This is a genomic window from Candidatus Neomarinimicrobiota bacterium, from assembly GCA_022560655.1.
GTDB lineage: Bacteria > Fidelibacterota > Marinisomatia > SCGC-AAA003-L08 > TS1B11 > JADFSS01.
Genome location: JADFSS010000006.1, coordinates 1 through 57,671, shown reverse-complemented (window position 1 = coordinate 57,671; position 57,671 = coordinate 1). Strand labels below are relative to the sequence as shown.

Here is a 57,671-nt window from a genome sequence, read left to right as displayed (position 1 = left end):
AAGGGATCGCGCAGTTCGCCCAGCACCTCCTCCACGACATCTTCCAGCGTCACCAGGCCGGCGGTGCCGCCAAACTCATCCACCACGATGGCCACGCTGGTGCGCCGCTCCTTGAAGTCCTGGAGCAGGGACAGCACGCCTTTGCTCTCAGGGACAAAGAAGGGCGGGCGCGACAGGTCCTGGAGGTTGACCGTTGGGCGGGGGGCATCCAGATAGGGCAAAATATCCTTGGCGAAGAGGATCCCCTTCACCTCGTCGATGGTCTCCTTGTAGACGGGTATCTTCGACACCTGGCGGGTGCGAATCAGCTCCAGGGCCGCATCAGTCCCCGAGTTGGACTCCAGGGCCACCACATCCACCCGGGGCGTCATGACCTCATGCACCTCGGTATCCCCGAACTCGAAGATGGATTGGATGATCTCCGTCTCGCTCTGGGCCAGAGTGCCGCGCTTGAAACCTACCTCCGCCAGTTCGATGAGCTCCTCTTCGGAGCTGAACACACGTTCCGGACCGATCCTCAGCAGCCGGGTGACCAGGTGAGTGAGGCCATAGATCAGTCGCCCCAACGGATAGAGTGCGATGACCAAAAGTTTGACGGGCCAGCTGGCGAGCCGGGCAAAGGTCTCAGTGTGCCGGATGGCCAGCAGCTTGGGAATGATCTCGCCGAAGAGCATCAGCACGAGGGCGACCGTGAAGGATTCCACAATCAGTACGAGGGTCAGGTTCAGGCCCAATCGCCCGGCAAGGTCAGCTGCCAGCAGGGCAGCCAGAAAGGCCATGGCAATGTTGACCAGGGTGTTGCCGGTGAGCAGAGATATAAGCAAATGCCGGGGGCGGCGAAGGATTGCCAGGGTACCGGGGTGGAGAGACTTGTCTGCCCCAAAATCCTTGATGCGGCCCTGTATGCGGAAAAAGGCCGTTTCCGCACCGGAAAATATGCCACTCAGGATCAGCAGCGCCAGAAACAGTGCCAGGTTGACGAAAATTGCTGTCATGTGCTGGCGGAGGTTGCCGCCCGGGCCAAAACCCGATCCTCCTCGACGCGCATATGGGCCTGCGCATCGTCCGTGGCGTCGTCGAATCCGATCAGATGCAGGCTGCCGTGCACAACCAGCCGCATGAGCTCCTGCTGGTGGGTTTGCCGGTAGCGCCGGCTGTTTTCCAGGGCGCGTTCCGTGCTGATATAGATTTCCCCATCAAGGGGTTCGCCGCGGTCGTTAAGGTGAAACGCGATCACGTCGGTGTACTGGTCTCGATCGAAAAACTGGCGCTGGAGCTGGCGTAGGTGCTCATCACTGGAAAAGATTACCCGCACAAGCCCCGCCTCAAGACCGCCCACTTGCAAGGCCCCGGTCACCAGCGAGGCGATCAAGTCGCTCGCTAACGGAGGCGCACCCTCATCATCGGCGTCTACCTGAACGTCGATCATTCCGTCGTGATTCCCCGGAATGCCGTGGCCTCGGTAATCTCGATGGCGCCCCCATCCTCGGCCGTGGCTCCCTCGCCATCGGATTCCTTAGCGGCGGCGGGGTAGGGAATGCGGACGTGATAAATGCCTTTGAGTACACCCAGAATGCCGGTGCCTTCGGAGGCGTCTCCCTTGATACGCTTGATCTCCTGAAGCGTCAACGGGCACTCGTCCAGCTGGCCATCGGCCATGCGGCTCTCGATGATGGTGTCGGCCATCTGCTGGATGCGCTGCAGGGTAGGCTTTTGGATCGATTTGGTGGCCGCCTCGATAGCCTCACACAGCATAAGAATGCCGGTCTCCTTCGTATTGGGACGTGGGCCGGCATAGCGGAACGACTCTTCCTTGACCGTGCCGGTGCCGCCATTTTCGCTGACCGCCTTCTGATAAAAGTACTCCACCCGGGTGGTGCCGTGGTGCATGGGTATGAAGTCCGAAACGCCATCGGGCAAGCCGTATTCCTTGGCCAGGCGCAAGCCCTCTTTTACATGCGTGATGATCACCTTGGCGCTGAGGTGTGGGGCAATAGTGTCGTGGGGGTTTTCCTGCCGGAACTGATTCTCGATGAAATATTCGGGACGGGCCAGTTTGCCGATGTCGTGGTAATAGGCTCCCACCCGGCAGAGGAGGCTGTTGGCACCGATGGTGTTGGCGGCAGCTTCGGCCAAATTGCCCACCACAATACTGTGGCTGAAGGTGCCGTTGGCCTCACGGCTCAAGCGCCGCAGCAGCGGGTGGTTGAAATCCGAGAGCTCCAGCAGGGTGAGGTTGGTGGTAATCCCGAATATGACCTCCAGGACCCCGATGAGACCGTAGACCATGATGGGTGACAGGGTGCCGTTGATGGACGCATACAGCAGGTGCGATCCCAGGGTGGCAAGATTGGTGTATTTCAGGAATTCCACTGCCGTGATGCCGATGGCATAGGCCGACACGATGTAGATGATAGCTGCAAATATCTGCCGGCGCCGGCGCAGCTGCCGCACAGAGTAGATGGCCACACTTCCGGCCAGCAGGTTCACCAGCACGAAGTCCAACTTATTGCCTACCAAGAAGCCCATGAGCAGCGCCAATGTCACGGTGGCAATGATGCTGGTACGGGCGTCGAACAGAATGGTGAAGGCCATGGCCACCACGGTGAAGGGTATCAGATACTCGGACAGTTCGAACCGGTGATGAAAGAGATTGGCCATTGCAAGAACCAGGATGATCAGCAGGTTCATGAGCAGGAGTATGCGATTCTGCCGGAACCAGGCACGGCGATAGACATACAGCCAGACATGCAAAAACGAGAGCAGCACAATCGTGATGATGATCATGCCAATGCGCGGCAGCCAAAGTTGAATTCCTCCGGCGGAGGCGATGGCCTGTGCTTTGGCTTCGGAGAGCGATTTCAATTTCCCCAGAATCTCCGGCGTGACCCGGGTATTGGCATCGACGATGAGCTCGTTCTTGAGGATGAAGCCTTTGGATATGGGGACCTTGTCAACGGCGGCCTGCTGCCGTCTCAACGTTGTCTCGGCATCGTAAAGCAGATTGGGGCGGATAAAGTAGATGAGCAGATCGGACCCCACATCGCGCTCAACAACAGCGCCCGCCGGGTACTGTGCCTGGAGCCGGGTCTTGGCCCTGGCCCAGGCCTCATCCAGATCGAGGAGGAATTGAGGGTCTGCGGCCGCTTCCATTCCCTCGCTGATCACAGCAACAGACACCTCCTCCAACTGGGCTTTGGGCAGGTCCAGCACCCCCTCTGCAAGAATATCGCGGACAATATTCGCCAGCTCACGCTGAAGGCGGTCGTAGTTGATGGCTCCATCCAACTCCGTCTCCCCGGTAAAGAAACTGCTCCAGTACGGCGCGTTCAGGTCTAAAGGAAAGCGCTGAGCAAAGTTGCTGCGCAGATCAACCGCTTCCAGGCTGTCGCGCTCCACGGCCTTTTGAGATTTCGAGAAGCGTTCATCATAGCGATAGCGGTAGGCGCGCTGCTGGCTTAGGACCACCTTGGCTTCGGCCCGCTGGACGCGCTTTACCCGGGTAAACAGATCGGCGAGGCCCGTGCGTTGATCTGCCGCCACCTGGGGGTCGCGGCGAAACAGGTAGGGCACTGACGTGCGCGCCGTCGTGCGCTCGGCCTCCAGCGTTTCCTCGCTTTTGAGCACCGGGAAATTGAAGGGAGCAATAATACTTTCCCGGGTGATCTCCTGAAGGTCGTAGCGATATTCAAATTGATTACCAATGGGAAATTGCACGGAGATTACAATGATGCTGCCCGTAAGAATTAGCAGTCGATAGAAGCGGTCCGACCGCAGCCTGGCAATCGAAAGCAGGGTATTGATTAGCGGTCGACGGGAATCCAAAGCCATTACAGCCCTGCGGTTTCTTCCAGGATCTGACGGCCAATGATCATGCGTTGCACTTCGCTGGTCCCCTCACCGATTTCCAACACCTTGGCATCCCGGAAAAAGCGCTCCACCTGGTACTCCCTGATATAGCCATAGCCCCCATGAATCTGGATGGCTTCTCCAGTGATGCGCATGGCCAGCTCGCTGGCAAACAGTTTTGCCATGGCTGCCTCCTTGTCCACGTTGCGGCCCTGATCTTTCTGCCAGGCGGCGTGATAGACCAGGTGCTGGGCAGCTTCGAGCTGGGTAGCCATATCGGCAAGTTTAAACTGAATTGCCTGAAATTGGCTGATCTTTCGGCCAAAGGCCTCGCGCTCGCGGCTGTAGTTCAAGGCCAGCAGATAGGCCCCTTCGCCCGTGCCCACAGACAGGGCACCCACCGAAATCCGGCCCGCCGTCAGCGCCTGCAGAAACTGCCGCAAGCCCATGGCCGGTTCGCCGAGCAGGTTTCCCACGGGAATTTCCATGTCTTCAAAATAAAGTGCCCGCGTGTCGGAGGCCCGCCAACCCATTTTTTTCTCCGGCTTGCCCAGCCTGAGGCCCGGCGTATCCCGCTCAACCACAAAGGCGCTGATGCCCTGATCCTCGCCACGATCCAGCAGGCGTGCCGTGAATACAATCACCCCCGCATACCCGGCATTGGTACAGAAGGCCTTCTGGCCGTTGATCACGTAGCGGTCCTTCTTTCTCTCGGCGGTGGTCTGAGTAGCACCGGCATCGCTGCCGGCGCCCGGCTCGGTCAGACCGAACGCACCCAGGATTTCCCCCTTGGCCAACGGCGGCAAATACTTCTTCTTAAGTTCCTCGGAACCAAACAGGAAAATCGGCATGGCCCCCAAGCTGGTATGGGCCGCGGCGGTGATAGCCACGCTGCCGTCCGCTTTAGCCAGTTCGTGGATGGCAATGCAGTAGGCCACCGTATCCATGCCTGCTCCACCGTAGTCCTGGGGGATGGGAATCCCCAGCAGCCCCAGTTCGGCCATCTGGGCCACCAGCTCGGTGGGGAAGCGCCCCTCCCGGTCCAGCTCATCGGCCACTGGCGCTACCTCGTTGCGGGCAAACTCGCGCACCATGTCCCTTAGCAGCCGGTGCTCCTGGGAAAAGTAGCGTGCTTCCACGCCCATTACGCTACCCCTACCATTTCACCAGCGCCGAGGCCCAGGTAAAGCCCGAACCAAACGCCACCAGGACAATATAGTCGTCCCGCTTCACGAGACCCCGCTCCACCGCCTCGGCCAGAGCGATGGGGATACTGGCCGCCGTCGTGTTTCCATAGCGCTCGATATTGGAGTAAACCTTGTCTTCTGCTACCTGCAGACGCCGGGCCACCTCCCTGGTGATGCGCAGGTTAGCCTGGTGCGGGACGATGAGGGCCAGATCATCGGCGGTCAACCCGCGGTCGGCCAGGGCCTCCCGGATTGATTCCGGAAAGCGTACCACAGCATGCCGGAATACTTCGCGGCCATTCATCTTCAGCCAGTGGCGGCCCGCCTGCAAGTCCTTGATGGAGATACGCGGATTGCGCCCACTGGCCGGTGCCTCCGACCACAGCTCTTCGGCGTACTTGCCCTCTGAGTGCAGGTGGGTGCCCAGAATTCCGCGATCCTCCTCCGTGGCCGACACCACCACTGCTCCGGCGCCATCACCGAATATCACGCTCACATCCCGACCTTCAGCGGAGAAATCCATGCCCGTGGACTGGACCTCCGCCCCCACGACCAGGACCTGCCGGAAAGTTCCGGTGCGGATATATTGATCGGCGATGGACAAACCGTAGACAAAGCCTGAGCACTGGACGCGGATATCCAGGGCGCCAATATTATCAAAACCCAGCCGGTCCTGCAACAGGCAGCCCGAGCCGGGGGCCATGTAGTCCGGTGTGGAGGTGGCGAAGATAATCAGATCGATATCGCCCACGGTAAGGTGGGCCGCTTCCAGGGCACGTTCGACGGCGGGGATGGCCAGATCGGTGGTACCTTCGCCCTCCGCAGCGTAGTGCCTTGTCTCAATACCGGTGCGTCTGCGGATCCATTCGCTATTGGTATCCATGTGGTTGGCCAGATCGTCGTTGGTCACCACCCTTTCCGGGACGTAGAATCCGGTCCCGGATATGTAGGCTGCCGTCATGACGTCGCTCCCAATCTTATGTCCTTCAACTGCAACTGAACCGTCCGGTTTCCCCGCCATTCATTTTCTTCCACAACGTAAGCGATATCCAGGGGTTTATTCAAGAGGAGTTTTTCGAAGTGGTCAGCCAGGTCGAATCCGATGGCGTCAAAAGCAACACCGTTCTGCCTGAAGCGGCATTTGATGTGCGTGGCCGAGTCGCCCACCAGGCGCGGAGCCCCGTTCACTTCCACACCCCGGCTGACGAGAATGGGTCGCCGGTTTCCGGGACCGTAGGGCGCCAGTGAGTCTAAAAAGCGCATGAACCGGCGGTCGATAAGGCCCAGCTCGCATTCTCCTTCAACGGTAATCCTGGGTCGCAGCTGATCAGGAGTGAGCATCCTGTCCGCCCAAGCGAGCAGTGTTGCGGTAAAGTCGGGCAGCCGCTCCGCGCTGATGGACAGCCCGGCGGCGTTGGGATGACCCCCGTAGCCCAACAGGCTTGCGCTGCATTCGGTGAGGGCCTGATACAGGTCGAAGCCAGGAATACTGCGGGCTGAGCCTCTGCCCACACCTTCCCTGAGGGCGATGATGACCGTAGGCCGGTGGTAGAGGTCTCGAATGCGCGCCGCCACAATTCCGATCACCCCATGGTGCCAGTTCTCATTGCTGAGCACCAGCACCTTCTCGCGACTGAGATCGTGATGGGCATTGACCTGGAAGATGGCCTCCTCAACGGTATTGTCCTGGATGAGCCGGCGGCGGTCATTTTCCGCCACCAGCTCCCGTGCCATACTCACCGCCAGGTAGTGGTTGGAGGTGGTGAGCAGCTTGATGGCCCGGCCAGCATCACCGAGGCGACCGGCGGCATTAATTTTGGGGGCGATGCCGAAGACCAGGCGGCCCACTGTCACCTGCTTGCCGGCCATACCGGCTACCTGCCACAAGGCCGCCAACCCCGGCCGTGCCCGTTCGCTGACCAACCGAAGTCCCTCACTCACGATGACCCGGTTCTCGTCCACGATGGGCACAATATCAGCGGCCGTGCCCAAAGCCACCAGATCGGCGAAACGCCAGACCAAGCCGGAGTCGAAACCGCCCCGCTCCGCCACTGCCTGGGCCAGCTTGAAGGCTACGCCGGCGCCGCACAGCCCCTTGAATGGATAACGGCAGTCGGCCTGCTTGGGGTTGAGGATGGCTACGGCTTCCGGCAACCGGTCAGCGGGCATATGGTGGTCAGTAATGATCACGTCAATGCCCCGCCGGCGGGCCTCGGCTACCTCATCCCAGCCCGTGATCCCGCAGTCACAGGTGATCAGCAGATCCGCGCCGATGAGCTCCGCGTAATCAAGGCCGCCCGTGGATAGGCCATAGCCCTCGGTGTCCCGATTAGGCACGTAGGTGGCGGCGCGGGCGCCCGTTGCCTGGAAAAACAGGTAGAGCATGGATGCGCCGGTGGTTCCGTCCACGTCATAGTCGCCAAATATGAGCATGGGGCGGTCGGTGCTCATCTGGGCCAGCACGCGGTCGACGGCTTTGGCCATGTCTTTCATGAGGAAGGGGTCGTGCAGCTGTTCCCGGCCGGGATGGAAGAACTTCGCGCCTACCTCCCGGTCGGTGATCCCGCGCTGCACCAGGACGCGGGCGTAGATTTCCGGAACATCAAAGGCCGCTACCGCCCGCTGAACCAGGTCCGGGTCGGGCGTGGTGAAATCCCACTGGGTGCTCACATCTGACAAACCTGGGATCGCTCAACTCCTGTGTAGTAGAAGGGCGCAGCCCACCTAAAGATTTGGAGACCGGCCTATAAGCCGAATTCTGTATCCCGAAACTTCGGGATGATGGCTATTCATCTGGACCTGGCCTCGCAGCCAGGTTCTAGCGACCTACCCGCGCCCCATCCCGAAGCTTCGGGATACCAGCGGACCACTGGCCCGGTCCCACATGGGGACCGGAGGGCGCTGCGCGGTCTTGCTCCAGGCGGGGTTTACCAGCTCCCGGCCTCACAACCGGGACTGGTGGTCTCTTACACCACCGTTTCACCTTTGCCGTGACCTGCCCGAGGGCCGGCCACGGTAGTCTATTCTCTGTGGCACTTTCCGTACGCCCGGCCGGAAACCGCATCGCGGCACCGGTCGGACGCCCCTCCCGTTAGGAGGCGCCCTGTCCCGCGGAGTTCGGACTTTCCTCTCCCCGATTCCAGTTCACCTTTCGGCGCACGAAATGGGGAGCAGCCATCCGGCCAGTCTCCAGGGTGAATTTAAGGGCAATTGGGCGCGTTGGGACATGAATCGGGGCGGTTGGGGCGTGCAGTAATATTAGCGGAGGGGCCTATTCCTCCGCCCAGTACAGGATGACACCACAGCTGTCACAGGTAACAATCCGGTCCATCGCCTTGATCTCCACCTGTTGCTGGGGCGGAATACGATGGAAGCAGACGCCGCAGGCTCCGCGCGATATGGGCACTACAGCGCGACCCTCCCTGGCAGCACTGATGCGCTCATACGCCCCCATGTAGCGGGACTCTATCTGGGGCTGGATCTGGTTGCGCTCCTTGGAAAGGGCCGTGCTGCGCTCGTCGTTGGCCGCCACAGTTGACTTCAGCGATTTCTTCTGGGTATCGAGGTCGACGCGCTTTTGCTCCGCCAGGAGTTCATCGCTCTTCAGCTCATCGGTAAGCCGCTGACGTTCTTCGATCAATTCCAAGGCGTGAAACTCACCCTCGTCCACGCTTTTTTTGGCGCCATCGATTTCTGCCGACAGGGCGTCGTAGGCCCGGTTGGTGGCCACCAGCAGGAGCTGCTCCTGATATTTTTTCAGCTGCCCGCGGGTGTCTTCCAGCGTCCCCTGCAGCTGATTACTCTCGTGTTCGATTTCTTCGAGCCGGACCCTCTTTGCCGCCGCACCTTTCGCCAACTCATCCAATTCATCGGAGAGTCGTTCTACCTGGGCGGGCAGGTCCCCCTTCTGCTCCTCAATCTCCATGAGTTCGGAGTCCACCGCCTGGAGCTTGATGAGCAGAGCCAGGCTTTCCTTCATGCTGTGGACCTGCAAACGAGCGTAAGCAAGGCACCGGACGGTGCGCGCTGAGAAACGGGCCAGGCAATGTGGGCCTTAAACCCTGCGCTCAACGACATCAGCTGGCATTCCGCACGGGCATGTGGGCAGTATCCGACTCGAACGGATGGCCTCTGCGATGTGAACGCAGCGCTCTAACCAACTGAGCTAACCGCCCCAAAAAGAGCGCGCTAATTTAATGCGCCCAGCGATTAACTGAAAGCGTTGCCATTCGCTCGGGCCCGCGTCGACCCCACGCCCCAGGGATGACCTGAAATCCCGACTAGAGGGCCTCAAATGCGTTGTGTATCCGCTGGTTCAAGTAACGCCGGTGGGCCCTGGTTTCCGGGTCACCTTTCGCTTTGGCAACCTGCTGTCTGATCCGCTCCAGGCTGCTGTAGGCGGCGCTTTTTGCCATATGGTGGTAGGCGCCTTCGGGTGCAATGACACCCATGAGCCGGTTGACGTACTCCACCTGAAGGTTCTGGCGGTAGGGGTTCACGTCGCCTCGGGCGTCGGCCTTGAAAATAGCCGCGGACAGGTCGGCCAAGTATTCTGCCAGCCCGTACTCGTTACCATATAGCTGGGTATCGGACATGCGCTTGAGGAGCTGGGCACCGAGCAGGTGGTCCAGCGTATTCTTGTGGATGTCGAGCACCCGGTCAGTGAGCTTGGGATCTTCGGTCTGCTCCCAGAAGTCGAAGCTGCGGCGCTGCAGTTGGAGGTAGTTGTGCAGCTGCCCGGGTGCGTCAAAAGCGTCGGGTGCAAAGACGTACTCCGCCAAGGCCCCCAGAGCCCGTTTCTGCTCATCGTAGTCCACCGGAGTGAGCGGCATCCCGCCGCCGTCCTGCCCCACGAAGGCCCGGTCCACGTAGACCCCGCCGATATAACGGGAGACCACCGCAGCTGAAAGCTTATACTGCACCGAAAGTACGTTGAAGGCATCCGCAAGGGCGTGGTAGGAGGCGCCCTCCACGGCGAATTTGCTTTTGAGCTCCGGGTAAAGATTCCTGATGAGCTGGAACCGCTCAATGGAGTAGCCGATGGCGTCGCTGGACATGTCATTGATCATCACCCTGGGGTCGATGCCACGCTCGGGCGAGCGCATGTCATCGGCATCGTTGCCAAAGGCCAGCCGGGGGTCCGTGGAGCGCGACAGAATGGCCCGCCGCTGGGCCGCTCCCGCTGGGCCGTCCAGTGCCGGCGAGTAGCCGAATTCAATGGCCCACCGGTCGTAGGGACCGGGCCGGGTTGTGTAGTATTGCCCCTGCTTGGTGCGGTCCAGGGCCAGATTGATGGCGGGGTAGTCCATGACCGAGCCGGTGAGACCCACCACCCGGGTCACGCTCGTGTCGTGCACCTGGTCAAGCCCATGCAGTTGACTCGATTTCATGTTATGCATGAGTCCCAGGGTGTGCCCGACCTCGTGCAAGGCGAGATACATGAGGCCTTCCTCAACCAGCTGCTGCTTGGCACCGTCCACCACCCCATCGACCGACAAAACGGCACTGCCGAACAGATTGCCCAGATGCAGATAGTTGCCCGCCGAACAGTACTGCGGCTCCTCCTGCGGACTGATGTTGTCAACCGCCGTCTTGTACAGCCGGTCGTACTTGAACCGGTTGGTGAAATAGACCCACTCGAGCATGATATCCGCGCCCAGAATCTGCCCGCTGCGCGGATTGACGAAACTGGGGCCGTAGCCGCCGAAGGATGGCTCGGGCGAGGAGGTCCAGCGGAGGACATTGTAGCGTATGTCGCCGGCATCCCAGGTGGCGTCGTCGGGCTGGACTTTGACCTGAATGGCATCCTTGAAGCCCGCCGCCTCGAACGCCGAATTCCAGGCCAGCACCCCACGGGTGATGGCGTCGCGCAGCTCATAGGGAGTGGTATTTTCCAGCCACCAGACGATGGGCTCGGTGGGCTCAGAGAGGTCGGCGCCGGGGTCCTTTTTCACCAGCTGCCAGCGGTGGATCAAATCGCGGTAAGGGGTAGCGCTGGTGGAGGTCAGATCGGTCACCCGGCTGGTGAAGAAACCCACGCGGGGATCGTCCATGCGGGGCTGGTAGCTGTTCCTCGGCATGGCGATAAGGCTGTGCTGCACGGTGATACTCACGGCACGGGCATCGGTGATGCCCCCCCGGCCCTGGTTCACCGGCGCCGGGTTGTCGTATACATATTCCACGATCACGTCCGTGTTCTGCGGATAGCTGCGTATGCTCACATATTTAGTCTTGTCCTTATTCAGCTCGCCCAACTTGAATTTCTTGGCGGCATCCTTGTCATCGGGATCGGGCGACGGCTTCAGCTGCAACAGGTTTTCGGTACGGAACAAGGCGTCGGCACTGATGAGGTATTCCTGGCCCTTGCGCTCGGCAACTATTTCGGTCGAGAGCAAAACCGCATGACTGATATTGGCCTGTGACGCACGGCTCAGCGGGTTCTCCTCATCGAAGTAATAGGATGTATTGGGGGCCACCAGCTCGATACGGTTAAAGTATTTGCGCAGGGTGAAGACCTTGGCCTGCCGGTAGCGTCCCCGGAAGTGGCCGGCATCCCGCACCCCCTCGGTGGTATGGGCAAAGTGGACATATTCCTGGTCCAACTGGCCCTCCTTGATGAGTAGATAGGTGCTGCCATCGTCCTTGTCCTGGTACAGGGTAAACAGCCCCGCATACTTCCGGGCATTCTTGGTCTTGTCCGCGATGGTGGCTTTTTTCTCTTCATCTGCCTCCTCCCGGGCGCCCAGGCTGCCAAGCAGCAACGGGATCAACAGCAACAGGGCCAGCGAATGGGTCTGAGAGCGGAATGTTCGGCGCATGGCGTACCTCCGGGTTGCTCCAAGGTTACGGACGGCGGACACGAATTAAAACGGTGTCCACGCGCCAAATCGGAGAAATGTCAGGCCGGCAACAAAGTGGCTGCCGCAGGATAGCATATTACTCAGTGACTGGGGAAAGCCTTGCGTCGCCAGGAGCGCCGCCCTAATTTGATTTCCCCGGTACGCACTGCATGTTGGTCACCCCCCAGTTCCCGCCCCAGATGCCCGCAGTGCAGCGTGACGCGCAACGCCGTCTGCCATGAACCCTGTCGGCATCGGTATCCTGGCCTTCGCAGCCTACTTTGGCTATCGTGGTTTCCAGCGTGGCCTGATCGAAGAGGTTGGCCGGCTCGTGGGTTTGGTGGCCGCCGTCATCCTGGGCTACAGGCTGTCCCACCTGCTGCTGGAATATATCCCCCTGGGCAACGAGCTGGCGCAGTCTGCGGCGGCCTTCGGCGCGATCTTTTTCGCCACGCTGCTCGTCGCTGCCGCCATCACCCGGGTAATGCGCACGCTGCTGGAGCTGGTCTTGCTGGGCTGGCTGGACCGGCTGGGCGGGACCGTTTTCGGCCTGCTCAAGAGCCTGGTTGTGCTGGGTGTGCTGATCTACATCCTGGAGAGTTTCGAGCCCAGCCGATTATTTATTGAGCGGCTGGAGCACCAATCGGTGATCTATCGCCAGTTGGTGGCGGTTAAGAACGGTCTGTTCAAGGCACTCACGCTGGACGAGATGATCCAGGACGTGCAGGAGCGCATGAAGGATGTGAAGCCCGAAGACCTGATCCGTCCGCTCATGGGCAGTCGCTGACTTGCTGCCGAGGGTGGTGCTTCTTGAAGCGGCGCGCGCTGCGCTGCAGTAAACATCAGGGCCGCACCTGCTTTCCGGGGTAGCCTTAAATTTCACCTGATTCCTTCCTCGTCAGCACCGGCTTGAGGAGCACCCGATGATGAACACAGCCACCCTTTCCAGCGCCGTTGCCGCCGGCCTGATATTGCTGGCAGCCTGCGGCCCGGCCCCGGACCACGCCCTCATCATCAGGGGCGGCACCATCTATGACGGCAGCGGCGCGGCGCCCTACGTGGCCGATGTGGCCCTGGATGGCGACACCATCAGCGCCATCGGTGAGCTGGATTCGCTCACCGCTCGCAGCGACATCGACGCCTCCGGCCTGGCGGTGACGCCGGGCTTCATCAACATGCTCAGCTGGGCCAACGTCTCCCTGATTCAGGACGGCACTGCCCAGAGCGATATCCGCCAGGGGGTGACGCTGGAGGTGCTGGGCGAGGGCAGTTCCATGGGGCCGCTGAACGCTGCCATGCGGGAGCGGCGCCGGGCTCGCCAAGGAGACTTCCATTACGAGGTCACGTGGACCACGCTGGGCGAATACTTGCAGCACCTGGAGGACCGGGGCATCGCACCCAATGTGGCCTCTTTCGTGGGGGCCAGCACGGTGCGTGTCCACGAGCTGGGCTACGAGGACCGGCAGCCCACCCCGGAAGAGCTGGCGCGCATGCAGGGACTTGTGCGCGCGGCCATGGAGGAGGGCGCCCTGGGCGTAGGCTCCTCCCTGCCCTACGTGCCGGACAACTTCGCCACCACCGCTGAGCTCATCGCCCTGGCCCAAGCCGCCGCCGAGTACGATGGCATGTATATCTCCCACATTCGCGATGAGAGCGACGAGATATTCCCGGCGCTGGATGAATTCTTCGAGATCGTGCGGGCGTCCGGAATTCGAGGGGAAATCTACCATCTCAAGGCGGCCCGGCGTGCGAACTGGCACAAGCTGGACGCAGTGATCCGGCGCATCGCGGCGGCCCGGGCAGAGGGCCTGCCGGTCACAGCCAATATGTACACCTACCATGCCAGCTCCACGGGGCTGGATTTCATCTTCCCTGCGTGGGTGCAGGCAGGGGGACACGAGGCCTGGATAGCGCGCCTAAAGAACCCGGCCATCCGGGAGCGTGTGGCGGCGGAGCTGGACATGATCCCGCCCGAGGATATCCTGCTGGTGAGTTTCCGCAATGAGCAGTTGCGCCACCTGGTTGGCAAGACCGTGGCGGAGGTAGCGGCCCAGCGAGGCACCTCTGCCGAGGCGACCATCATCGACCTGATCATCGAGGACGACAGCCGTGTAGGGACGGTGCGCTTCACCATGAGCGAGGACAACGTGCGCCGTAAGGTGGCGCTGCGGTGGGTGAGTTTCGGATCGGATGCAGCGGCGCCGGCGGCCGAGGGGTTGTTCCTCCAGTCCAATCCCCACCCCCGGGCCTATGGCACCTTCGCCCGGCTGCTGGGCCATTATGTGCGCACAGAGAAATTACTGAGCCTGGAGGAGGCCGTCCGCCGCCTCACCCATTTCCCGGCCACCAACCTGAAGCTGGACCGCCGGGGATTGCTGGCGCCAGGATACTATGGCGATGTGGTGGTCTTTGACCCAGCGACCATCATTGACCACGCCACCTTTGAGGCGCCCCACCAGTACGCTACGGGAGTAGTCCACGTGTTCGTCAACGGCGTGCAGGTGCTCAAGGACGGCAACCACACGGGTGCCACGCCGGGCCGTTTCGTCCGGGGGCCGGGCTGGAAGCAGCCGGAGAAGCGGGAGGTCCGGCGCGGACCGTATGGCTACTGACGGACCGTCGGCCGCACCCCATATAGGGCGCACGGGCATGCCCAAACCTATGACGACCCTATTGCTCTTAATGCTGCCGGCCTATTCGCGCCACAGCTGGCGCTACTTTTAGCGCTGCGACCATCGTAAAATAACCCCGACTCATGGCCCGCATTCCCGAGGAGACGATCGCCCGGATTCGTGACGCCGCAGACATTCTGGATGTGGTGAGCGGCTATGTGCAACTCAAGCGACGGGGGCGCAACCACTTCGGCCTCTGCCCATTCCACCAGGAGAAGACCCCCAGTTTCAGTGTGAACCAGCAGAAGCAGATCTTCCACTGCTTCGGCTGCGGTCGGGGCGGTAACGCCATCAGCTTCGTCATGGAACTGGAAAAACTCACTTTTGTGGAGGCGGTCCAGCGGCTGGGGGACCGGGTAGGGATACCGGTGGAGCTCTCGGGCGACGGCGATCCGCGCAAGAAGGCCACCGTGCAGCAGATTTTCGACCTGGGCGAGCTGGCCAGCGAACACTTCCAGAAAAACCTCCGGGGCCCAGCCGGGGCGCATGTGCGGGCCTATTTGAAGGAGCGGGGGATCAGCGAGACCACCCAAGCCCTGTTCAAACTCGGCTACGCGCCCCCGGGCTGGCAAAACCTGCATGCGAGCGTGGGGCAGCACAAATTCTCCCAGGAGGCCCTCAAGCAGTCGGGGCTGTTCGGCGACGGCGAGCGGGGAACCTACGACCGCTTCCGCAGCCGCATCATGTTTCCCATCAGCAATATCGCCGGGCGGGTGGTGGCCTTCGCCGGGCGGGTGTTCGAGAGTGAGGATCCGGCCAAATACATGAATTCGCCGGAAACCCCGGCCTATCACAAGGGCGAGATTCTTTACGGCCTGGCGCTGACCCGGGGCGCCATACGCGACCAGGAGGCGGCCATCATCGTGGAGGGCTACCTGGATCTGATCCAGCTGTATCAGGCCGGCATCAAGAACGTCGTGGCTGTATCCGGCACCGCACTCACCGACCGCCACGCCCGGGAGCTGCGCAAGCTCGCCAGCAACATTGTCGTGGCCTACGACGGCGACGCTGCAGGGGTGCAGGCCGCCATCCGAGGTGGCTACACGCTGCTGCGCAACGGCCTCAGCCCCCGGGTGGCCGAATTGCCGACGGACGTGGACCCGGACGACTGGGTGCGGCGGGAAGGCGCCGGGCCTTTCCTGCAGGCTGTGGAGGCGGCCCTGCCACTCCTGGATTTCCACCTGAGCCATTTTCAGGGCGATCTGCAGCAGCCGGGGGATTTGCGCCGCTTCCTTGATGAATCGCTCCAGGAACTGGCCCAGGTTCGCGACCCCCTGGTGCGGGAAATACATCTCAAGACGGTGGGGGAACTCACCGGCATCAGCGAAAGGGCACTCCATGAGGCCCTGCAGCGCCTGCCCCGCTCGGGGGCCGGGCCAGGCCTTGCGGACCAGGCAGCCGCCGGCGATTCAACACCTGCTGTTGAGCCCACGCGGGCCAACAAGGCGCAGATGACCCTGATCCGGCTGGCCTTCGAGGACAACAGTGCCGTGCTGAACCTGCTGGTGGACCGGGCCACGGAGCAGCTCTTCACACAGCCCCTGCTTGGGGCGCTCTGGAAGGCGGTGGCCCCCGCGCTGGAGCAGGAGCTCATCCCCGATCCCGGCACGCTCATGGACCAGCTCGGCAGCGACGCGGAGCGCCAACTGCTCAGCCAGATCTTAATGGCCGCCGAGTTGCCGGGCGGCGACGATACCCGTGCTGCAGTTGATCTCATGTCCCTGGCCATCGATTGCCTGACCACCCTCCAGCGGGAAACCCTCCTGGCACAAATCGAGCAGCGGCGCAGAGCGCTGCAGGAAGCCGAGCAGCAGACTGAGCAACCCCCCACTGAGATCGTGAGTGAGGTGGCCGCCATGCAACGGGAATTGGCCAGTCTCGGAGACCAGTTCGATAAATACCGTTTGGAATAAGCGGTGACGATCCGCCGCCAATCCTAATCAGGACCGCCCCCCTTGACTATCCAACTGCCAGCGGCTAGATTCACTTTCAGAGGCATCCTGATGGGACCTGACTGGCACACATTACGGCGTTGGGCACACCTTGTGGGCATGGCGGCGCTGCTCAACGGTGGTCTACTTGCGCAAGACAGCAAGCCCGAGGCCACGGTTGGCTACCTGCGCCTGTTCAGCGATACGGATCTTGTGCAGATCTATCTGGATGGCGAATTGATCGGCTACACCCCCATCCGTGAGCAGATCACCGTAACCCCCGGCTGGCATCACATCAGTTTCTTCTCGCCAGAGTTCCGCTGGGAGCATTGGACCCATCGTCAGCGCGACATCCTGATGAGCGTGGTGGAGGCGGGTACCCGCCGGGTCATGGTGGAGCCGGGACAGCTGCTGGAAGTCACCATGGATTGGCATGCGCTGGAGCAGCGGCTCATGGCGTATGAATCGGGCCGGACCATCAGCGCAATCGTAGGGGTAGGGCTGGTGGCGGTGGTGCTGCTCCTGCTTGCTGCCGCTTCATGAGACGTTATCTGGCTGCCATCATCCTCGCCGGGGCGGCACTGGTTAAGGCGCAGGATTCGCTCGCGGTCCCGCCCCCCGACTCAGCCCGCAGCATTTCGAGCGGGCCACTGGCCAGCTCATTTTATGATCCGCCCGCCCTCAGCGACCTGTGGGCCCGGTTCTACGATCGGGTGGACGGGATGAGCGATGAGGCCCTGACCCGGCGGTTCGTCCAGGGGTTGCTGGACTCGCTGACGGAGACCATGCAGGCCGAAATCGACACGCTGATGGTGCGGGCCCGGGCCTTTGAGTCCAGCGAACAGGGCTACGCCCATCGCTTCTATCGCAGCCCCCTCACCCGGGAACAGGTGTTGGGCGATCCCATCAGCGAGGTCGAAGCCGCCGACATACCCCATTTTCACGCCGTATATGACCCGCAGGGCTATCTGCTGCGGGTGCGTTATGTGGAGCCACGCCGCTGGCGGGCACGGCAACATTTGCTGGCCACGCGTTCCTTTCAGACGGTAGCTGAGACCCCCCCGCTGGTGCGCTACTTTGAGGCCTGGGACGTACGCCGGCTGGCTCCGTTGGCCTATACCCGCAAGAAAAAAATTCCTGAGGGAGAAGCTTACATCCGGGTCCTGTATGATCCTCAGGACAACATCAAGTCCCTGCAGAAGTACGACCAAACGGGGACCCTTATCTATACGCTCGCCTACAGCCACGCCTCCGCCGACAGCAGCCTCTATGGCCGGCTCGAGTTTGCCGCCGACAGCATCGGCTCGCTCCTGGATGTGCACCCCTATGTCTACCTGCGTGACTGGAGCCTGGTCAAGCCGGGCTGGAAGGTGGCCCTGACTCGGGACGCCGAAGGTCTCTTGACCTCCACCCAGGTGTTTAATGAACATGACCAACTCTCGTACTACTATACCTTCAGCCTGAGCCGGAATCCGGAGAAAAGGACCAGCACCCTGCGCAGCACCGTGCTCTCGGATTCCAGCCGGACAAAACGGGTTTTCGCGCTGGTCTATGACCACCAGGACCATATGGTGAGGCGTTCGTTCTATACCGAGCAGGGCCAGCTCACTGAGACAACCACCTACGACTATCATCGGCGTTCGGCCAGGCTGGTCGTCACCACGCGCAATGCGGCTGGCAAGTTGCTGTCGCAGCGGCGGGTGGTCGACCCAAGATTCTGGAACTGACGCCGGGGCTTAACCGATGTCTCCCGGTGTCAAAGCGGCCCCCGCCAGGTTGCGGGGCGGCATCCTTTGGGGGCTGCTTGCGCTCACCAGCGGCTGTGGCCAACCCGACGATACCGACACCACCCGTCCCTTCATTCGCATCACTTTCCCCGCTGAATTCACCCTCCTCAGTGATATCGTAACTGTCCGGGTCGATGCACGGGACAACGTTGGGTTGCGGCACGTGACCTACATGGCCCCGGGCGATTCCTTGCCCACGATTTCAAACGCACCCTACGCGCTGCTATGGAACACGACGGCTTATCCCGACTGCACCGACGTCAATTCATTCGTCGTCCTCACTGCCACTGCGGAGGATTTGGCTGGCAATACCCGCTCCACGACCCGCAAGTTTTATCTGGATAACGAAGGACTGCCGCCTCTGCCGGTGGCCCTGTTCCCGCCGGCGAACATTACCAAGCATTCCGCGCTGATCAGTTGGGCCCCCTCGCCGGACTATGACTTTTCGCACTACCTGCTGTACCGCGATACCAGCGCGTCGGTGACGGCCAGTTCCGATTCGCTGGTACGGAATGACACGTACGGGGCCACGGCCTTTACCGATACCGGCGCGGGTGTCAGCCCCTTCGGCCTTCTGGAGGACACCGACTACCACTACCGCGTGTACGTCCACGATGTGTTCGGGCGCAGCACCGCCAGCGACTCGATTGTAACCGTCCGCACGCTGTTGCCCGTGGCGGTGCCCCTCATTTCCACGGGGCCGCCTAGCAAGTACCGGGCGAGGCTGGAGTGGATCCGCAGCACGGAAGACGTGGCCTATTTCCGCCTCCACCGGGGGCTTGCCGCTGACGCCGGCAGCCTCGACTCCATTGCGGGATTCCTGCCCATCATAGCCACCACCCACACAGACTCTGGTCTGACGGCCAACACTACCTACTACTATTACCTGTACCTGATTGATGCGGCCGGCTACACTCACGAGTTTTCTGAAGATGATGTGCTGGAGCTGACGACGTTGGCCCTGCCGGCGCCGGTCCTGGTGGACCCCCCCACGGCCATCTCAAAGTACAGCGTCACCCTCGCCTGGGAGTCCATCCCGCCGCAGGAGGATTCCAGCTGGGTGGCCCTCTACCGCGGCTCGGGCTTACAGGTGGACAGCACCGATGTCCTGGCCTATTCGGCCCCTATCACTGACGGAGTGCTGAATCATAAAGACGAGCCGCTGCCCCAGGGCCAGACCTTCAGCTACGCCCTGCGCCACTGGGACAGCCGGAACAACATTGCCTGGAGCAACAGCGTGACCAGTATTACCTTGTCCCTGGCCGATGTGTGGTCGGGCGGGCTGGGGGTGAGGCGGCAAGATAAATACGAGCTGAAGCTGGCCTGGGACATCTACACCTACGCCCCGGAGCAGGACTTTGCCAGGTATACTTTAAGGCGGGGTAGCACCGTCATTTTCACTTTTACCGACGTCGGTGATGACAGCTACACCGACACGGGCCTGTCCCGGGCCAGCAGCTACACCTATCGCCTGGAGGTGGCCGATACCAGCGGCGCCACGGCAGAGGTCACCCTGGTTACCTCTACCCGGGACATCTTCCCGGCGGAGATCGTCAGCCTGGAACCGGACACCAGCTGGTCTTACCGCCTGGCCTGGCTGCCGACAGCGGAGCCGGAGGGCGAGTTCAAGCACTATGCAATCCTACGTACGGCCGACAATACCGTCGTGTTTCGGGATGACGATGGCAATAACCTGGCCGACTGCCTCCCCGGCGATTGCGTAGAGGTAACCACTATCCCTGGCCGAGGAGTCTTTGGCATCGATACCTTGATCTATGATGACCAAGACCCCGCCTTAGTGCAGGGCACGCTGACCAGCCTGCCGATTTATAATTATGTGGTGCTCACCTACGACGAGGCCGGAGAGTACGCTCCCAGCAACATCGTGGGGGACACCCTCTACGCGCCGCCGTCGCTAGTGACCCTGGAGGTGATCAACAACGGTGGATCGCCGACCACCATCAGCCTCCAGTGGTCCCGGGCAGCATGGCCATCGCCTTCCCTGGATAACCTAGCCTTCGACAGCTATGAAGTTTGGCGAAACAGCATCGAGAACGAAGAACCTGGGCAGCCGGGCTCCACCTACGAGCAGATTATCTTTTTTACTGATATCAACACAACATCCCATACCGATTCGCCGCCACTGATAGATGCGACACCCTGGTATTACCGAATCATACTCAAGGACAACTTCGGCCAAGCCGCTATGAGTGACGAAGAGCTGGGTCTAACCAGTCCATGATGCAACCCCTGCGTATACTATGGGCTAAATCTGCGATGGTTTTTCTGGGCCTTGGACTTTTCCTCCTCTTCTTCCCTGCCTGTCAGGACGAACCGGCTGCGATCAACTCGGTGGTCCTGGCTGGCGGGGCCTACGTACGCATCGAGAACCGGGAGGACAGCACCAGCCTGGCAGCCTTGAACAGCAATGTCTTCTCCCTGGAAATCTGGGCCGCCGGCGATATCCTACCCTTCGGCGTCGGAGAAAGCCCAGCCCTGTTCATGATCGGCAATGAGCAGGGCGGGGATGAAATCGGCATTTACCGCCTGCCAACCGACTCCAGCCAGATATTTGTCTTCATAGGCAATCAATTTATGGGATTCTACAGCATCCCCGGCTGCGACTGGAACGACCCGGAAATCTTCACCCAGGTGGTGGTGACCTACGACGGGACCGGCGTCAGTGTATATGGAAACGGCGAGTCTCTCGGGAGCGCCGTCATCTCCCGTGACCTGAACATTGGTGCCAGCGACGCCCTCATCGGCGCCGACTGGGACGCCCTCAACGATGAAACCACCCTGAACAATTTCTGGTACGGCGCCATTGACGAGGTGCGGCTATGGACCATCGTATTGCCGTCCAGCGAGATGCAGTTCCGCTACCAAAACCCCGGCAAGCTGACCCGCACCTACTCCGCTACCGGGCTGGACCCGCTCCTGGGGCTGTGGCGCTTCAATGAGGCCGGCGGTGACGGCGACCTGGAACCTGATGGCAGCGGAAACGGGAATGTGGGGGTGCTCAACGCTGGGGCTGGCACGCTGGCCTTCAGCCCCGAAGGGGCGTAAGGAGGAAAGCCCTTGGCGGGGCATCCATCCCGCCGGGCAGCTTAGAAGGTCAGGCTGAGGAAGTAGCCTTGGAACTGGCTTGAAGCACCTGGGTCACGGCTGTCCACCCTTAGCGTCACTTTGGGGTCCAGGGCGGCATGCCACACCCCGGCCCCTGCCCTGCGGCAGCAACCTGACACAATGCCGATCACCGCTTGGGAAACAATCTGCGGGAGCATAACATATCATGGTATCATGGAACCAAAACTCGGAACTGCCATAGGTTGCTGATGAAACGCATGCTATTCGCGGTGCTGATGGCGGCAGCTCTACTGGGGTCGCAAACGAAGCGGCTGCCCCAAACCACCGTGCGGTTGCTTGATGGCCGCAAGGCGACTCTCCGGGAGCTCCATGCGGACGGCCCGCTCCTCATCGACTTTTGGGCCCTCTGGTGCGCGCCCTGCCTGAAGGCCATGCGCCACCTGGACGCCTTTCAGTCCAGCTATGGGGACCGGGGGCTGCAGGTGCTCACCATCAACCTGGACACCGAGCGCAGCCGATCCAAGGTGCGCAGCTATCTGAAGTCCCGCGGCTACGGCTTCCAGACCGCCCTGGACCCTAGCAACGACACCTTCCGCAGGCTCAGCGGCAACGTCTTGCCCTACACGCTGCTCGTGGATCGGTCGGGACAGATCATCTACCGCCACACCGGCTACGTGCCCGGCGATGAGCAAGCCCTCGAACGACAGATCACAGCCCTGCTCGATCCGGCCCGCTCCCCGGCCGTGCCCCAAGACCTGCCCCGCGATAACAGCTCCCCCAGTCCCTGACCTCCATGTTCGCCAGAGCGGTCTTGTTGGGGTTGGTTCTGGTTACGGCCGCGGCCGGGCAGCAAACGTCCGTGGCCGGCAGCATCACCGCCCAGCTGGGCAGCGGGTCCCTGCCGGGCACGGAGATCACCGACGCGCTCCCCAGCCCGTATGTCTACAGCGAACACCTGCTCGATCTCACGGCGGGCTTCGGCCCCCTTACCCTCTGGGCCAACCTGGAATTCAGCTCCCCCCCGCAGATCGGCCCGCACCACAACGGACTGCGCAAGCTGCGCCTCTGGTGGGAGGGACGGCGGCTAGCGGTAAGCGCCGGAGACCTGTACGGTCAGTTCGGGCGCGGTCTGGCGCTGAACATGTGGGAAAACCAGGCCATCGACTGGGACTCGTCGCTGCGGGGGATCTGGCTCACCGCCAGGCCTGCGGGCCGGGTGAGCGCCGCATTTCTCGCCGGCACGGTCTCCAGCGGGAGGCACCTGCTACCGGGCCCCGGCGTCGACGCCCGCATCCGCGACTTCACGGATGATGCCTCTGTCACTGCGCTGCAGGTCGTGGTCCATGACCTCGCCGGTGGCCTGGAACTGGGCGGTTATTGGGTCGGCGTGCAGGCGATGAACCCCTGGTTCAGCAAGCTGCAGGATTTCAGCACCGGCGAGTATCTGCTGGTGGACGAAGCCAAAATTCGCACAGCCTCCAGCATGCCGGGCTTGTTCGCCGAATGGGTCGGCTCGGTCTTCAATGCTTCCGCAGAGCTCACCGTCCGTGTCCACAGCATCGCCGATGTCGACAGCCTGTTTTCCCAGGCCCTGAACCGCTGGGTCCACTACGAACGGCAGTCGCGCGGTTGGGGCGGTTACGGCAGCCTGTCGCTCTATCCGGGTCGCTGGGGACTGACCCTGGAGTACAAGAACTACCTGTTCGACGCCAGCGAGCCCGACGTGCGCTCGCACCTGCCCTTCAGGCTGCAGCGCCGCACACCCGTGCAAAACCCGCCCTCGGTGTTCCGCGAGCACTCCGCCACACTGTTGGCCCGCACGCCCCACGTGATGGATTTCGAGGATGAGGTGGGGGTCCAGCTGGAGGGGCATCTGGCCCTCGGCGATGACCTGTTCCTCATCGCCAACTACGCCCGCAGCAGTCGGCACACCGGCTTCAGCAAGGCGATTCGGCCTGACGGTTTTAGCTGGCAGCGCACCGACGCGTCCAACATGTTTTGGTTCTCCCGCCACGAAAGGTACTATCCCTTCAGCGAGCTCTACGGGGAGCTGAATTACCATTACAGCCCCCTCAACCTGGACTTAAAAGCGATGGTATCAGTAGCCGGCGAGGTACTGGGCTATGCCGAGACGGTGGTGGAGAACTCCGAGCTGGCCGGCCATGCCAAGGAGATCCTCAATTGGGAGCAGCGCAAGCTCATTACACTGCCGCTGCAGGCCAGCCTGAGCCTTCCAGGGGCGGGCGGCTGGGGCCTGACGCTGGACTGGGAGCACCAGTGGGAGCAGCTAGGGTTTAAAAACCGGATTGCCTTTCGCGCGTCCTCTACGGGTCTTATCGACAGTGTGACTTCCGACGGACTCCTGGACCAAAGTTTTTATTATCGCTACCTGGCGCTGAGCATCGGCAGGCCGTCCCGGTTTACCCTGGGCATCGTCTATGATTACGCCTCCCGCCTCAAGACCGGCCGGTCCGAGAATGTGCTACCCGATGAAGACAGTTGGCTGGAGGCCGTGATCCGCTCGCTGGGTGTCGACCTGCGTAACAAGTGGTTCGGCCTGGAGTTCACCGGCTATCTGACGCCGTCCACATCCCTGTCGGTGTTCTACGGCTCGCTACAGGGCGGACTGAAGTGCGACAGCGGCGTGTGCGTGTTCGTGCCCGGCATTGCCGATGCCTTGAAGCTGACCTTCCGGGGCATTTTCTGAGCACCAGGAAGCCGCACGATTGCGGGCATTTGGCTGCTGACAGACAGTTAGCCGGCAGGGCCCGGATTAGATTCTGAAACGATGGCGGCCAGACCCACCCACCTGCTGATCCCGCTGCTGTTGGCAGGGCTGCTCGCAGCGCAGCCCTATGCCGTCGGCGACGTGGTGCTCGACTTCACCACCAACATCTGCGCCAACGACAGCGGCAGCTTCACCCTCAACGACTACAACGGCGCGCAAAACGGTGGTAACTACCACGTCATCTGGCTCAATTTCTTCGCCTCCTGGTGAACGGTCTGTCAGGCGGAGGCTCCGCTTACCGAAACTGTCCATCAGGCATTCAAGGAACACGGGCTCATCGCGCTGGGGGTGGGCTTCGACTGGGACTATCCCTACAGCTGCGCGGACTGGGCCCAGACATTCGGCCTGACCTACCCACTGCTGGACGGCTCCAACATGGCGTTGATCAACGATTTCAGCGTTACCTATATCCCCTTCCACGTCATCATTGACCACACCATGACCATCCGCTACGCCGCCTTCGGCTGGAACGAGCAGGCCATCACCGACACCATTGCCATGCTGCTGGGGAACATCGCCGTTCTCGGCACCCCGGCCCATGGCGTCGCCGCCGCCCCAAACCTGCCCAACCGGGTCGCGCTGCACCCTGCCTACCCCAATCCATTTAACCCCACCGTCACCATTGCCTACACACTCACTGAGCCCTCCCCGGTACGGCTGGATGTGTTCGACCTGGGCGGCAGGCAGGTGGCTTCACTGGGTAATGCCGGGCGCCGGTCGGCTGGGCGACACGAAGTGGTGTGGGATGCCCGGGACAGGGACTCGGGCGTATACATTCTCCGCCTGCAGGCCGGCGCAGTTGTCCGGTCGCAGAAAATTGTACTGCTGAAATGATCACAGCGCATGTTGAGCAGAATATTTCGAGCTCCAGGGGTTCCGTGGTGACGGCCCTCCCCCGCCATCGTCTGATCGGCCTCGCCGTGGCGCTCCTGGGGCTTATTCCTTTGCCGGCCACCGCACTCAACCTCACCCGGCTGGCCACTTTCAAGCCCCTCAACTTCGAACTGCTGGACGTGGAGATTGCGGGGGACTTCGCCTACATCCCCGCCGGGCTGGGCGGCCTGAACATTATTGATATCTCAGACCCCGCCGCGCCACAATTCATCGGAGAGTATTTCGCCTCTGGGTGTGAATACGGCCGAATCTATGCCTGGCACTCCGTCGGCAACTTGCTTTACGGCAGCGGACGCTACTGCGGCATCAAGGTGCTCAATGTCGCCTCCCCCAGGAATCCCAGCCAGCTGGCCGATTACGGGTCTACCGGCAGATCGTATGAGCATGCCGTCTCCAGCGGTTCGTTTCTCTACGCCGCGGTACACACTGAGGGCGTGGAAATCATCGACATCGCCAACCCGCAGGCGCTCCAGTTTGCCGGGCTGGTGCCCACCACCTATGCCTGGGCACTGGCCGCCTCCGCCGATGGCCAGTTGCTCTTTGTTGCCGATGGTGCTGGCGGGCTGAAAATCATCGACATATCCAGTCCCTCTGCGGCCCAGGTGGTGGGGATCGTGGCCACTTCCGGGACCGCCAAGGACGTGGCCCCGGCGGGGAACTTCGTCTTCGTCGCGGTGGGGGCCAGCGGCGTGGACATGATCGACGTCTCCGACCCGGCCAACCCGGTCCTGGTTGCCAACTACAACACCAGCGGCTACGCCTCCCGCGTAGCCGTCAGCGACAGCCTGGTGGCCGTGTCCGACTGGGATGACGTGGAGGTGCTGGCCTGGAATGCCTCCCCGTCTCTGGAGCTGGTGGGCTACAAGGACACCGGTGGACGGGTGATGGCCATCAACATGGTGGGCCATATCATCTACTCGGCCGAGTGGCGCTTTTTTCGCACCTTCCGATTTGGCGCGGTCAGCGGTCCGGACCTGGATGTCTCTACCCGCGACCTGGACTTTCCGCATGTCGACACGGGTAACTGCCTGGAACGACCCCTGACCATCTGGAACAACGGTGGTCAGACCCTCAACCTGGTCGGTGTGGAGGTCAATCATGCCGATTTTGACGTCTCCCTTTCGGTGGGCACCATCCCGCCCGGCGAAGCCCGCGCGGGCAGCGTCACCTACTGCGCCACGAGCGAGAACGGTCAGGGGCTCTTAACCCTGTTTACCGATGACCCGGGCGAGCCTGAGCTCAGTATCAAGCTGGACGGCAACTCCACTTGGGGGCTCGAGGTAGGTCAGATGGCCCCCGATTTCACCCTCCCCTCGGTGAACGGCTTCGGCGATATCACCCTTAGCCTGTTCCGCAGCCGGGTGGTGGTGCTGGCCTTCTTCGCCAGCTGGTGACCGGTCTGCGCTCCGGAGTTTTCGGACCTCGAGATCAGTATTTGGCAGGAGTATCACGACCAAGGACTCTGGGTCTTGGGCGTCTCCAATCAATCGACGACGATCCTGCAAAACTTTATCCGCGACCAGGGCATTACCTTCCCCGTGCTGCAGGACGGCAATAACACCTACTTCGCCTACAATATCCCCGGCGGCCAGTCACCCTATCCCCGGGATTATATTATTAAGGACCAAATGATTCACTTTGCCGACACCGAATACGATCCCGGCACCATGATCCGAGTGATTGAGTCGCTCCTGGGCAATGTCCCCACCGGCGTAAACGACAGCCCGGAGGCCGTACCGGCCACGTTCTCGCTGGCCAGCGTCTATCCCAATCCCTTCAACGCCACCGTCACCATCCGGGTGGACAACCCCTACGGCCAGGCGGTGGAACTGGCCGTCTACGACCTTAACGGTCGCTGGCTTGAGGAAATCTACGCCGGTTGGCTCGGTCCCGGCGCCCACCAGTTCCGTTGGCGTGCTGAGGGCCGCGACGCTGTGACCCTGAACTCAGGCGTTTACCTGCTCCGGCTGAGGGGCGAGACCGCTTCCGTTACCCGCAAGCTGGTCCTCCTTAAATAGGCCGCTTGGCCGGGGTCGGCAGGCCACTGGCCGCGGGGCTACATTGCTCACCCCGTCCAGTCAAGGGGCAGGCTGAGCCTCGCCCTCCGCCCTTTGATCCTCTGATCTGCTGCGCCACCAGCCGACGCCGAATCCCGCCACAACCACTAGCGTAAACAGGCGGGCTAGCCACCGTCCCAGGCGCACGTCCAGCGGCTCGAAATCGAGCGTCACAACCTGACCGCCAGCGGGCACCATCACGCCCCGTAATAAGCCGTTGACCTCTACAATGGGGACCTCCTCACCATCGATTCGCGCCACCCAGCCCTTCGGGTAGTACACCTCGCTCACCACCAGCAGGGCGCTATCGGCCAGTTCCAGCTCCAACCTGATATGATCCGGGTTCCAGCGGGACGCCTTGACGCGGCCAGCGCCGTTGCCCTGCCGAGCCAGACCCGCCTCGCGCACATAAACTACTTCGGCGGGATCGTAGGTCAGCTCAGCTAATCGCGTCACGACGTCGATGCTGTCAGGCAGAGCCACCACCTCGCCGGGAAACCACGCTCGGGGCAGGTGATCTTTGTACCGGTAGACCACCACCGGTACACTTGCGACTCCGCTAAAGTAGGAACCCTCAAAGACCTGCTCGAAGCGATCATCGCTGAAACGGTCGGGGCTCACCAGGTACTTCACGTTCAGCATCTTGAAAGTTCCGGCGCTACGGAATTGGGTTCCTGACCGGAAGCGTTCGTAATTGGCCAGCTTCCCGGGGTGATAGCCGCCAATTGACTCAAGGCCGAAGGCTGCCCAGCGGTTACCATTCCGCAGTCGCTTCAGGGGGAAAATCCGGAAGGTCTCCTCATCGCTCTGTAGGAACTCGATTACCGTATCGCTGTTAAGGTAACGCGTCACCAACGCCTTGGGCCGCAGTGTGGGGCTTCTAAATGACCCCCTCGCAGGCGCGATGATTTTCTGGTCAACCCGGGCCAGATCAATGACGCTTAGCGCGATAATCACCCCCAAAAACCAGCGGCGCTTCAGGGCGCCTGCCTGCCAGGCCAACAGGCTCCCCAAGGCACTGGCCATAACAAATGCATACCACAGAACGTCCCCACGGAGCATGGCCACACGCAATTCCTGAATTCTGGGCACAAGTTTGAAAGATACCCCCCGTGTTTCAGGCAGATTATCAGCCAGCGCGGCGGGCGTGAGCACGAAGATCACCAGCAGCGCACCGGCCATCAGCCCTGCTGCCAGCACGATGTTCCGCCTCCGTTTCTGGCCTGCTGCGCTCAGCCCGTCCAGCAGTCCGTCCAGGCCAATTCCCGCCAGAATGACCACGCTGAATTGGGTGAGCACCAGCAGCATCGACGGCGCGCGGAACTTGTTGAAGAAGGGCAAGAGCTCATAAAAGAGACCATAGAGAAAAAAGTTGTGGCCCATACTGAGCAGATACGCCAGCAGCCCGCCGGCGGCCAGGCCTACGGTGATCCAGTTGCGCGTCCGGAAGGGCGCCCACAAGGCCAGGAAAAGGAGGATAATGCCCATATAGTTGGGATAATCAGTGGAGGGCATAGCCCCCCAGTAGGTCGCGCCACCAAAGCCGAAAAACGACGGCAGGAGAAACGTCATGGTTTCGCCAAAGCTGAAGGACCACTGGGTGGCATAGTCCAGTCCGCCGCCTCCACCTAGCGTGGCTCCCCGCTCGCTCAGCGCTGTGTAGCTGAGCACGGGCAGCAACAGGGACAGCGCCATGCCGGTGCCCACGATAATGGCCAGCCCGGCGTATACCATAAAGCGCCGGTGAGTGGCCGCGTCCCGCTCTTTGTCTCTCAATCCGTTGACAGCTCCTATGAGAAACAGCAAACCGGCCATCATCATGATGTAGTAACTGATCTGAACATGCGCCCGCTGGAACTGCAGGCCGATGAGCAGGGCCAGCACCGCCGCCGAGGATAGGTCGGCCCGGCGATAGAGCCGCAGCAGCGCCCAAACGACCCACGGCAGGTATGCCAGGGTCATCATCTGATTGCCATGCCCATGCACGAGCATGGTATTGAAGTAGGGCATGAGCATGAATCCCGTGCCCCCCAGCAGCGAGCCCCCCCAGCTCACTTTCAGCGACCTGAGAAGCACCAGGCTCCCCATACCTCCGAATATGAGGTGCAGCAGGAAGAACCAGAACGATTCCAGCCCAACGGCGTGCAGAGCGACGGCTAAGAATTGGGGCAGGTAAAAGCGCGCAATGCCGGTAAGGGCGTGCAGGGTGGGCATGCCGGCCAAGATTCCCGGCTGCCACAGCGGAAATTCCCCCGTCTCCGCCTCGATTCTTGCAATGCCCGCGCCCAGCGCCCGGGGTGCAAGATCATCGGGACCCGCGAAAATGTACCGGCCCGAGGCCGGCTTGTGGTAAAGTACCAGCGCCAGGACGAACAGCAGCAGGAGGGCCAGCCCGATACGGCGGGCCTCGTTGCTCAGCTTAAACGGCACAGGGCGCTCCCGGCCTCAATTCTCAACTCGGGTTGAACCATAACGCCGCTCAAATTACCTCCCACCGCCAGTGTGAAATAGATATTAAGCCGGGCAGCCTGCCAAGGGTGGTATCGAGCGGCCCAAAGGGAGCTCTTCACTTCGGACGCTCTGCCGACAGTGTCGGCGAATTATCTGGCTGCTGGACGATGCCATACTCGGGGACTTCCTGCCGGTTAAATTGGATCTTCGTAAATCCGGCCCGGGTCAGCTCCCGCACCAATCCGGCTTCGCTGAACTGCCGCATTTCCAGTGAAGCCCCTTGCCCGCCGAGGAAGACCCGCTCCTGGAAGCGTTCCCCTTTTCCCTCGTGGGTACGGTTGATCAGTGTGCGTTGCCCCTCCGATTTGATCAGCCGGTTGTCGTAGAGATTGGGAAAGTGCTCAACGGTTTCCTGCAGCCCCGCTGAAAAGGGTACCGTCAGGACCAACACGTCACTGGAGATGAGGAAGTCCCTGGTACGCTGGCTGTCAGACCAGGGTGCGGTAATATCCAACCGGGGCCGGCGGTGATAAAAAGTGCTGCTGTAGTCCAGCCTCCGCTTCAGCCGGGACGCCAGAATAAAGCCGTCGCTTAGACCCGGACCCCTATGATCTGAAGCCGGAAACTCGGGCAAGGGGAGGCTGCGGCCAAACAGCTTGACAGAGCGGACGTGCACCAAACACCGCAGCTGTTGTGTGACACCGCAGTGGTAGCAGGAGCTGCCCTCACGCCGCCGCACTACGGCCGTCGGCGACACCAGCGATTGGCCACGGAGATGGCAAACGAACGCTGGCATTTCCACCGCCGGATCACGGGTCAGCCGTGAGAAGTGCCGCCTCAGCCGGTCGTTGAGGGTGGCCTGAGGCGCATGGCCTCCCGCATCAATTTACGATCATGTCGCTGGCCTGGGCGGCATTTCGCCACCGGCTACACCATCCACCACTTCACAACCGCGTCGCCTGCTTGGACTCCCTTTGACGCCGTGGTAAGTTTTGCGCGCCCCGGACCCTTAGCTCATTGATTGAGCAGTTTCTCCCGCTGGATGCTAAACACAGCCCGTCCCCATCGACAAACTAAAGTACATATTCGATCCGTATCCGGTAGAACGACTTTTGTAGTGACATTTGCCCACAATTTCGAGGAAGACCATGACTGCATAATGAGATGAGGGAGGTCACTCCGAATATCCTATTTCATTAAGAATGGCCTGAAATCCAGGGTCGTTTTTGAGAATCTTGAACTCTGAGAAGATCTATGTAGTGCGCCTCTGTAGTCTTCATGGATATGGGGGCACAAGTTTGGACTGAATTTCCCTGATAAATAGGGTTGATTTGGGAACTGACCAAGTTTAATCTACACGTACCAGTCTATTCCCCAGTAATCCATGTTGGGATTATCTCAGGATACTGCTATGAGAATCAAATTGACTCTTATTGTTCTCTTCACTATCGTATTTAGCGGGTGTGCCAAATTTATTCCGGCACGAATTGGACCACCATCGGATGTTTCTGTGGAAATCACCCCGGAGCGAGTTGCCTTGGGTAAGAAATTGGCCGAGGGGATCATGGCCTGTGGCTCATGCCATACGACCGGAAGTTTTGAGGGCGATCCTCAGCAAGATATGTACCTGGCGGGCGATGTTGAATACGGCAAATTTGAAGGGAAAATTGCAGTCCCCAACATAACGCCTGACAAGGAGACAGGAATTGGTGCTTGGACCGATGGAGAACTCATCCGGGCAATTACCAAGGGACTGAGCCGGGATAACCGTATCTTGTTGCCCACGATGCCATGGGCGAATTTTGGCGCCGCATTAACCGATGAAGAAGCTCAGGCACTCGTCGCCTACCTGCGGACAGAACCGGAGCCGGTCAGGCATGAGGTGGAGGCCACCGATCTAACGATGCTTATGTCTTTCTTCACATTGACGGGCTTAGCATACAACACATACGCCAAAGACCCCTTTTATACGGATTACGAACCAAACCTTACAACTGCGGAGGGACGCGGCAAACGGCTTGCTTATCTGGGCGCATGTGTCGATTGCCACGTATATGCTCCTAAATACGAGCCACAATTCGGTTCGTTGGCGGGAGGCTTGATAGTGGATGTGCCCGGAATACCCGCCGTTTTCTGCTCAAACCTCACGCCGGACATTGAGACCGGGATTGGCAGCTTTAGCGATGAGGAACTTTATGATGCGATCAAGTACGGCAAGCGCTTGCGCCCCCTGCCCGCTACCGAGATGGTGCGCTGGCCCATGATGGCCCGGATTACCTATCACACCTCACTTACCGATGATGAGATTTCCGATCTCACAGCGTTCCTGCGCTCCCAACCACCGGTGAGGAACGACGTGCTGGAACTGGAAGCAAAAGAGGCCGAAAAGGGGAAGTGAGTGAACCCCATAGTTGGGACACCCAATTCCGATTCTTAACCGCAATCATGCGAAGTTGTTCGTCAATGCTTTTAGCACAATGCATCTATTACAAACTCAAAAACCCTCGTTTGTGAGACGACCACGTCTTGTAATTATACCAGAATCTGAGGTAATGTAGTAACTCAGCATATTTCTGGTCGGTGAACTAATCAAGCAAAAGGCGCTTCAGTTGAGGCGTCATCTATACCTCGGATGCGCAAAATGTTTCTCCTAATTTTGACTCCAGTAGCTCACATAGCTTTGACGATGTACAGTGTACGGCGTCAGAGCATTGTGGACCACTCAGGTGTTCTTGCTAGGCGACGCATTTCGCGTTTCCAAGGATTAGCTGACGCCTCATTTGAAGTTCCTCCTTGACATCCCGCCGCCTTCTCCATATACGTAACTGCCCAGGACCTCTTCCCTCCCTCTCCTGTTCCCACTTGGCGTGAGGGCTGATCCTGCTCAATAGGGCTCCTGGGCATCTCCTTGCCCGGGAGCGCCCACTGAGGTCATTTCTTGCCTGTAGGCATACCCTTGTGCCACCACAACGGCTGCCACCTGCTTGGACTCCCTTTGACGCCGTGGTAAGTTTTGCGCGCCCCCGGGCCCTTAGCTCAATGGTAGAGCAGCGGACTCATAATCCGTTGGTTGCAGGTTCGAGTCCTGCAGGGCCCACTGCCAACGAGCCAAAACGATCAAGCCCATCCTGGACCACCTTGGGGCCGCTGGCACCCTTCTGAAGTATGGGTGCGATATGGTTCCAGGTGCTAAGTATCCCTCGAGCTGGCCCCACCAGCCTATGTTGGATTGATCGGGCCTTGTTAAAGCGTCCGGGGAGCTTCTGATTGCAACCGTCTCCACTCCATTATGGGTACTTTTTGAGCTCACTGAAGTATCAAGTCATTTTGGTCGGTGTGTTCAAATACTTTTCCATAGATTTCTACGATTGTAGTTTCAGAATAAGATAGCTTTCCATTTCCTACTGTAATATGTTGGCGAAACTCAGTCGTGCGGGCGTATTCGAGCATGAATGGTGACTGAATTATTTTCCAATTACTGTCATCAAGTTTTGCCGCTACTTCTATCATCACACGGCCTTCAGCGTCTCTTGCTCCAGTATAAGTCCCTCCGGCGAGCACGCTTACTCCGCGAGGAATGGCTAGAGCATGCATAATTGTTTCCTCCTTGGGATCCCACATCCAATAACCCGTCTCATCGTGAAATATCTCGTTATTTGATTTCCGTTGAACTATTTGACGATAATGCACCGCCCACAAGACTTGTGATTCAGCGTTAGTAACGTCCCCAATGGCTAGGTAGGTGATAGTTTCAAAATAGGGATTGTCTTCAGCTCCAGCTGGTTCTGGCGCCACATCCAGGCCTTTAGCTCCCCTCCAAACGCCGATGAGCTCATTCAGGGGACCATAATCTATATCTTTTTTTTTAGCGCTCATTTCTACTCCTTGATATTGATGTAACTCGTCAAAGCAAGCTCAGTTACCAGGGTCAAAAACTAGGAGAAACACATCGCGCTTCCAAGGCTTAGCTGACGTCAGTTCTCAAGTCTCGTTCACTTGACTAGCCGTATGCCCCTACTTCCACGGCACCATCATGGTGGACCTGGTGCCCTCGGCCGGGTGTCTGCTTGATGTCCGGGACCACTGCTTCCCACTGCTCCGCTGCCAGCTCTATGATTGATTTGCCGCTTGATCAACTTGGCAAAAGTGTGTCAGGTCCATAGGGCTAGTCCACATTACTCTGACCCCGAATACGTCGGTTTATTCCTTGTCCGTCACCTGCCGACTTTATTCTAAATCTTAAATCGGCATGCAAATACTAGGATACCAGCCTCTATCTATTTATCTTGAATATCCCGTAAATACAGAAGGGAGCTCATTATGTATCACGTCAAGAATCTGCTGTCATCCGCCAGCGTTGTAGCAGCATTGATCCTCACACTGCAGGTGGGCTGCAGCAAGACACAGTCTGGCGATCTGCCCATCACAACGAGTTCTGAAGATGCTCGTGCCGCCTACCTTGAAGGTCGCCATCTGGCGGAAAATTTGAGGGCCAATGATGCTCGTGTTCACTTTCAGAAGGCGGTGGAAGCGGACCCGGCGTTTGCCATGGCATACTTGCAGAGTGCTATCATCGCACCATCACCTGGCGAAGTGTTCGAGTATCTTGACCAAGCCGTGGAACGTTCCGGCGGTGTCAGCAAGGCAGAACAGCAATACATTGAGGCGGTTAATATTCGAACACGTGGCGACTCAAAAGGAGCGCTCCGCCTGCTAAGAACTCTGGCCCGGACCTACCCCGAAGACAGCCGAATAAGTCTTCTGATCGGTCTCTACGAATACGTTGATCTGGCCGATGAGGACGAGGGGGCTAAATGGCTTAAGCGATCCGTCGCCAGCCAAACCGATTATGCGCCGCCACTCAACATGTTGGGCTACCTCTATCTGGGTCAGCGCAATTTCGATGAGGCGGAGAACTATTTCAAGCAGCAGATCGACATCCTGCCGGAGGAGCCCAATCCGCATGATTCCATGGGCGACATGCTCAGCCGCGCGGGCAGGTATGAGGAAGCGGTAAACAGTTATGCCCGGGCTGTGGAGCTGGATCCCGGATTTGTGCTCTCTCAGCGTAACATAGGTATTAATCTCGCCTGGTCGGGTAATTACGACGCTGGGCGAGATGCAATCATGCAAGCCATGGACATGGCGCCAACCAGCGCCGGTAAGATTGCTGCCCAATATGCCATTGCCCGTTTATATATGTACCAGAACGAGCTCGCGGAAGCTCTGGTCGCTTCCAGGAAAGCAATCACGATGTCCCAGGCGGCCAACCTACCCGCAAGTGTCGCCAATTATGAAATGATGAGCGCCAGAATCTATATGCGGATGGATAATCCCGAGCAGGCGGCGGAGGCAATCGCCCATTGCGCTAAGACCATCGCTGATGCCCAGCTGGATGAATCGGTTACTAAAAACTGGTGGCGGCAGAGGCTCTACGAAGAAGCGGATCTCGCTTCCCGAGCAGCAGATTTTGACCTGGCCGATGCAAAAACTGCCGCCTTACGTGAACTCATCGATATCGAAAAAAATCCCGGACTCATGCGGCTTTATCATTCGGCCATGGGGAAAGTAGAAATCCAGCGTGAAAACTATCAGTCTGCGGTGGATCACCTGCTGCAGGCTAATATGAACAGTCCCTATGATACTTACTATCTGTCAAGGGCCTATGCCGGTGCCGGCAATATCGAAAATGCCCAAGAATTGCTGGAACGGGCCGTCAAGTGGAATGCTGACAGTCAGTTTTATTCGCTGATCAGGGCAGAAGCGGCGGCAGCGCTCAAGGGGAGCTAGGCGCTAGGCCTAATTGTCTGCACAGCGGCCTCACGGTCCCGGCCTATGAATCTCACCGGCCTATTCTTCAGGGATGGCTCTGCTTTGACCTTCATGTCATGTAACGCTTTAACAAGTCACCGTCTGTAAGAATCCCAGGCCTCTTGAGCAGGGTCGGGAGTGACCCATTCCCATCCCTAGCCGGCTCTCCGCAGTGCTCCTTCACTGTATGATCGTCAGCCCGCACCCTGCGACGGACGCGCGACGCTGTTTCCTGATCCCAGAGGTCGATCTCGAATGCGGCGCCTTGCGCCTACCGCCGAGCCTTCGGGTCCCACCCGTCATAGACCTTTTGGGACGGCTTTTCGAGCAGCTGGGGCGGATGGGCGGACGCTTAGTCCATGGACCACATCCTTTCCCTTTGTCTGAGCCATTGCTTCAAGGCCCGCACGATCTGACCATTCATCGAGCGATCATCCTCCTGAGCGATCTTCTTCACTGCTGCATGGATGGACGCTGGAAGTCTCAATCCGAACATCACGGATTTCTCACCGGCAGGTCTTGCTTTGGGCCTTGGCATCGTTCTTGAAGCAAGTATAGCCACAATTGAAGCTATAGTCAAGGTTCTTCTTTAAGGGCCACCTCCATTCTTGATGGATAGCGGATCCTTTGACCTTCAATATCTGAGTAGGCCAGCCGCACCCCAGTACCCCTATTCTAGAATGGCAATTCTCTCCGCCGGATCATGGAGCGTGCCGCTTCTCGAGTTAGATCCAACACCTTCGCGGCGGTAGCCACGTCCAAGGTCCTCTCCTGAGCACCGCCGAACAAGGCATAGCATTTTTCTCCGGCCTTATTCACGTCTCGCCAACCACGGGCTAGCAACCGCTGAAAGAACCGGCGCCACTCCAGCAGGATTGGGTGGTTCCCCACCCGGATTCCTGGCGGATACGCTGACAATCCTGCTGTCGGTAGGTCGCCGGACAGTCCATTTGGCGACAGGCGGTCAAGGTGATTCTGATCGGGGAAACCTGACAGGCATAGGTAGGCACAAACAAGCAGTTCCCTTCAAGTGACCCTCAGGGTGATCGCCTTGGGGCCTTTTGCTATCTGGTCGCGCTCCGCGTATATTTGGCCGTAACACAGCCTTACCACGATGCCCCAACAGTCCAGACTCTCCGTCTTCCTCACCGAGCTCAATCGCCGCCGTGTGTTCGGGGTGGCGGAATAACTTCTATGCCTGATTCCCAGCAGCGCCGACTGGCAGCGATCATGTTCACCGATATTGCTGGCTATACCGCTTTGTCCGCAAAGGATGAGTCCCGGGCCCTGGCCCTCATCGACAAACAGCGTGAGATTCTTAAGCCAATTGTAGAAGATTTCGGTGGCAGTTGGCTAAAGGAAATTGGCGACGGCTTGCTGATAAGTTTTTCCAGCTCCAATCGAGCCCTCCTTTGCGCGATCAAAATCCAGCAGACTGTCCATGATATTAAAGACCTAAACCTCCGCATCGGCATTCACCAGGGCGATATCCTCGAGCGGGGCGGCGATATTTTTGGGGATGATGTAAACATTGCCTCAAGAATTGAGCCATTTGCGGCGGTAGGTGGCGTAGCTATTTCTGATAAGGTCTATAGAGATATTTCGGGGAACCCTGAGTTCACGGCCACGTACGTTGGACGGCCGAAGCTAAAAGGCGTCACACAAGAGGTACAGGTCTACTGCATCACCTCCCATGGCCTTCCCGAAACTCGTATCGCTGATGTCGTCGCGAAACTCGAAAAGGCGCCAAGAAGAGGGCGATTCATTGTTCCAACTGCAATTGCTACATTTGCATTTATTCTTTACCTGGTTGTAGGACGTGGGCCCAAAATTAACTCTATCGCTCTCCTACCTTTCACTGATGAGACCAGCTTAGCGGGGCAAGAGTACCTGGTCTCAGGCATGTATGACGGACTCCTGGGTGAGCTGTCCAAGATAAGTGCCCTCAGGGTTATCTCAAGACGATCTGCAATGCAATATCTGAATAGTGATAAATCGATCGTTCAAATCGCAGAAGAGCTCAATGTCGATGCCCTGATTGAGGCTGTCGTGATTCAAACCGGCGATAGCGTAGGGCTTCGCCTCCAGCTCGTTCAGACCCAACCTACCGAAAGAAATTTGTGGAGCCAGGAGTACCATCGACGTATCAGTAGGGCGTATTTCATGTACAGCGAGATTGCGCTGACCCTTGCAAATATAATCGGCATAAAACTAACCGCACAAGAGGAGGTCAACCTGGCAAGTGCTAATGAAGTAAACCCTGCTGCCTATGAGGCCTACCTGAGGGGCCGCTTCCACTCGTACGGCTTTACGGCTCAAGACTTTGACCTGGCTATCGAGTATTACAGCGAGGCTTTGGACATCGCTCCAGACTATGCCATGCCGCAGGCAGGTATTTCCATGATTTGGGCAAGCCGGAAAGTACTCGCGATAGGCTCTCCCTTCGAGGCTATGCGCGAGGAGAGGAAGGCAGCCAGAGCAGCCGTCAGGATGGACAGCACACAATCTGAAGCCCATCGAATAATGGCGATCCTCCATGCCTGGACAGATTGGGATTGGCCAGCAGCAGAGGCTTCCTTTAAAAAGGCCCTCGCCATTAATCCCAGTAACGCCGACGCACACATTTTCTATGGACATTTCCTTAATATGATGCTGCGTCCCGAGGAATCCAGTGTCCACATGGAGCGCGCAATGCTTCTGGATCCCCTCAACACCTTTTTCCGCGGCTTGTATGCTGTTCACCTGAACATGATGAAAAAATATGAGCGCGCTATTACACAATCACAATTGGCCATTGACGCCGCACCCAATTACCCTCTGCCGTATTTAGCGAAATGGTCGGCGCATATGGCGAGGGGCGAACCTGATGACGGTCTGGAGGCCGCTACCGAATACCTGCATGTTCTGGGTTATGAGTCTATTGTTGGCGATATGTCGGAAGGGTTCGCCAGAGAGGGCTATTGGGGCGCCATGCGGATTGCCGCGGACAAACTTGCTGCAGAGGCAGAGAATCAATATATAAAGCCATTTGCAATCGGATATCTCTATGCGCATAGCCGGGAGTATGACTTGGCATTTAAATGGCTTGAAAAAGCCCAGGCAGTTCATGACCCAGCAATGGCTTATTTAAGCGCCTTTGCTCATGCCAATGTCTTTCCAGATGCTATACGAAGGGACCCCCGATTAACCGATCTTCTACGGAGCAGCAATCTTCCGGAATGATTACTTCTATAATCCTCACACCTGTATGAGTGTTCGGCGTCGAGGTAATGTGGACCACTTGTGTATTTTTGCTAAGAGACACCTCAGAAAAGACGATTACATCGCCCGCTTAGTCACGCCAGAATACACCCAGTCCATCAAGATGCCTTTGTCCCGGCGCAGCTTGTCCCGTCCCGAAGCTTCAGGAATCAGGAGGCGGTGGCCCTTGTCCCGCAGAATGCGGGCGTGCTGCTGAAGTAAGGGGAGCCCGCCTTTCAGGCTTGAAATAGCCTCCCTCCCGGATACGGGCCGGATACGGCTTTGCGTTTCTCGACCAGCTGTCACCTTATTTTCGATCTGGCAGCAGGGGTTCGATTCCCCTATGGCCTACGAGCGAAACTGTCGTCGGAAACTGCTCATTCTTGTCAGTGGGCAGCGACTATCTGGCCGTCCTCTGATCGCGCAAACTCCTGCAAACAAGCGCAAAGAACCACACCCACAGCCGGATACGGAACCGGATACGAACCCAGGCGGCAGACAAGCCTTGGAAGAGGTGCGGGGGCGATGTAGTTTGTCGCTCAAATTTTGCGGGGCCCGGAAGGCCTCCCCACCATGAAGAAGTACTGGATCGCCATCATCGCCATAGCGGGGGGCAGCTGCACGCTGGACCCGCTGCACACAGAGGACCTGCCGGTGTGGTCGGCTACCATCGACCTGCCACTGATGCAGACCGAGATCACCCTGAAGACGTTCCTGGCGGACTCCCTGATCACGCCGCAGCCGGTGGGCAGCGAGGGCGAGCTGATCTATGTGTTCAACCAGACGGTGGAGCTCGAACGGGTGACGGTGGGGGGCAGACTGAAGCTGGACCCCATAGAGAGCAGTCTCGTGCAACAGGCCAGTGCGGTGACCGTCGACAGCTCCACGACGATGATCACCATCAGGTTCGACCCGGTGGAACTGGACAGCATCACGGAGCAGGTGATCGCTGAGGTGGGGCTTATCGAGCTGAGCAACATCGAGCCGGAGGAGACGAGCCCGTTCCTGTTCCGGGAGGTCATGCCGGCGGGCCTGGTGATGGCCATCGAGGCCGCCATTTTCGTAGCGGGCGGCAGTGCGGACGTGGTGGTGGATACCATCGCACTGGTGCCGCAGCAGAAGGCGCTGGCCTTCGATTCGTTCCGATCAGCGGAGGTGAGCGCGGGGATGTTGGACGTGACCATCATCAACGAGCTGTTCATCCCGCTGGGGGCGCCCATCGTGGTGGAAGTGAGGGACAGTACCGGCCTCTTCACCTTGTTTGACCTGCAATGGGACACGGAAATCGGGGTGGGGGACTCGGCGACCCGCACCCGGGACCTGAGCGGGACGACCCTGCCGGGGGCCCTGCTCATCGTGGTATCGGGCACGTCGAATGGGTCGCAGGGGGACACCGTGACGGTGACGGCGGGAGACCTGGACTCCGGCTTCCGGACGCGGGTGGCGGTGCGTGCTCTGGAAGTGAGCCAGACCGATGCCATCGTCCCGGCGCAAACCATCCGCGATACGAGCGCCATCGCCCTGGCCCCTTCGGAGACCATCATTGAGGTGGCCGTGCTGCAGAGCGGGAACCTGAGTATCGCCGTCACCAACGACCTGCCGCTGACGGGGCAGGTGAGCCTTACGATCCCCAGCCTGTACCTGGAATCCGTGGACTCGGTATTCAGGCAGAATTTTGAGCTTCAGACGGGCACCTACGCCATTCCGGTCTCCGACCTGACGGGCTGGAGCATGAGCATGTCGGCCGCCCAGCAGGAATTGCGCTACCATTACGCCATCACCACCGATGATACCGATCCCCAGTTTGTGGCTCTGGCCCAGTCCGATTTCGTGGCAATGGACCTGGCCGTCCGCAATATCACCCTCAGCCAGATCACGGGACAGATCGAGACGCAGACGATTCTCGACAGCGGCGACGTCGACATTGAGTCGGACTCACAGATCCTGAGAGCGTCCATATCGGCGGGGAGTATTGAAATCAGCATCCAGAACCGGATCGGGGGAGAGTCGCAGGTGCGGATCAGCGTGCCGGAACTGAGCCGCGGGGGCAGCCTGCTGGACACGGTGCTGGGGGTGATCCCCGGCGCAAGGAGCCACGTTATCGATCTGTCGGGGTATGAGTTGATGCCCGTGAGCTTGGCGGACCAGCGACTGACTTACCGAACCGAAACGGTCACGCAAGGTGGATTCTACACCTATGACCTGCAGGATTCGATTGACGTGGACGTCCGGATGTCGGAACTGACTTTCGACGCCATCACCGGCTTCGTCAGCCAGGAGGACATCATCGCGGAGTACGAGGTCGAGCTGGACAGCGAGACCAAGGTGGAACGGGCCGTGATCGAGGCCGGCGAGGTACAGCTGACCATTCGGAATTTCATCGGACTGGAAGCCAGCCTGGAGCTCGAGATCGCTGAGCTGGCGCGCGAGGACTCGATCCTGGTGGTCTCGCTCCAACTGACGTCTTCCACGGAGCCGCAGGTGCACCGCATCGATATCGCCGGTTACAGCCTGAGCCTGCCGCTTGAGGACCAGCGCATTCACTACACCTCCACCCTGACCATCCCCAGCGATGAGCTGGTGGCATTGACCCTGGATGATTCGATTACCGTGGACGTGTTCATCGATACGCTGCGACTGACGTCCTTGACGGGGGTGGTGGAGAGCTTTGACGTGGCCCTGGATACGGTGGAGCAGTCGATCTCGCCACTGCCCGAGGAAATGGATGGATTCGAATTTGCCAACGTGGAGATCATCCTCGAGTTCGATGTGGACATGACGGTGCCCGTGCTACTGGACCTCACCCTGGAGGCGCAAGCGGGGGACGGGTCCGTGAGGACCGCCACGGTGACCGGCTGGAATATTGTAGACAGCTCCCGGGTCGTCATGCCCGATGCAACAGAACTCATCAACATTCGGCCGGAGCGCATCCTGGCATATGGCCGGGCCCATATCGGGGGCGGAGGGGCGCCGGGGACGGTGACTTCCAGTCAGGGCATCGCGGGGACACTGGCGGTGCGGGCGCCGCTGGAATTCGAGCTCGGCCCCGACGCGCTGATCATCACCGAACCTCACAGGATCACCGGGGAGGATGCGGCGGAGTCGGTGAGCGAAGACATTGAGGAGGTCCTCATATTCGTGGAATACGTCAACCAGTTCGAGTTTGGTGCGACCTTGCGTGTACTCATGAGCCAGGATACCCTTCGGCTGGGAGCGGGGGTCGGGGAGGTGCTGGTGGATTCGTTGGTGTTGAGTCCCAAGGCGGCTGGGCTGGACTCGGTGCTGCTGAACGATGCGCGTCTGGACCTGTTCAACCAGGACTCCATGTACATCCAAGCGCACCTGCGCCTGCTGGGCCGGACCGATGAGAACGGGGACCAGGTGCCGGCGCGGTTCCTGAGCACGGATACGCTCAGGCTGAACCTCTACGGCCGGCTGCAGTACCTGCTGGACGGCGCCGATCTGGTGGGAGGAGGCCCGTGAGAGCCGCAGCCCTGGCAATGCTGCTAGCGGGGGGCCTGCTGGGACGGGGACTGCCGGACACCAGCCCGTTGCGGACCGCGACTGCCGGGGCGTATTTCACCCGCCTGGCGGGCGACCATGCCCTGGGCATGAACCCGGCCAACCTGGGCTACTATGGGGCACGCCTGGGCTCAAGTATTGGGCCGGCACCCGTGTTCCCGGAAGGGGGCGCAGCCCAAGGCGATTCGCTGGAGGCGGCGGGCTACCGCGCGGCCTGGATGGTCACGGAGGATCCTACCCGGCCAGGGCACGGGCCGATACCGCGGGTCAGCGTGACCTTGACGGGGGTCGGTGCGGAGTTCGGGAACAACGCCATCTATCCCGAGTGGATCTACGAACAGTTGTTCGGCGGCCTGGACCTGCGGGAGGCCGGCCGGAAAGAGACGTTTCTGGCGGTCTTTCCTGCCGACGTCTGGAAGCTCAACCTGCAGGCCGAGCTGAACAGCCTGAGCCTTGCGGTAGGTAATCTGGGCATAGCGCTGGTGAGGCCGAGCGTGGTCTCCACAATCGAGCTGCCCAGGGCCCTTATGGATGTGCTGTTCCGCGGCGTGCGATTCAACCAGCCACGGGATGTCTCGAACCTCAACCTGAACCTGCTGGCGGTGGCACCCGTGTCGGTGGCCTATGGCCGGCAGCTGAGAATATCCCCGCTGGGGGGCGGCGTTGACCGGCTGTTCGCCGGAGCAGGGGTGAACCTCCTGCTGGGCCTGGCGAAGGTCCATTTCCTGACCGACCGGCTGGACATCATCACCGCGCGCGACAGCGTGCTCATCGAAGGCAGAACCCGCCTGGTTACCACCGCCGACCCGGAGTCGCCAGGAGACCATGCCCGGGGCGCCGGGTGGAGCGTTGACCTGGGCCTGGCGGCGCACATCAACCCGCGGCTAAGCGTCAGCCTGGCACTGAAGGACCTGTTCGGGAGCATCCTGTGGCAGAACAGCTTTACAACGGTAAACGACTTCTCCCTGCGGCTCTCCGCGGAAGAGATCGATAACATCGTCGGCGACTACAAACGCCAGCTGGACGTGCTTAAGCAGAGCTACGCTGAATCGGACTCGACGTACGCCTCCGGGCCAGTCAGGAGCGCCTATCCGGCGCAACTCATCGTGGGGGCAGCGCTGCAGCTGAGCGCGGCGGTAGGCCTGGATGGGGCCCTGCTGTACTACCTGGAGCGCGGATTCCCGGGAGGGGCGGCGCCCCAATTGTCGCTGGGGATCGAATACGCAGCGACCCCAACCATTCCGCTGTACTTCGGCATTGCCGTCGGGGGCAGGCAGGGCCTCAAATGGGGTGCGGGATTCACGCTAAACTGGGCGCCTATCCAGTGGACAGTGGGACTGGGACAGAGCGGCGGCGTGTTCAATGGCGCCCGGGGAGCCAGCTTCGCCACCGAGATCCGGCTGGTCTACTAGTCCGCGAACTTCCCGATGCGCCCCAGAGCCGGGCCACACTCGATACGCAATCTGTTAACTCAACGTCCAGCTGGGCGCACACCTCCAGTCCGATGACCGGCTCTCACAACTCCCGCTCGGCTGGGGTGAGGCTGGCCGCTACTGCCAGGCGCCAGGAGGCTGCAGGGCGGAGGATTAGCTTGCCGGAGCGGCTCCGGGGTGACCCCACCCCTCCTGGCCGGTATCACGCCCACCGACGGGAAGGGTGATACCGAAGTGATACCAAAGTGATACCAAAGCGATACCAAGATGGCCGGGCCGGGTGGGCTGAGAAGATCTCCACCGCCTCCCGAATCCCGAAGTATCGGGACAAGTTCCGGCGGGGCAAAGCGGGGTGAACCCCTCCCCCCCGGTATCACGTCCACCGACGGCAGGGATGATACCGAAGCGATACCGAAACGATACCAAGGCGATACCGGCCGGGGGACAGATGGCCGGCTGCGCATAGGGGTGACCCCCTCCCCCCTATGCCTGGGCCACGGTCACCGACGGAGGGGGTGGCCCAAAGATGACCCAAAGATGACCCCATTTTGACCCCTCGCGGCCAACAGTTGAGGCGGGGCGAATCGGCGTAGATTGTCAAAGAGCGGGGGTGAAGGTAATGGGTTGTGCAGGGGATGGGAAGGGCGAGGATTGACGCCGGTGAGGGGGTTATTGATTCATTTCAGCTTTCTGAGGGTAGGGGATCGAGTTACATGAAATCTTCCCGGTTTGAGAAGCAAGATGGCATCGGTGTGTAGAGAAACTGTCAACGGACTATGGGCGATGGACCTTACGTCATTAAGTTCTCTGCGTCAGTCAATACGAGAAATATCGTGGGGGGGAATAGCTGTGAACACAACATCATTCGATCCAGAACGGTACAAGACCGGCCAGCGCCAGGAGTGGAACTCGGTGGCCACCGGGTGGCGCAAGTGGTGGCCGATCATCGAGGCACGCACCCAGAAGGTAAGCGACCGCTTCATGGAGCTGGCGGGGATTGGCGAAAACCAGGTGGTCCTTGATGTCGCCACCGGCATCGGCGAACCTTCCTTGACGGCCGCCCGGCGGGTCGGTCCCGGCGGCAAGGTGGTCGCCACGGATCCGTCCGAGGGGATGCTGCAGATCGCCAGCGACAGGGCGGCGGAGGCGGGACTGCCCAACGTAGAGTTTCTGAACCTCGACGCCGGTGGACTCTCTTTCGGAGAAGGCGCCTTTGATGCCGCCACGTGCCGCTGGGGCCTGATGTTTGTTCCCGACCTGCGGGCGGCGCTACAGGGTATTCGGCAGACGCTGAAGCCGGGTGGCAAGTTCGTTTCCACCGTGTGGGGGCCGCCGGAAAAGGCCGTAGGCATCGCTCTGCCTATGGGTGTGGTGAAGGAGATGCTCAATCTGCCGCCGCCGCCCCCGGATGCGCCCAACTTTTTCAAGCTCAGTCCTCCCGGAGTCCTTGAGGGGGCGTTGACGGATGCAGGCTTTATGAAGGTGCAGGGTGAGTCGATGATGATCGATTTTGAATTCGATGGCGTGCAGGATTATCTCAGCTTTCTACAGGAAGTATCGGCACCGATAACGATGATGCTGTCCGATCAGCCGGCCGAGAAAGTTGCCGCCGTTTGGGAAGGAATCGCCACCGCCGCAGGCAAGTTTGTGGGCGAGGACGGCCACGTACGCTTGCCGAGCAAGACCATCGTGGCTGTGGGGGAGCGCTAGGCGTGATCAGAACCCGGCCAGCGGCCCCGCGAGACCGGTTCTAAGCCCCACGCGCTTGCATCCAATCGAGGGGAGCAGCACATCAGCAGTCCAGTCACCCAGGGGAAACTCGGATCGGTGCATGCATTGGCCCTAAGCAGTGGCGACAATACTTGCTGTGCCGCGCGCGAAATGGTGACGCCGGAGCGTATCTGCGCCAGCGGCAAAGGGATTGATGCCGTAGCAGGATGCGGCGGGAAGAGCGAGGTCCACGCCAAAGAATCAGGCGCGCACCCTGGAGATCATCCCACGGGGAGTAAGTCCTGTTCCTTAAGGGCCTTGGCGTACTTGATTTCCTTCGCTACCGTGCCCAGGCAACACCCTCCGCTGGGATTGGTCAGCTCGCAGCGACATTCCCCGGCCCGCACGCGGTCCGTGATGATTTTTTGGATGTCGGTGGCGCCCTTCTGGCGAATATCATCGCGCACGTCTTTCCGGTCATAGCCGAAACAGTAGCAGAGCGGAATGGGGTCATCGGTCTCTTTGATCCCCACACGGACAGTAAGCAAGTCCTTGGTGATCAGGTGATCTCCCAAGGCGGACACATAGACCGTATCGCAATCCGGGGCATCGCAGAAAAAGTAGGGCTGAAGGGTCAGCTGAGCCTTGATCTCGGGCTTGACCAGGCTTTCGACGGTCTGCCTTCCCACCGGCTTCGTCACCTGATTATTCATCGGACAGATGGGAATATCCCCAGTGTGCGGTACAATGCAGCAGGCTTGAGACATATCTATCTCCTCTTCTCTAGTTAAAGTACTTGGAAGGTTTTGATGTCAACAATATACGGGTGACGATCAGGATGTCCCAAGGGGGGTGCTTCGGATGCTTGGCCTGTGATAAAGACCTCCTGCCCAGAGGACTTCGCCGATGCCTTGAGTCGCTTTAGCTGGCGATTCTCTTTCAGCACATAGATCGTCGTAACATTCTTTCCCGCTCTGTTTGTTGAGTTGATTGATAGGGCTGGCACACCGTTCCAATCGATCAATTGTCCAGCCAGTGCCACCCCGACCTCTCCACGGGCTGTGAAGCCTCCCGCTTTCACCGCTGCCTTGACCTCATCTATATCGATATGCTCGCCCTCATTGGGAGTGAGCTCCACAGTCCCTGCCTCAATGTTGATGATGGATTGCTGCACGGAGGGGATCTCCTGAATGCGCTGCTCCAAGCCATAGGCACAGAATGGGCAGGCCAACCCATCGACCTCAACAATGACTTTGGGTTGCAGTACGTCCTCGCGAGCCACTTGTGCGGCCAGAACCATTGGTGAGATCAACAACGTAGCGACAAAGAGCGCCGGTGTTATCCAGGTTTCAGCTGTTTTCGCTTTCATGACGTTTATCTCCCTTTCATGTTATCGTTTAGAAAATCAACCATCGTATCCCAACGTTGACTGAAAAGTCAGTTCCCAATTGGGTACCGTTTAGGTCTTGAACGACAGGATACTGAAGAGAAGCTTCCACCAGCAGAGTCCGCGAAAGGACGTATTGGATGCCGGGGGAAAGCAATACTACCCTGCCACCGGTATCGTCCAACTCCACCCCCTGTTCCATGTTTGTCCCACTGATTTGCGAGAGCAACTCCAGATAGACTGTGGCATATGGGGAGGGGTAGATCTCATAAACCCGGGGGAAGAAACGATATCCCAGAGCAAGGTTTAGGGACAAGATATCGCCGAACTGATAGTCATGCGCCTTTGTGTTCTTGTTGAGAATTGCCTCTGCGTTCAGCCCCCACCGATCCCGAACATAGGTCGCTATCGATCCAGCAATGAAATCGAAAGAGCCCGTGCCCAGCTGCAATGGAGCAGGCAACGTTGTATCAGCTCTGCCTGTTGGTAGTTTCAAGCCCCCTAGATACGTCATCCTAAAACTTGATCTTTTCGTGTCGTTTTGCACAAACTGGTACTTGGCCAGCAATTTCAGATCACCCAAGCCCGCATCTCCCCTTGATTCGCGGGTCCCGTCCCGGGTCAGTTTCATCCTTTTGTCCAGAAAAGCAATGGCCCCAATAACCACCAACTTATTGGGAATAACTTCGTAAGGCACCATCACCGGGAGGGCGGAAACCGTTACCTCTCGATTGAGTGCATCGCTAACCTTTTTGCCATCGGCAAAGAGGGTTGATTTCCGCACCACTTTGCCAAAACTGCGAACCGCTGCGCCTTCCAATCCTACGACAAAGGCTGTGTTGGTATTTATAGGTGGCCCCTGGCCAAAGGCAAACTGGCTTGTCAGGCTCACCAGAAGCAGAGACAAGAATAATTTAAATCCTGCTCTTTTGATGGCTTTACTCCTCTTGATCTATCCTTCCATCAAACGCAGAAGGGGCACAATGGCATAGGCGAAAAACCCACCTACACCATAGATCCCCAGGGAGCTCCAAAACATTGACTTGGTGAAGCCGCCTGCGACTTCACAGCCCTTTCCTCCTGTGAGAGAACAGGCGATTTTCCCTTTCGGACGGAGGGTTAATATACCGCTCAGGAGAATGAGCACGCCTGCCGCTAGAAATATCCACTCTTTATGACGGGACAGGGGAATCAACCAGGGAAAGGTAGTAACCAACGTTCCCACGGCAGCCCCGCCGGCCACTGCCGCCAGAGCTGCTGGCAGCGCGCAGCAAAGCAGCGTGCCCGTTGAGGTGAATACCGATAGAAAATTGACAAATTGCGATTTCATGAAAGCCAGACTCCTTAGATTTCTACTTGCTCAAAACGCTGCGAATACATCCGCCGCATTACCATGTCCCGTCGCCACCCAGCGCCTCCAGGATAGGACAATCGCCCACGGGACCCCGGCCGCTACACGAGGCCGCCAACTTATTCAGGGCTTTCTTGATCCTCTTGAGGGAGCGCAACTTTTCCTCGACCTCTATGACCTTAAGGTCCGCCCGTCTCTTAACGACAGCGCAGGGCGTCTCCGGGTCCACTCGCAAGTTGAGAAGCTCCTGTATCTCCTCAAGGGTGAACCCCAGTTCCTGCGCTCGCTTAATAAACTGGATACGAGCGACCGCATTGTCCGGATATTGCCGGTAACCGGACTCGCGCCGGGGCGGTTCAGGGATAATCCCCCGTCGTTCATAGTAACGAAGCGTTTCAATATTTACGTTCGCTCTCTTGGCTAATTGGCCTGTGGTAATGCCTGTCATATTTAACCTCCAAACTGAGTTTACACCCTGTACCATAGTACGAAGTCAAGGTGTCTCACTGAAATAGTATGTGCTTGTCGTTCTTGCGACAGATCAATGGGGTTGCAAGGTGCCAACCCGTCTGTAGTTAGTTCCTTACGTGCATTCAAACCGCCTCGACCCATAGCCCCACAGACCTCTCGATCCGTGGGGGTATCTGTCAGGTTAGCAGATAGCAACTATTTCAGCAGTGAGTCACACTCAGGACACGGTAGCATCCTAAGCCGTTGTTTTTATTGGCAGGCAGTCGGGCTCATAACCCGAACCACGCTGCAAGCAGCGCCCAGCGTACTACTGGCGTTCCGCCGCCCCCCCCATGCCGATTGCTTCGAACACTCATCAGGGCGAATCACCTCTAATGAACCGTAACAACCCGCCTCGGTCCGCATCTTTGAGGTAGAACTGTGCAAGGATGCCTAGCACAATCCCGAATGCTATGTGTGCCGTCAGGGTCAGCATGAAAAATTGCGGCCACGCAAAGTGGGTCCCGAAGGGGCCCACAATGGGAGCCATCGGTGGCCCGGTCATCATGCCGGTTTCGATGATGAGTAACCAGAAGACAGCCCAGCCAACTGAGCGGACATACGATTTTTGCCGACCCCATATGAACGTGAATAACAGCCCGAAGTTGGCGCCATTCAAGTAGTGGACGAAGTACCCCACCGGGTAATACACCGCAAACGACCGGCTCCCCGTGGCGGCTTTCCCGAACATGGCCGGTGTGTCGCCCGGCAGCCAGCCGTTGATCACGCCCATCTGGCGAAAGAAATCCAGGCCCACCGTGGCCAGGGCACCTACGCCCATGCCGATGAGGATACGCCGATATAGATCCGGATAGGTCGACCGGCTGTACAGGATAATTCCGGTGAGGATGACAAGTGCCGGGATGTATACCAGGGGGATGTAGCCCCTGGCAAATTCATGCGCGACCATGATCATCTTGGGACCCAGCGGGACTTTTTGGAGGTACTGGGCATAACCGAACGACAGGGTTATCATCTGTATGGGGACGGCGCCACCCGTGAAGAGGGCCAGCAAAATCAGAAGGGTCCTGCGCCGGTCAGGATTTTCCATCGGTCAGACCTATGGCAGGACAGACGTGGCGATTTGTCCCACGATCCCATCCCATTCAAGCCCCAATTCCTCGAGGCCGGAATATTTGCCCAGCAGTGCGGACGGCTTGATGTACCTTACCACCACCCCACCGTCGGGTCGCTCCATGACGGCGATCTTAAATGGCGCCTCTATGGTGCCCTGAGGATTCGTCTCGATGATGCGTTTCATATACCGGGGGTGGAAGAACAACAGCTGCTTCATCCCGCCCACCTGTTTGTTCACCATCTTCAGCATCTTTTGGATATCGATGGTCTTCACCACCATCAGGTTCTGCTCCTCGATGGCGGCAGTGAGCAGCTCCACCGTGTCGCTAAAGTCATAGGCCGACTGCACCATGACCTGGGACTCCGGTAGGTCCGGCATGGGCCCCGACTGAGAATTGTGCGCCATAACCCCGACGATCATCAGCGGGATGATCCCAAACAATGGCACAGCTCTATTTAGTTCTGTCATCATCATGATTCGCTCCTTTGCATGCCACCCGAACTGCACAAAATTACAGAGCCTGCGAGTTCATTGGGCGGCTTTTGCGGCACCCTTGACCACCTCGCTCAAGGTGGGGTGCACATGGATGGTCTTTGTGAGTCGCTCGATAGCGCCGTGGTCGTGCATGGCCACGGCCACCTCGTGAATGAGCAGATCGGCGTGGGGCCCGAGAATGTGGCCGCCGAGAATCTCATCAGTGGCGGCGTCAACGACCAGTTTCACCAGCCCTTCAGTTTCGGCCAGGGCCTTCGCCCGGCCGTAGCCGGCAAATAACTCCCGGCCGACCTTGACGTCGTAGCCAGCGTCCCGAGCCTGCTGCTCGGTGAGCCCCACACTGGCCAGGGCTGGTTCGGTAAAGGCGGCGCGGGGCACGACGCGGTAATCCACGGTCCTTTCCAGGCCACGCACGGCGTTGAGGGCCGTGATGGGGCCGTCAAACTTGGCGCGGTGAGTGAACATGGCGCCGCCGTTAGCATCGCCCAGAGACCAGATGTTGGGGGCCGTGGTTCGCAATTGGTTGTCGATCTGTAGAAAATTACCGGCCATGTGGACGCCGGCCTGGTCCAGGCCCAGCCCGGCAGTACGCGCAGTGCGGCCGGCGGCCAGCAGGAGCAGCTCGGCTTCCAGGCGCTGCTCGGTCGCATCCTTCCGCGTGGTGACGTAGGGCTGTCCTCCCTTGCGCCCGGCGGTGAGCACCTCGGTGGAGGTTTGCACCTCGATGCCCTCTGAGCGCAGGATGTCGACCAGCAGATCGGAGAGCTCCGGTTCTTCGCCGGGCATGACCCGGGGGGCGCGGCCAACCAGCGTGACGCGGGTGCCGAAGCGAGCATACATTTGGGCGAACTCCACGCCCACATAGCCGGCGCCGATGATAATCATCGAAGCCGGCAGCCGATCCAAATGCAAGGCTTCATCATTGGTAATGTAGCCGGATTCCTCCAGCCCAGGAATTTGTGGCTGGGTAACCTGCGCGCCCACGGCCAGAATGGTCTTGTCAACCGCGATGAGCTGCTCGTCCACGCGGATTTCCTGGGGCGAGGCAAAGGCTGCCCGGCCGGTGAGAAAAGTGATGCCGCTATTCTTTTTCAGATTGCGGTAAATGCCGTCGATAATTCCGCCAACGATGGCATCCTTGCGCTGGATGGCGGCGGCCAGGTCAAAGGAAAGCGCGTCGGGATCGATGCCCCGAACGCCGAACTGCTGCGCGCGGCGCTGGACCAGATGCATGACTTCGGCAGACCTTAACAAGGTCTTGGTGGGTATGCACCCCTCGTTGACTCACGTTCCTCCAACCTCGCGCATCTCGATGAGGGCCACCTTGGCACCTAACCGAGCTGCCAAATGGGCCGCCGGCAGGCCGCCCTGCCCAGCCCCGATCACGGCCAGGTCGTAGTGCGGCGTCATGCGTTCGGGCCACCCGGGGCCGGCTTCGCCCGATACAGATCGGCGGATGAGACAAGTTCGCCGAGCTCCGCGTTGCCGACTCCGTTGAAATCGAACAGGTGCGTCGCTGTAGTCGGGTTCAGTTGAGTTTGGGTTTCCATGAGTGTACTCCTTAGGTTGGGCGATTTGTTCGTTGGCCGATTCCCGGGGGCAGCTGTTGATCCATCAAACAACTTCGATCGATGCTTCAGAGTCGAGGATATCCCGGTACTGCAGCAGATTTTTCTCGAACCCAATCCGGAAAGCGTCCTCAATGGATAGCGTCAGCAAGTCGGAGCTCTTGGGGCTTTGAGCCACCCATTTCTCAGCGGTCTCCGGAGCTGCGAAAAAATGCAGATAGTGACAGAAGCTCTTGATCACGTCCGACCGGATCTGGTCAATCTCAGGCAAAATGAACATTAAGGAAGTCACTGCACCGGAGGGTTCAACCTGCTCCACCCCCTCGGGGGTTACGGTCAGTCGAACAACCTCCTTGCTCACAGGATCAAGCGACTCCACCTGCGCGGTCCGCCCGATGATCTGGGGGATGAACAGACTGTCCAAGGCACACCAGGCATAGAGCGTGTGGCCGTTCACCGCAAAGCGATGCGCCGTTTTCCCCAGGGCCAGCCCCCAGTAACCGACAATCTTGTTTTCGTCATCATAGAACAAGCCCGTCCAGTCATCGAGGACTTGATGCACCTCGCTTTCAGGCAAGTTCAAACTCTTGGCGAGGCTTTGGACAGAAACCGGCTTTCCGGTTTCCGCAAGCAACCGATAAATCTGCGCTGAGATGCGTTGCTCAGTTTCATTGAGCTGGATGAATTCATCGGGGAAGGTCCCCAAAAATTCTTTTATCCATTGTTCGTTTATAGCCATGCTATTCTCCTCGGTTATGTTGGGTTCCTTGCAATCTTGATCGTCAACTTTAGGCCTCACCCACAAATTCCAGAGCATGGATGATGGGGCAGTCACCCCGTGGCCCTGCACCGTGGCACTCACTGGACAGTTTTGTGAGGGCTTGCTCGATCTTTTGGAGTGCTTCGATTTTCTCGCGTACCGAGGAGATCTTCGCATCTGCGCGCAGTTTTACAGCCCCGCAACTGGTTTCAGGATCGACCTTAAGCGTCAGCAGATCGGATATCTCCGCCAGTGAGAAGCCCAGCTCCTTGCCGTGGACAATGAACCTCAGTCTGTCCACCGCATCGGCATTGTAAACACGGTATCCCGACGCCCGACGCTCAGGCTCAGGCAGTAGTCCCCTGCGCTCGTAAAAGCGAATGGTGTCAATGTTCACCTGCGCCTCTTGCGCCAATTTTCCTATTGAAAAAGTAGTACCCATGATTATCCTCCTGCCAAATGTACAGTCTGGACTATGGTACAGAGTCAAGCGTTATTTTAGAATTTTATTGATGAAAGTAGCACAACCCGACGAGAAAATAATAATCAGAGAATCGTCGCCGCTGTGCGACTGGTAAGCGCTTGATGGGGAGTCAGAGCATGCCCCGGATGCTTGATCCAGCACACGAGCAATGGCAAAGTGGCCGGGATGTTGCTGCCGGCAGCTACCTCGCACGCTTAGTGACACAGGATTACTCCAAATCATTGAAGATGCCTTTGTCCCGCAGAATACGGGGGTGCTGCTGAAATAGGGCAGATGGCTTCCACCTATCCCGTACTCGGCTATGTTCGTCTCGGATCTTAGGGGGAGTAACTAGGGCTCGAAATCAGGACGCTGCTGGCAAGCCTTTATAGTCGCTATTCTTGATTCGGCCAGGTAACTGCAGGAGATTGTCCCACGCCAAGGAATTGCGCGGATCAAGCTCCAAGGCATTTTGATAGTGGGATTGGGCATTCCGCCTGTGGGCTTCAGCGTCAGTCAGCTCAAACTCTAATACTTCGCTTACAGCCCGCCACTCTTCCACAACGCCCATATTGTTGTAGGCCATAGAGAGCGTATTCCGATAGGCGCTGCCCCGTAGCCGTGATCGCGGAAGGGTTACAATGGCTGTAATGATGGTGGCCTCCGCTTCATCGATGCGGCCGGTCTTCAGATAAACTGCACCCAACGCCAGGTGTGCTTCTGCCATCGTCGGATCTATGCTTATGGCTCGCTTGAATAGTCGTTCAGCCCGGTCATAGCGACCGGCCAGCTCATAGGCTTGACCCTTGTGGTAATAGTGTGAGGGGGACGGGCCGGGGGCCGGAGGACTGTAGCCCGTCAATATCATCAGACTAGCCAGTCCGATGGCGCCTGAACGTGCTAATATTTTTGCAGTTATCATCAGTCTCCTGCTGCGACGGGCGAGAAAGTACAACATTTTCCGGGTACTATGCGTGAGAATTGTCACAACATAAACGACGCCTCAGGTCGCCAAATAACCACATTTTACCGACGATACCACCTAGGCAAGTGGGTATACGGCTTAGGTCTTGGATATCAAATATACACGCTAACTTGCCGATCCTTCCAGACCCGGACTCAGTGCCTGTCATACGTTATCGAGTCAGTTTGTGTCATGAGGGGACCATCCGGAGGGAGTGATGCTTCAATTGAGGAGGCAGCTAGACCTTGGAAACGTGAAATGTGTCCCTTAGTTTTAGACCCAATAAGGTCCCTTTGCATTGACCACGTACAGCCTGAGGAGTCACAGAATTAGTGTTAAGGGACGAGCCGCCGCATAGCTCTTCATCCGTTGGTTGCAGGTTCGAGTCCTATATGGCGCCCACTATTCGGGGCCGTACGCGGCGCCCCGGCTTGCCGGCCCGGTAGCTCAGTCTGGTAGAGCAGCGGACTTTTAATCCGTTGGTCGGGGGTTCGATTCCCCCCCGGGTCACGTCAGTTCTTCCTTTGGAAGGCCCCCGAATCCGTGGTGACCACCAGCATGTTATCCACGATAGCCCCCCCGCTGCCGGGTGTTGGCACAATCTGCTGCAACCTTATTATTGCGCAGGGAGTCAAAGCACAAACCTAAACACCTAAATAGAGGAGGCGAGAAAAGACATGAAATCGACTTACATACTCACCTTGATGGCTACCCTGTCATGGGCCTACGCGCAGAGCCCCGCTATCGAAGGCGTCCCTGTGGATAGCGACAAGCAGTACGAATATATGGTGGTCAATTTTACCTGGTTCCCGAGCATTCCGGCCAAGATGCCCTCGCTGGATTACTACAACCAGATCAATTTGGTATCCCTGAACGCCGTACTGGGAATTTCAGCTCGGTTGCGCGGCTTCGAGGTGGGAGGTTTCGGCAATATTGAAACTGAGGGCGTGGTGGGCTTTCAGGCGGCGGGGGCCTTAAATGCCGTTCGCGGCCCTACCACCGGCATTCAGCTGGCAGGCGCTTTCAATCTAGTGAGCGGCGACCTGCGTGGCGCTCAGCTGGCAGGGGCTATCAACCTGGTTCGAAGCAACACGAAGGCTCTGCAGATGGCGGGAGCCTCGAATATTGTGCTGGGTGAAATGCGTGGCGTGCAGCTGGCAGGGGCCTCGAATGTCGTGCTGGGTGAAATGCGTGGCGTGCAGATAGCCGGCGCTGTGAATTACGCTCACACGGTGAATGGACTCCAGGTGGGGGCCTTCAACTTTGCCCAGATCAACAACGGGCTGGCGCTAGGCTGGTTCAGCCACGCCCGCAATATGCCTGCCCGTATTACGGTCTATGCGGACGAGGCCGGAGTGGTGAATTTTGGCGTCAAGTCAGGGGTCAAGCCGGGTCGCGTAAGTATCACCACCATGTTCACTGTCAGCACTTCCGGACTGGATGGGTTGCCGTGGGAATCGGCGTCGTGGACGTCTAACCTCTGGGAAGCCACCGGCACCGTGGGTATCGGTGTGTATATTCCATTGAGCGTCCTATTTTTCGAGCTGGACTGGCTGGGCACCGCCTTTGTGACTGACAGCTTCGACTATCTGAATCAGGGCCGTTTTCAAGTGGGCCTGCAACTGCGGCCCCGATTTGCCCTCGTAGGCGGCGTTATCATGGACGAGCCGTTTGTTTCCACGAACCAGGCCATTCATTATATGGCCGGTCTGGAGTTCTCCCTGGGGGGCTGACCCGGCCGCATTGGCAATCCAGGACCTAAGGCCTCAACCCGTGTTGGGGCCTTTTTCATTCGCTGCCAGGGAGTAACACTGCCCGCCGCGCCAATAGCTCAATTGGTAGAGCAGCGGACTTTTAATCCGTTGGTCGGGGGTTCGATTCCCCCCCGGGTCACAGCCAGTTCTCCCGTCGGGGGGTCGCCGCTTCAATGGCGAACCGCCTCCTGATCCTGTTTCCAAACTCCCGCATAGAACCGCACCCATTGCCGGATACGGAACCGGATACGAACAAGGGGGGGCGCGGGATAATATCTTGCCCGTCAATCCATTCTAACGTAGTTTGGCACGGACGCGCGATTCCACCGTGAGAGCACTTGAGTACAACCGTCGCACCTGGAAAGAAGGAGTGACCTTTGTTCTAAGCACCCAGACCACGATTTTAGCTGCCACACTTTGGCTGGCAGGATCCTTTGGACCGTTATCCGCCCAAACGGGTCGACTCACGGGTCACGAACTCCAGCTCAGCAAAGGCGACGACACTCATTTGATCCCACTAGGGGATTGGATCGTCCTGCTGGGCGCTGATGGGAAGCAGGTGCTGGCGAGAGGACGCTTCACGGAAATATCATCGGGCGAGATTACGGTTCTGGGCACCCATTCCAACGTTATCCCACTGGAAGACATAAGTGCGATGATTCATGGCGAGGTCCACAGTATTGGCTATTATACCAAATGGGGATTCATGATAGGCCTTGGGATCGGGGTTGGAGTTACGCTGGTCCAAGTTGTTATCCCCGCACTACTTGATCGTGGCATTGAAGAGGAGGGAGGCTTAGGGCTGGCATTTCCCGGTGTGTTGATTGGCTTCGTCTGGGGCGTTAGCAAGCATTTTCAGCGTGTGGTGTATCAAATAGGACCCCACCAATGGGAAATCAAATACGAATAACGCTTTGAACAAGATCGGTACACATCGGTTTACCGCCTGTGTGGCTGGTACCCTCCTGTGTTCGGGCTTCCTGTTGGCTCGGGATTTACAACCATCTCCGTTGGTGCTGCGCAAGGGTGATCAGGTCATCACTATCCCTATAGGAGATTATCTCAGTGCCTATGACAGCGCCGGGGCTCTCATCGCAGCCGGTCAATTCGAAGGGATTGATGCTGGTCGGATGATGTTCAACGGCCAGCAGCATCAGGTCGTCCCCGCCAGATATGTCTTTCAATTAAGGCACGGGTATCCCCGTCTGGGGCACTATTTCGTGAAGGGATTACGCCATGGGTTATTAGCGGCAGGGGTCTGGGTGGCCGGCGGAATCGTCATCGGAGTCGCTACAGGCATGTTGGATGATGAATATTATTGGTTTGGCGTATTATTCCCGCCCATATTCATTGGTCCCACAGTAGCCACCGCCACCCTCATGTGGGGCGCGGCAAGGCAGGCGCTCAGTCGGAGGTACACCCTCGGTCCGGACCAATGGGAGTTCGTGCTGGAATGATTTCCGGGTCGCTATAGAGCAGCTGCCATATCGGTTGGCCGGCTGAAGTTATACGGGCGGCAAGTGCCGCTGGTCAAGCTAGTGGTGATGCGCATGACTTAGACAATTGGCGTACGCATGTCCGCACCAAACCCCCACCCCTTGACATCCACCCGCGCCCATCCAAACCATTAGCCTCCCAAGGGTCCCAATGCCGACCGCCTTCTACGGGTGGAAACTGGCCTAGTCCAGGACCGTCTCGTAACATCATGAGGCAAGAACATCCGATTGGCGCCCACCGTTACGGGCCCTACCGGTGGGATATCAGGATCGCTAGCGCAAAGGCGAAAGTTCCAGCCGGTCGCCAGGTCTGACCGCGTGCGCGGCGGCAAAATCGCCCTGGTTCAGGGCCACTTCCAGGTAGCCGCCGCTGCCAAACACCAGTACCACTTCGCCCGGCGCCACCTCAGCATAGGTTCCCGCCAGGGGCACCTGCAGCTCCCGTCCCGCCAGTCGGAGGCGATAATCTCCGCGTCGGGGCCAACCGGTGGCCGTCAGGGTATCGGCCCGGATATTCGTGATGGCATTGCCGTACCCGTCCACCGTACGGATGCGTCCCACCAGAGCGTCGCCCTCCCAGTGGCCGT

The 57,671-nt window shown here is 59.2% G+C and carries 48 protein-coding genes, 4 tRNA genes and 1 other RNA gene (1 of these 53 running past the window's edge); 25 read left to right on the top strand and 28 right to left on the bottom strand.

Annotation, left to right across the window (positions count from 1 at the left end; genetic code table 11):
* From IH971_02125 to IH971_02080, 10 genes are all read right to left on the bottom strand, one after another.
* Positions 1 to 995: the 5' portion of an HlyC/CorC family transporter gene (locus IH971_02125; protein MCH7496630.1), read on the bottom strand. It extends 295 nt beyond the left edge of the window; only the first 995 of its 1,290 coding nucleotides appear in the window; it begins with the start codon at positions 993 to 995; its stop codon lies off the left edge, out of view.
* Positions 992 to 1,429: an rRNA maturation RNase YbeY gene (ybeY, locus tag IH971_02120; GenBank protein ID MCH7496629.1), complete on the bottom strand. Its 438-nt coding sequence runs from the start codon at positions 1,427 to 1,429 to the stop codon at positions 992 to 994. The genes IH971_02125 and ybeY overlap by 4 nt, the downstream gene beginning before the upstream one ends.
* Positions 1,426 to 3,825, bottom strand: a complete 2,400-nt coding sequence (locus IH971_02115) for an HDIG domain-containing protein (protein MCH7496628.1) — start codon at positions 3,823 to 3,825, stop codon at positions 1,426 to 1,428. The genes ybeY and IH971_02115 overlap by 4 nt, the downstream gene beginning before the upstream one ends.
* A gap of 5 nt (positions 3,826 to 3,830) precedes the next feature.
* Positions 3,831 to 4,994, bottom strand: coding sequence for an acyl-CoA dehydrogenase family protein (locus tag IH971_02110; protein MCH7496627.1), 1,164 nt, complete (start codon positions 4,992 to 4,994; stop codon positions 3,831 to 3,833).
* Between the two features lie 10 nt (positions 4,995 to 5,004).
* Positions 5,005 to 5,997 (bottom strand): ketoacyl-ACP synthase III, encoded by a 993-nt coding sequence (locus IH971_02105; protein ID MCH7496626.1) that lies wholly within the window; start codon positions 5,995 to 5,997, stop codon positions 5,005 to 5,007.
* On the bottom strand, positions 5,994 to 7,706 hold the full coding sequence (recJ, locus tag IH971_02100; protein MCH7496625.1) for a single-stranded-DNA-specific exonuclease RecJ: 1,713 nt from the start codon (positions 7,704 to 7,706) through the stop codon (positions 5,994 to 5,996). The genes IH971_02105 and recJ overlap by 4 nt, the downstream gene beginning before the upstream one ends.
* A 61-nt stretch (positions 7,707 to 7,767) precedes the next feature.
* An RNA gene (gene rnpB / locus IH971_02095) (RNase P RNA component class A) lies at positions 7,768 to 8,226 on the bottom strand.
* Between the two features lie 81 nt (positions 8,227 to 8,307).
* Entirely contained in the window at positions 8,308 to 9,015 is a 708-nt protein-coding gene (locus tag IH971_02090) for a hypothetical protein (GenBank protein ID MCH7496624.1), read from the bottom strand.
* A gap of 122 nt (positions 9,016 to 9,137) precedes the next feature.
* Positions 9,138 to 9,211 (bottom strand) — tRNA-Val (locus IH971_02085).
* 105 nt (positions 9,212 to 9,316) lie between these two features.
* The gene (locus IH971_02080) at positions 9,317 to 11,854 is read right to left on the bottom strand and encodes a zinc-dependent metalloprotease (GenBank protein MCH7496623.1); all 2,538 of its coding nucleotides are present in this window, start codon (positions 11,852 to 11,854) and stop codon (positions 9,317 to 9,319) included.
* A 259-nt stretch (positions 11,855 to 12,113) separates the two neighbouring features.
* On the opposite strand from IH971_02080, the gene IH971_02075 reads away from it, so the two are divergent.
* From IH971_02075 to IH971_02015, 13 genes are all read left to right on the top strand, one after another.
* Positions 12,114 to 12,662: a CvpA family protein gene (locus IH971_02075; protein MCH7496622.1), complete on the top strand. Its 549-nt coding sequence runs from the start codon at positions 12,114 to 12,116 to the stop codon at positions 12,660 to 12,662.
* Between the two features lie 136 nt (positions 12,663 to 12,798).
* The gene (locus tag IH971_02070; GenBank protein ID MCH7496621.1) at positions 12,799 to 14,487 is read left to right on the top strand and encodes a D-aminoacylase; all 1,689 of its coding nucleotides are present in this window, start codon (positions 12,799 to 12,801) and stop codon (positions 14,485 to 14,487) included.
* Positions 14,488 to 14,630: 143 nt separating this feature from the next.
* On the top strand, positions 14,631 to 16,460 hold the full coding sequence (locus IH971_02065; protein ID MCH7496620.1) for a DNA primase: 1,830 nt from the start codon (positions 14,631 to 14,633) through the stop codon (positions 16,458 to 16,460).
* Between the two features lie 90 nt (positions 16,461 to 16,550).
* Complete coding sequence (locus IH971_02060; GenBank protein ID MCH7496619.1) at positions 16,551 to 17,021, top strand: hypothetical protein; 471 nt, start codon at positions 16,551 to 16,553, stop codon at positions 17,019 to 17,021.
* On the top strand, positions 17,018 to 18,205 hold the full coding sequence (locus tag IH971_02055) for a hypothetical protein (GenBank protein MCH7496618.1): 1,188 nt from the start codon (positions 17,018 to 17,020) through the stop codon (positions 18,203 to 18,205). Before IH971_02060 ends, IH971_02055 begins: the two co-directional genes overlap by 4 nt.
* A 16-nt stretch (positions 18,206 to 18,221) precedes the next feature.
* Entirely contained in the window at positions 18,222 to 20,507 is a 2,286-nt protein-coding gene (locus tag IH971_02050) for a hypothetical protein (GenBank protein ID MCH7496617.1), read from the top strand.
* The gene (locus tag IH971_02045; GenBank protein MCH7496616.1) at positions 20,504 to 21,331 is read left to right on the top strand and encodes a LamG domain-containing protein; all 828 of its coding nucleotides are present in this window, start codon (positions 20,504 to 20,506) and stop codon (positions 21,329 to 21,331) included. Before IH971_02050 ends, IH971_02045 begins: the two co-directional genes overlap by 4 nt.
* 269 nt (positions 21,332 to 21,600) lie before the next feature.
* The gene (locus tag IH971_02040) at positions 21,601 to 22,140 is read left to right on the top strand and encodes a TlpA family protein disulfide reductase (GenBank protein MCH7496615.1); all 540 of its coding nucleotides are present in this window, start codon (positions 21,601 to 21,603) and stop codon (positions 22,138 to 22,140) included.
* A 5-nt stretch (positions 22,141 to 22,145) separates the two neighbouring features.
* Positions 22,146 to 24,059, top strand: coding sequence for a hypothetical protein (locus IH971_02035; protein ID MCH7496614.1), 1,914 nt, complete (start codon positions 22,146 to 22,148; stop codon positions 24,057 to 24,059).
* Positions 24,060 to 24,140: 81 nt separating this feature from the next.
* Positions 24,141 to 24,350, top strand: a complete 210-nt coding sequence (locus IH971_02030) for a hypothetical protein (protein ID MCH7496613.1) — start codon at positions 24,141 to 24,143, stop codon at positions 24,348 to 24,350.
* 78 nt (positions 24,351 to 24,428) lie between these two features.
* Positions 24,429 to 24,974, top strand: coding sequence for a T9SS type A sorting domain-containing protein (locus IH971_02025; protein ID MCH7496612.1), 546 nt, complete (start codon positions 24,429 to 24,431; stop codon positions 24,972 to 24,974).
* Positions 24,971 to 26,428: a hypothetical protein gene (locus IH971_02020; GenBank protein MCH7496611.1), complete on the top strand. Its 1,458-nt coding sequence runs from the start codon at positions 24,971 to 24,973 to the stop codon at positions 26,426 to 26,428. The genes IH971_02025 and IH971_02020 overlap by 4 nt, the downstream gene beginning before the upstream one ends.
* 75 nt (positions 26,429 to 26,503) lie before the next feature.
* Complete coding sequence (locus IH971_02015) at positions 26,504 to 27,052, top strand: T9SS type A sorting domain-containing protein (protein MCH7496610.1); 549 nt, start codon at positions 26,504 to 26,506, stop codon at positions 27,050 to 27,052.
* Between the two features lie 60 nt (positions 27,053 to 27,112).
* Here the strand turns inward: IH971_02015 and IH971_02010 are convergent, their stop codons facing one another.
* Complete coding sequence (locus IH971_02010; GenBank protein MCH7496609.1) at positions 27,113 to 29,521, bottom strand: hypothetical protein; 2,409 nt, start codon at positions 29,519 to 29,521, stop codon at positions 27,113 to 27,115.
* Positions 29,522 to 29,657: 136 nt separating this feature from the next.
* Positions 29,658 to 30,218, bottom strand: coding sequence for a hypothetical protein (locus IH971_02005; protein ID MCH7496608.1), 561 nt, complete (start codon positions 30,216 to 30,218; stop codon positions 29,658 to 29,660).
* Positions 30,219 to 30,953: 735 nt separating this feature from the next.
* On the opposite strand from IH971_02005, the gene IH971_02000 reads away from it, so the two are divergent.
* Together IH971_02000 and IH971_01995 are read left to right on the top strand one after the other, a co-directional pair.
* Positions 30,954 to 31,940 (top strand): c-type cytochrome, encoded by a 987-nt coding sequence (locus IH971_02000; protein ID MCH7496607.1) that lies wholly within the window; start codon positions 30,954 to 30,956, stop codon positions 31,938 to 31,940.
* Between the two features lie 627 nt (positions 31,941 to 32,567).
* Positions 32,568 to 32,639, top strand: a tRNA-Ile gene (locus IH971_01995).
* Between the two features lie 209 nt (positions 32,640 to 32,848).
* On the opposite strand, the gene IH971_01990 is transcribed toward IH971_01995, so the two are convergent.
* Positions 32,849 to 33,418 carry an FABP family protein gene (locus IH971_01990; GenBank protein MCH7496606.1) on the bottom strand — a complete coding sequence of 190 codons (570 nt, stop codon included), beginning with the start codon at positions 33,416 to 33,418 and terminating at the stop codon, positions 32,849 to 32,851.
* Between the two features lie 444 nt (positions 33,419 to 33,862).
* Here IH971_01990 and IH971_01985 point away from each other — a divergent pair, with 444 nt between their 5' ends.
* Positions 33,863 to 35,332 (top strand): tetratricopeptide repeat protein, encoded by a 1,470-nt coding sequence (locus IH971_01985; protein MCH7496605.1) that lies wholly within the window; start codon positions 33,863 to 33,865, stop codon positions 35,330 to 35,332.
* 373 nt (positions 35,333 to 35,705) lie between these two features.
* On the opposite strand, the gene IH971_01980 is transcribed toward IH971_01985, so the two are convergent.
* Positions 35,706 to 35,891, bottom strand: a complete 186-nt coding sequence (locus tag IH971_01980) for an Arc family DNA-binding protein (GenBank protein ID MCH7496604.1) — start codon at positions 35,889 to 35,891, stop codon at positions 35,706 to 35,708.
* Positions 35,892 to 36,583: 692 nt separating this feature from the next.
* On the opposite strand from IH971_01980, the gene IH971_01975 reads away from it, so the two are divergent.
* The 4 genes from IH971_01975 to IH971_01960 all read left to right on the top strand — a co-directional run bounded on the left by IH971_01975 (position 36,584) and on the right by IH971_01960 (position 45,258).
* Positions 36,584 to 38,575 (top strand): hypothetical protein, encoded by a 1,992-nt coding sequence (locus tag IH971_01975; protein MCH7496603.1) that lies wholly within the window; start codon positions 36,584 to 36,586, stop codon positions 38,573 to 38,575.
* Positions 38,576 to 39,166: 591 nt separating this feature from the next.
* On the top strand, positions 39,167 to 42,076 hold the full coding sequence (locus IH971_01970) for a hypothetical protein (GenBank protein MCH7496602.1): 2,910 nt from the start codon (positions 39,167 to 39,169) through the stop codon (positions 42,074 to 42,076).
* Positions 42,073 to 43,527 (top strand): hypothetical protein, encoded by a 1,455-nt coding sequence (locus IH971_01965; protein MCH7496601.1) that lies wholly within the window; start codon positions 42,073 to 42,075, stop codon positions 43,525 to 43,527. The genes IH971_01970 and IH971_01965 overlap by 4 nt, the downstream gene beginning before the upstream one ends.
* Positions 43,528 to 44,397: 870 nt before the next feature.
* Positions 44,398 to 45,258, top strand: coding sequence for a class I SAM-dependent methyltransferase (locus IH971_01960; GenBank protein ID MCH7496600.1), 861 nt, complete (start codon positions 44,398 to 44,400; stop codon positions 45,256 to 45,258).
* Positions 45,259 to 45,539: 281 nt separating this feature from the next.
* Here IH971_01960 and IH971_01955 read toward each other — a convergent pair whose 3' ends face one another.
* The 13 genes from IH971_01955 to IH971_01895 form a co-directional block, all read right to left on the bottom strand.
* On the bottom strand, positions 45,540 to 45,971 hold the full coding sequence (locus IH971_01955; protein ID MCH7496599.1) for a (2Fe-2S)-binding protein: 432 nt from the start codon (positions 45,969 to 45,971) through the stop codon (positions 45,540 to 45,542).
* Positions 45,972 to 46,045: 74 nt separating this feature from the next.
* Positions 46,046 to 46,627, bottom strand: coding sequence for a heavy-metal-associated domain-containing protein (locus IH971_01950; protein ID MCH7496598.1), 582 nt, complete (start codon positions 46,625 to 46,627; stop codon positions 46,046 to 46,048).
* A gap of 28 nt (positions 46,628 to 46,655) precedes the next feature.
* Entirely contained in the window at positions 46,656 to 47,552 is an 897-nt protein-coding gene (locus IH971_01945) for a transporter (GenBank protein MCH7496597.1), read from the bottom strand.
* Positions 47,553 to 47,597: 45 nt separating this feature from the next.
* Positions 47,598 to 47,975, bottom strand: coding sequence for a hypothetical protein (locus tag IH971_01940; protein MCH7496596.1), 378 nt, complete (start codon positions 47,973 to 47,975; stop codon positions 47,598 to 47,600).
* A 58-nt stretch (positions 47,976 to 48,033) separates the two neighbouring features.
* The gene (locus tag IH971_01935) at positions 48,034 to 48,444 is read right to left on the bottom strand and encodes a MerR family transcriptional regulator (protein ID MCH7496595.1); all 411 of its coding nucleotides are present in this window, start codon (positions 48,442 to 48,444) and stop codon (positions 48,034 to 48,036) included.
* 378 nt (positions 48,445 to 48,822) lie between these two features.
* Positions 48,823 to 49,557, bottom strand: coding sequence for a hypothetical protein (locus tag IH971_01930; GenBank protein MCH7496594.1), 735 nt, complete (start codon positions 49,555 to 49,557; stop codon positions 48,823 to 48,825).
* A 9-nt stretch (positions 49,558 to 49,566) separates the two neighbouring features.
* Positions 49,567 to 49,962 carry a DUF302 domain-containing protein gene (locus IH971_01925; GenBank protein ID MCH7496593.1) on the bottom strand — a complete coding sequence of 132 codons (396 nt, stop codon included), beginning with the start codon at positions 49,960 to 49,962 and terminating at the stop codon, positions 49,567 to 49,569.
* A gap of 150 nt (positions 49,963 to 50,112) precedes the next feature.
* Entirely contained in the window at positions 50,113 to 51,333 is a 1,221-nt protein-coding gene (locus IH971_01920) for an NAD(P)/FAD-dependent oxidoreductase (GenBank protein MCH7496592.1), read from the bottom strand.
* A 30-nt stretch (positions 51,334 to 51,363) separates the two neighbouring features.
* Positions 51,364 to 51,489, bottom strand: coding sequence for an FAD-dependent oxidoreductase (locus IH971_01915; GenBank protein ID MCH7496591.1), 126 nt, complete (start codon positions 51,487 to 51,489; stop codon positions 51,364 to 51,366).
* On the bottom strand, positions 51,486 to 51,629 hold the full coding sequence (locus tag IH971_01910) for a hypothetical protein (GenBank protein ID MCH7496590.1): 144 nt from the start codon (positions 51,627 to 51,629) through the stop codon (positions 51,486 to 51,488). The genes IH971_01915 and IH971_01910 overlap by 4 nt, the downstream gene beginning before the upstream one ends.
* A 64-nt stretch (positions 51,630 to 51,693) precedes the next feature.
* A complete protein-coding gene (locus IH971_01905) occupies positions 51,694 to 52,464 on the bottom strand; it encodes a hypothetical protein (GenBank protein ID MCH7496589.1) in 771 nt (256 codons plus the stop codon).
* Positions 52,436 to 52,849, bottom strand: a complete 414-nt coding sequence (locus IH971_01900) for a heavy metal-responsive transcriptional regulator (GenBank protein ID MCH7496588.1) — start codon at positions 52,847 to 52,849, stop codon at positions 52,436 to 52,438. The genes IH971_01905 and IH971_01900 overlap by 29 nt, the downstream gene beginning before the upstream one ends.
* 385 nt (positions 52,850 to 53,234) lie before the next feature.
* Complete coding sequence (locus tag IH971_01895; protein MCH7496587.1) at positions 53,235 to 53,792, bottom strand: tetratricopeptide repeat protein; 558 nt, start codon at positions 53,790 to 53,792, stop codon at positions 53,235 to 53,237.
* Positions 53,793 to 54,270: 478 nt separating this feature from the next.
* On the opposite strand from IH971_01895, the gene IH971_01890 reads away from it, so the two are divergent.
* The 5 genes from IH971_01890 to IH971_01870 all read left to right on the top strand — a co-directional run bounded on the left by IH971_01890 (position 54,271) and on the right by IH971_01870 (position 57,045).
* Positions 54,271 to 54,344 (top strand) — tRNA-Lys (locus IH971_01890).
* A gap of 167 nt (positions 54,345 to 54,511) precedes the next feature.
* Positions 54,512 to 55,567 carry a hypothetical protein gene (locus IH971_01885; GenBank protein ID MCH7496586.1) on the top strand — a complete coding sequence of 352 codons (1,056 nt, stop codon included), beginning with the start codon at positions 54,512 to 54,514 and terminating at the stop codon, positions 55,565 to 55,567.
* A 95-nt stretch (positions 55,568 to 55,662) separates the two neighbouring features.
* Positions 55,663 to 55,724, top strand: a tRNA-Lys gene (locus IH971_01880).
* A 192-nt stretch (positions 55,725 to 55,916) separates the two neighbouring features.
* A complete protein-coding gene (locus tag IH971_01875; protein MCH7496585.1) occupies positions 55,917 to 56,498 on the top strand; it encodes a hypothetical protein in 582 nt (193 codons plus the stop codon).
* A gap of 103 nt (positions 56,499 to 56,601) precedes the next feature.
* Complete coding sequence (locus tag IH971_01870) at positions 56,602 to 57,045, top strand: hypothetical protein (protein ID MCH7496584.1); 444 nt, start codon at positions 56,602 to 56,604, stop codon at positions 57,043 to 57,045.
* A gap of 312 nt (positions 57,046 to 57,357) precedes the next feature.
* Here IH971_01870 and IH971_01865 read toward each other — a convergent pair.
* On the bottom strand, positions 57,358 to 57,671 hold a 314-nt coding region (locus IH971_01865; GenBank protein ID MCH7496583.1), incomplete at its 5' end, for an SAM-dependent chlorinase/fluorinase.

What these genes read in the sequence shown, in the direction of transcription:
- ybeY (MCH7496629.1), bottom strand. Translation starts at nt 1,429, where the DNA reads ATGATCGACGTTCAGGTAGACGCCGATGATGAGGGTGCGCCTCCGTTA.
- IH971_02110 (MCH7496627.1), bottom strand. Translation starts at nt 4,994, where the DNA reads ATGGGCGTGGAAGCACGCTACTTTTCCCAGGAGCACCGGCTGCTAAGG.
- IH971_02105 (MCH7496626.1), bottom strand. Translation starts at nt 5,997, where the DNA reads ATGACGGCAGCCTACATATCCGGGACCGGATTCTACGTCCCGGAAAGG.
- IH971_02090 (MCH7496624.1), bottom strand. Translation starts at nt 9,015, where the DNA reads ATGAAGGAAAGCCTGGCTCTGCTCATCAAGCTCCAGGCGGTGGACTCC.
- IH971_02080 (MCH7496623.1), bottom strand. Translation starts at nt 11,854, where the DNA reads ATGCGCCGAACATTCCGCTCTCAGACCCATTCGCTGGCCCTGTTGCTG.
- IH971_02075 (MCH7496622.1), top strand. Translation starts at nt 12,114, where the DNA reads ATGAACCCTGTCGGCATCGGTATCCTGGCCTTCGCAGCCTACTTTGGC.
- IH971_02070 (MCH7496621.1), top strand. Translation starts at nt 12,799, where the DNA reads ATGATGAACACAGCCACCCTTTCCAGCGCCGTTGCCGCCGGCCTGATA.
- IH971_02065 (MCH7496620.1), top strand. Translation starts at nt 14,631, where the DNA reads ATGGCCCGCATTCCCGAGGAGACGATCGCCCGGATTCGTGACGCCGCA.
- IH971_02060 (MCH7496619.1), top strand. Translation starts at nt 16,551, where the DNA reads ATGGGACCTGACTGGCACACATTACGGCGTTGGGCACACCTTGTGGGC.
- IH971_02055 (MCH7496618.1), top strand. Translation starts at nt 17,018, where the DNA reads ATGAGACGTTATCTGGCTGCCATCATCCTCGCCGGGGCGGCACTGGTT.
- IH971_02050 (MCH7496617.1), top strand. Translation starts at nt 18,222, where the DNA reads ATGTCTCCCGGTGTCAAAGCGGCCCCCGCCAGGTTGCGGGGCGGCATC.
- IH971_02045 (MCH7496616.1), top strand. Translation starts at nt 20,504, where the DNA reads ATGATGCAACCCCTGCGTATACTATGGGCTAAATCTGCGATGGTTTTT.
- IH971_02040 (MCH7496615.1), top strand. Translation starts at nt 21,601, where the DNA reads ATGAAACGCATGCTATTCGCGGTGCTGATGGCGGCAGCTCTACTGGGG.
- IH971_02035 (MCH7496614.1), top strand. Translation starts at nt 22,146, where the DNA reads ATGTTCGCCAGAGCGGTCTTGTTGGGGTTGGTTCTGGTTACGGCCGCG.
- IH971_02030 (MCH7496613.1), top strand. Translation starts at nt 24,141, where the DNA reads ATGGCGGCCAGACCCACCCACCTGCTGATCCCGCTGCTGTTGGCAGGG.
- IH971_02020 (MCH7496611.1), top strand. Translation starts at nt 24,971, where the DNA reads ATGATCACAGCGCATGTTGAGCAGAATATTTCGAGCTCCAGGGGTTCC.
- IH971_02000 (MCH7496607.1), top strand. Translation starts at nt 30,954, where the DNA reads ATGAGAATCAAATTGACTCTTATTGTTCTCTTCACTATCGTATTTAGC.
- IH971_01990 (MCH7496606.1), bottom strand. Translation starts at nt 33,418, where the DNA reads ATGAGCGCTAAAAAAAAAGATATAGATTATGGTCCCCTGAATGAGCTC.
- IH971_01985 (MCH7496605.1), top strand. Translation starts at nt 33,863, where the DNA reads ATGTATCACGTCAAGAATCTGCTGTCATCCGCCAGCGTTGTAGCAGCA.
- IH971_01980 (MCH7496604.1), bottom strand. Translation starts at nt 35,891, where the DNA reads ATGCCAAGGCCCAAAGCAAGACCTGCCGGTGAGAAATCCGTGATGTTC.
- IH971_01975 (MCH7496603.1), top strand. Translation starts at nt 36,584, where the DNA reads ATGTTCACCGATATTGCTGGCTATACCGCTTTGTCCGCAAAGGATGAG.
- IH971_01970 (MCH7496602.1), top strand. Translation starts at nt 39,167, where the DNA reads ATGAAGAAGTACTGGATCGCCATCATCGCCATAGCGGGGGGCAGCTGC.
- IH971_01955 (MCH7496599.1), bottom strand. Translation starts at nt 45,971, where the DNA reads ATGAATAATCAGGTGACGAAGCCGGTGGGAAGGCAGACCGTCGAAAGC.
- IH971_01950 (MCH7496598.1), bottom strand. Translation starts at nt 46,627, where the DNA reads ATGAAAGCGAAAACAGCTGAAACCTGGATAACACCGGCGCTCTTTGTC.
- IH971_01940 (MCH7496596.1), bottom strand. Translation starts at nt 47,975, where the DNA reads ATGAAATCGCAATTTGTCAATTTTCTATCGGTATTCACCTCAACGGGC.
- IH971_01935 (MCH7496595.1), bottom strand. Translation starts at nt 48,444, where the DNA reads ATGACAGGCATTACCACAGGCCAATTAGCCAAGAGAGCGAACGTAAAT.
- IH971_01930 (MCH7496594.1), bottom strand. Translation starts at nt 49,557, where the DNA reads ATGGAAAATCCTGACCGGCGCAGGACCCTTCTGATTTTGCTGGCCCTC.
- IH971_01925 (MCH7496593.1), bottom strand. Translation starts at nt 49,962, where the DNA reads ATGCCGGACCTACCGGAGTCCCAGGTCATGGTGCAGTCGGCCTATGAC.
- IH971_01915 (MCH7496591.1), bottom strand. Translation starts at nt 51,489, where the DNA reads ATGACGCCGCACTACGACCTGGCCGTGATCGGGGCTGGGCAGGGCGGC.
- IH971_01910 (MCH7496590.1), bottom strand. Translation starts at nt 51,629, where the DNA reads ATGGAAACCCAAACTCAACTGAACCCGACTACAGCGACGCACCTGTTC.
- IH971_01905 (MCH7496589.1), bottom strand. Translation starts at nt 52,464, where the DNA reads ATGCTCTGGAATTTGTGGGTGAGGCCTAAAGTTGACGATCAAGATTGC.
- IH971_01900 (MCH7496588.1), bottom strand. Translation starts at nt 52,849, where the DNA reads ATGGGTACTACTTTTTCAATAGGAAAATTGGCGCAAGAGGCGCAGGTG.
- IH971_01895 (MCH7496587.1), bottom strand. Translation starts at nt 53,792, where the DNA reads ATGATAACTGCAAAAATATTAGCACGTTCAGGCGCCATCGGACTGGCT.
- IH971_01885 (MCH7496586.1), top strand. Translation starts at nt 54,512, where the DNA reads ATGAAATCGACTTACATACTCACCTTGATGGCTACCCTGTCATGGGCC.